This is a genomic window from Martelella mediterranea, assembly GCF_021021415.1.
Lineage (GTDB): Bacteria > Pseudomonadota > Alphaproteobacteria > Rhizobiales > Rhizobiaceae > Martelella > Martelella mediterranea_C.
Map to the genome: position 1 here is coordinate 56,613 of NZ_JAINWJ010000022.1, position 42,769 is coordinate 99,381.

43 protein-coding genes (1 of these 43 running past the window's edge) are annotated in these 42,769 nt (G+C 62.7%); 19 read left to right on the plus strand and 24 right to left on the minus strand.

Features of this window, described 5'->3' with window-relative positions; genetic code table 11:
* The 4 genes from K7H91_RS14575 to K7H91_RS14590 form a co-directional block, all read right to left on the minus strand.
* On the minus strand, positions 1–445 hold the beginning of the coding sequence (locus K7H91_RS14575; protein WP_230720993.1) for an ABC transporter substrate-binding protein. Its footprint begins 725 nt before the window's first position; the window shows 445 of its 1,170 coding nt (coding positions 1–445); the start codon lies at positions 443–445; the stop codon falls past the left edge of the window.
* A gap of 155 nt (positions 446–600) precedes the next feature.
* Positions 601–1,824 (minus strand): NAD(P)/FAD-dependent oxidoreductase, encoded by a 1,224-nt coding sequence (locus K7H91_RS14580; protein ID WP_230720994.1) that lies wholly within the window; start codon positions 1,822–1,824, stop codon positions 601–603.
* 3 nt (positions 1,825–1,827) lie between these two features.
* Positions 1,828–2,148, minus strand: coding sequence for a 2Fe-2S iron-sulfur cluster-binding protein (locus K7H91_RS14585; protein WP_230720995.1), 321 nt, complete (start codon positions 2,146–2,148; stop codon positions 1,828–1,830).
* A gap of 10 nt (positions 2,149–2,158) precedes the next feature.
* Positions 2,159–3,340 carry a cytochrome P450 gene (locus tag K7H91_RS14590; protein ID WP_230720996.1) on the minus strand — a complete coding sequence of 394 codons (1,182 nt, stop codon included), beginning with the start codon at positions 3,338–3,340 and terminating at the stop codon, positions 2,159–2,161.
* Positions 3,341–3,475: 135 nt separating this feature from the next.
* On the opposite strand from K7H91_RS14590, the gene K7H91_RS14595 reads away from it, so the two are divergent.
* On the plus strand, positions 3,476–4,435 hold the full coding sequence (locus K7H91_RS14595) for a LysR substrate-binding domain-containing protein (protein WP_230720997.1): 960 nt from the start codon (positions 3,476–3,478) through the stop codon (positions 4,433–4,435).
* Positions 4,436–4,461: 26 nt separating this feature from the next.
* Here the strand turns inward: K7H91_RS14595 and hpaI are convergent, their stop codons facing one another.
* The 6 genes from hpaI to K7H91_RS14625 all read right to left on the minus strand — a co-directional run bounded on the left by hpaI (position 4,462) and on the right by K7H91_RS14625 (position 9,960).
* Entirely contained in the window at positions 4,462–5,229 is a 768-nt protein-coding gene (gene hpaI, locus K7H91_RS14600) for a 4-hydroxy-2-oxoheptanedioate aldolase (RefSeq protein ID WP_230720998.1), read from the minus strand.
* Positions 5,230–5,250: 21 nt separating this feature from the next.
* Positions 5,251–6,057: a 2-oxo-hept-4-ene-1,7-dioate hydratase gene (hpaH, locus tag K7H91_RS14605; protein ID WP_230720999.1), complete on the minus strand. Its 807-nt coding sequence runs from the start codon at positions 6,055–6,057 to the stop codon at positions 5,251–5,253.
* Complete coding sequence (locus K7H91_RS14610; RefSeq protein ID WP_230721000.1) at positions 6,054–6,932, minus strand: fumarylacetoacetate hydrolase family protein; 879 nt, start codon at positions 6,930–6,932, stop codon at positions 6,054–6,056. The genes hpaH and K7H91_RS14610 overlap by 4 nt, the downstream gene beginning before the upstream one ends.
* A 20-nt stretch (positions 6,933–6,952) precedes the next feature.
* On the minus strand, positions 6,953–7,933 hold the full coding sequence (gene hpaD / locus K7H91_RS14615; protein ID WP_230721001.1) for a 3,4-dihydroxyphenylacetate 2,3-dioxygenase: 981 nt from the start codon (positions 7,931–7,933) through the stop codon (positions 6,953–6,955).
* A gap of 66 nt (positions 7,934–7,999) precedes the next feature.
* Positions 8,000–9,511 (minus strand): 5-carboxymethyl-2-hydroxymuconate semialdehyde dehydrogenase, encoded by a 1,512-nt coding sequence (gene hpaE / locus K7H91_RS14620; RefSeq protein WP_230721002.1) that lies wholly within the window; start codon positions 9,509–9,511, stop codon positions 8,000–8,002.
* A 56-nt stretch (positions 9,512–9,567) separates the two neighbouring features.
* Positions 9,568–9,960 (minus strand): 5-carboxymethyl-2-hydroxymuconate Delta-isomerase, encoded by a 393-nt coding sequence (locus tag K7H91_RS14625; RefSeq protein ID WP_230721003.1) that lies wholly within the window; start codon positions 9,958–9,960, stop codon positions 9,568–9,570.
* 137 nt (positions 9,961–10,097) lie between these two features.
* Between K7H91_RS14625 and hpaR the strand changes: the two genes are divergently transcribed.
* The 6 genes from hpaR to K7H91_RS14655 all read left to right on the plus strand — a co-directional run bounded on the left by hpaR (position 10,098) and on the right by K7H91_RS14655 (position 15,334).
* Positions 10,098–10,589 (plus strand): homoprotocatechuate degradation operon regulator HpaR, encoded by a 492-nt coding sequence (hpaR, locus tag K7H91_RS14630; protein ID WP_330166010.1) that lies wholly within the window; start codon positions 10,098–10,100, stop codon positions 10,587–10,589.
* Between the two features lie 559 nt (positions 10,590–11,148).
* Positions 11,149–11,535 (plus strand): carboxymuconolactone decarboxylase family protein, encoded by a 387-nt coding sequence (locus K7H91_RS14635; RefSeq protein WP_230721005.1) that lies wholly within the window; start codon positions 11,149–11,151, stop codon positions 11,533–11,535.
* Positions 11,532–12,428 carry an NAD(P)-dependent oxidoreductase gene (locus K7H91_RS14640; protein WP_230721006.1) on the plus strand — a complete coding sequence of 299 codons (897 nt, stop codon included), beginning with the start codon at positions 11,532–11,534 and terminating at the stop codon, positions 12,426–12,428. The genes K7H91_RS14635 and K7H91_RS14640 overlap by 4 nt, the downstream gene beginning before the upstream one ends.
* A gap of 52 nt (positions 12,429–12,480) precedes the next feature.
* Positions 12,481–13,521 (plus strand): TRAP transporter substrate-binding protein, encoded by a 1,041-nt coding sequence (locus K7H91_RS14645; protein WP_230721007.1) that lies wholly within the window; start codon positions 12,481–12,483, stop codon positions 13,519–13,521.
* A complete protein-coding gene (locus K7H91_RS14650; RefSeq protein WP_230721008.1) occupies positions 13,518–14,048 on the plus strand; it encodes a TRAP transporter small permease in 531 nt (176 codons plus the stop codon). The genes K7H91_RS14645 and K7H91_RS14650 overlap by 4 nt, the downstream gene beginning before the upstream one ends.
* Positions 14,045–15,334: a TRAP transporter large permease gene (locus K7H91_RS14655; RefSeq protein WP_230721009.1), complete on the plus strand. Its 1,290-nt coding sequence runs from the start codon at positions 14,045–14,047 to the stop codon at positions 15,332–15,334. Before K7H91_RS14650 ends, K7H91_RS14655 begins: the two co-directional genes overlap by 4 nt.
* 218 nt (positions 15,335–15,552) lie before the next feature.
* On the opposite strand, the gene K7H91_RS14660 is transcribed toward K7H91_RS14655, so the two are convergent.
* Positions 15,553–16,395 carry an alpha/beta fold hydrolase gene (locus K7H91_RS14660; protein WP_230721010.1) on the minus strand — a complete coding sequence of 281 codons (843 nt, stop codon included), beginning with the start codon at positions 16,393–16,395 and terminating at the stop codon, positions 15,553–15,555.
* Between the two features lie 73 nt (positions 16,396–16,468).
* Positions 16,469–17,665 (minus strand): CaiB/BaiF CoA transferase family protein, encoded by a 1,197-nt coding sequence (locus K7H91_RS14665; protein ID WP_230721011.1) that lies wholly within the window; start codon positions 17,663–17,665, stop codon positions 16,469–16,471.
* 110 nt (positions 17,666–17,775) lie between these two features.
* Between K7H91_RS14665 and K7H91_RS14670 the strand changes: the two genes are divergently transcribed.
* From K7H91_RS14670 to K7H91_RS14680, 3 genes are all read left to right on the plus strand, one after another.
* The gene (locus K7H91_RS14670) at positions 17,776–19,854 is read left to right on the plus strand and encodes a 3-hydroxyacyl-CoA dehydrogenase NAD-binding domain-containing protein (RefSeq protein WP_230721012.1); all 2,079 of its coding nucleotides are present in this window, start codon (positions 17,776–17,778) and stop codon (positions 19,852–19,854) included.
* Positions 19,855–19,871: 17 nt separating this feature from the next.
* Positions 19,872–20,522: a glutathione S-transferase gene (locus K7H91_RS14675; RefSeq protein WP_230721013.1), complete on the plus strand. Its 651-nt coding sequence runs from the start codon at positions 19,872–19,874 to the stop codon at positions 20,520–20,522.
* A gap of 102 nt (positions 20,523–20,624) precedes the next feature.
* Positions 20,625–21,371, plus strand: coding sequence for a GntR family transcriptional regulator (locus tag K7H91_RS14680; RefSeq protein WP_018064576.1), 747 nt, complete (start codon positions 20,625–20,627; stop codon positions 21,369–21,371).
* Here K7H91_RS14680 and K7H91_RS14685 read toward each other — a convergent pair whose 3' ends face one another.
* The 10 genes from K7H91_RS14685 to K7H91_RS14730 all read right to left on the minus strand — a co-directional run bounded on the left by K7H91_RS14685 (position 21,372) and on the right by K7H91_RS14730 (position 32,055).
* Entirely contained in the window at positions 21,372–22,136 is a 765-nt protein-coding gene (locus K7H91_RS14685) for an enoyl-CoA hydratase/isomerase family protein (protein WP_230721014.1), read from the minus strand. It lies immediately after the preceding gene.
* Complete coding sequence (locus tag K7H91_RS14690) at positions 22,133–22,762, minus strand: flavin reductase family protein (RefSeq protein ID WP_230721015.1); 630 nt, start codon at positions 22,760–22,762, stop codon at positions 22,133–22,135. Before K7H91_RS14690 ends, K7H91_RS14685 begins: the two co-directional genes overlap by 4 nt.
* Positions 22,762–23,391 carry a carboxymuconolactone decarboxylase family protein gene (locus K7H91_RS14695; RefSeq protein ID WP_230721016.1) on the minus strand — a complete coding sequence of 210 codons (630 nt, stop codon included), beginning with the start codon at positions 23,389–23,391 and terminating at the stop codon, positions 22,762–22,764. The genes K7H91_RS14690 and K7H91_RS14695 overlap by 1 nt, the downstream gene beginning before the upstream one ends.
* The gene (locus K7H91_RS14700) at positions 23,388–24,578 is read right to left on the minus strand and encodes a CaiB/BaiF CoA transferase family protein (RefSeq protein ID WP_230721017.1); all 1,191 of its coding nucleotides are present in this window, start codon (positions 24,576–24,578) and stop codon (positions 23,388–23,390) included. The genes K7H91_RS14695 and K7H91_RS14700 overlap by 4 nt, the downstream gene beginning before the upstream one ends.
* The gene (locus tag K7H91_RS14705; RefSeq protein WP_230721018.1) at positions 24,578–25,384 is read right to left on the minus strand and encodes an alpha/beta fold hydrolase; all 807 of its coding nucleotides are present in this window, start codon (positions 25,382–25,384) and stop codon (positions 24,578–24,580) included. Before K7H91_RS14705 ends, K7H91_RS14700 begins: the two co-directional genes overlap by 1 nt.
* Positions 25,381–27,324, minus strand: coding sequence for a TRAP transporter permease (locus K7H91_RS14710; RefSeq protein ID WP_230721019.1), 1,944 nt, complete (start codon positions 27,322–27,324; stop codon positions 25,381–25,383). The genes K7H91_RS14705 and K7H91_RS14710 overlap by 4 nt, the downstream gene beginning before the upstream one ends.
* A gap of 72 nt (positions 27,325–27,396) precedes the next feature.
* Positions 27,397–28,530, minus strand: a complete 1,134-nt coding sequence (locus K7H91_RS14715) for a TAXI family TRAP transporter solute-binding subunit (protein WP_230721020.1) — start codon at positions 28,528–28,530, stop codon at positions 27,397–27,399.
* A 123-nt stretch (positions 28,531–28,653) separates the two neighbouring features.
* Positions 28,654–29,802: an acyl-CoA dehydrogenase family protein gene (locus K7H91_RS14720; RefSeq protein WP_230721021.1), complete on the minus strand. Its 1,149-nt coding sequence runs from the start codon at positions 29,800–29,802 to the stop codon at positions 28,654–28,656.
* Positions 29,799–30,830, minus strand: coding sequence for an acyl-CoA dehydrogenase family protein (locus tag K7H91_RS14725; protein WP_230721022.1), 1,032 nt, complete (start codon positions 30,828–30,830; stop codon positions 29,799–29,801). The genes K7H91_RS14720 and K7H91_RS14725 overlap by 4 nt, the downstream gene beginning before the upstream one ends.
* A gap of 13 nt (positions 30,831–30,843) precedes the next feature.
* Complete coding sequence (locus tag K7H91_RS14730; protein WP_230721023.1) at positions 30,844–32,055, minus strand: CaiB/BaiF CoA transferase family protein; 1,212 nt, start codon at positions 32,053–32,055, stop codon at positions 30,844–30,846.
* Between the two features lie 118 nt (positions 32,056–32,173).
* On the opposite strand from K7H91_RS14730, the gene K7H91_RS14735 reads away from it, so the two are divergent.
* The 9 genes from K7H91_RS14735 (at position 32,174) to K7H91_RS14775 (ending at position 40,751) form a co-directional block, all read left to right on the plus strand.
* Complete coding sequence (locus K7H91_RS14735) at positions 32,174–32,632, plus strand: MaoC family dehydratase (protein WP_230721024.1); 459 nt, start codon at positions 32,174–32,176, stop codon at positions 32,630–32,632.
* A gap of 213 nt (positions 32,633–32,845) precedes the next feature.
* Positions 32,846–34,057 (plus strand): ABC transporter substrate-binding protein, encoded by a 1,212-nt coding sequence (locus K7H91_RS14740; RefSeq protein ID WP_230721025.1) that lies wholly within the window; start codon positions 32,846–32,848, stop codon positions 34,055–34,057.
* Between the two features lie 73 nt (positions 34,058–34,130).
* Positions 34,131–34,997, plus strand: a complete 867-nt coding sequence (locus K7H91_RS14745; RefSeq protein WP_230721026.1) for a branched-chain amino acid ABC transporter permease — start codon at positions 34,131–34,133, stop codon at positions 34,995–34,997.
* 8 nt (positions 34,998–35,005) lie between these two features.
* Positions 35,006–36,823: a branched-chain amino acid ABC transporter ATP-binding protein/permease gene (locus K7H91_RS14750; RefSeq protein ID WP_230721027.1), complete on the plus strand. Its 1,818-nt coding sequence runs from the start codon at positions 35,006–35,008 to the stop codon at positions 36,821–36,823.
* Positions 36,816–37,514, plus strand: a complete 699-nt coding sequence (locus K7H91_RS14755; protein ID WP_230721028.1) for an ABC transporter ATP-binding protein — start codon at positions 36,816–36,818, stop codon at positions 37,512–37,514. The genes K7H91_RS14750 and K7H91_RS14755 overlap by 8 nt, the downstream gene beginning before the upstream one ends.
* Before the next feature lies 1 nt (position 37,515).
* Positions 37,516–37,665: a hypothetical protein gene (locus K7H91_RS14760; RefSeq protein ID WP_230721029.1), complete on the plus strand. Its 150-nt coding sequence runs from the start codon at positions 37,516–37,518 to the stop codon at positions 37,663–37,665.
* Complete coding sequence (locus K7H91_RS14765; RefSeq protein ID WP_230721030.1) at positions 37,655–39,022, plus strand: amidase; 1,368 nt, start codon at positions 37,655–37,657, stop codon at positions 39,020–39,022. The genes K7H91_RS14760 and K7H91_RS14765 overlap by 11 nt, the downstream gene beginning before the upstream one ends.
* Complete coding sequence (locus K7H91_RS14770; RefSeq protein ID WP_230721031.1) at positions 39,019–40,155, plus strand: transporter substrate-binding domain-containing protein; 1,137 nt, start codon at positions 39,019–39,021, stop codon at positions 40,153–40,155. Before K7H91_RS14765 ends, K7H91_RS14770 begins: the two co-directional genes overlap by 4 nt.
* Positions 40,152–40,751: an ANTAR domain-containing response regulator gene (locus K7H91_RS14775; RefSeq protein ID WP_230721032.1), complete on the plus strand. Its 600-nt coding sequence runs from the start codon at positions 40,152–40,154 to the stop codon at positions 40,749–40,751. Before K7H91_RS14770 ends, K7H91_RS14775 begins: the two co-directional genes overlap by 4 nt.
* Before the next feature lie 250 nt (positions 40,752–41,001).
* On the opposite strand, the gene K7H91_RS14780 is transcribed toward K7H91_RS14775, so the two are convergent.
* Complete coding sequence (locus tag K7H91_RS14780) at positions 41,002–42,219, minus strand: hypothetical protein (protein WP_230721033.1); 1,218 nt, start codon at positions 42,217–42,219, stop codon at positions 41,002–41,004.
* 2 nt (positions 42,220–42,221) lie between these two features.
* Entirely contained in the window at positions 42,222–42,725 is a 504-nt protein-coding gene (locus K7H91_RS14785) for a hypothetical protein (protein WP_230721034.1), read from the minus strand.
* Positions 42,726–42,769 lie beyond the last annotated feature (44 nt).

Consider the following 42,769-nt stretch of genomic DNA (forward strand, 5'->3'; position numbering starts at 1 on the left):
CGGCCATGGTGGGCTCTTCCGGCGCAAGCTTGAAGACCCAGGTCTTGTTGCCCTCGACCGGAGAGGCGATCACGGCGGAGCCGGCGAGCGAGATCATCGGCGTCTTGCCGGGGCCGACGGCCTCCACCACTGCAAGCGACGATGGCGTGATCGATGGCCCGAAGATGATGTCGACATTGTTTTCGTCCATCAGCTTCTTGGCGGCGCGCACGGCGGCGGAAGGGTCGCTGGCGTCGTCGATAATGGTGTAGCTGACCGGCTCGTCGCCAATTTTCGTCGGCAGCAGTTCAATGGCCTGCTTTTCGGGGATGCCAAGCGAGGCCGCCGGGCCGGTGAGCGAAAGGATTGCTCCAACCTTGATTTCTGCGAATGCGTTTCCTGCCATCAAGGCGATGGAAACGGATGCCGCAAAAGCGGCAAATCGTGCGGTCTTCCTGATACGCATTTCTTCTCCTCCCAGAGTGATTATCTCACCATTGCTCCTCGACAATAATGAGATAATTAACATGTGTATTGAGTAGGTGCAACCTGCTTTTCGATGATCTGCAACCGCCTGAAAGGCATGGAAGGACACGAACGGCGATCCCTGCAGCGCGTCCGTCAGGCGGCAAAAGCTTTCAGGCTGAATTCGGCATCGGCAACCTGGCTGGGCGATGGACGTCTGACGCCTTTGAGGATCCGGCGCATCGCCATATGGTCTGCGGCCTGGTTGATGCTTTCGGCCGCCACCAGATCATCGCCGCGAAAGCAGAAGACCGAGAACCGCCCCGACGCCATATCTCCGCGCAGCACCGTTCTGTCATGCCCCTGTGACAGCCCGGCGATCTGAAGCTTGAGCGGCCCCTGATCGCTCCAGAACCAGGGAACGGCGTCATAGGAGGTTGGCGAGCCCGTCAGGCTGCGGGCAAGGCAGCGCGCCTGATCGGTGGCGTTCTGCACGCTCTCCAGCCGGATGGGCATTTCGGCCTGCGGATGCGGAAACAACGCGCAATCGCCGATTGCTGAAATGTTTTTGGCCGATGTTCGAAGCTGATGATCGACGATAATCCCGTTGCCGACTGCCAGCCCCGCTTGCCGTGCAAGGCCGGTCTCCGCATCCGCGCCAATGCCGACAAGGACGATATCGGCCGGAATGTCATCGCCGGATGCCGTGCGAGCAGCGCCAATCCGGCCACCCTCCGCGGGAAGGAAAGCCGCGACCGTTTCCTGAAACCGGAACGTCACGCCTGCGGCCCTGTGCCGCTCATGCAGGTACTCTGCCATCGGCCGCGACAGCGCGCGCTTCAAGATGGCGTCGGATGCTTCGATGACCGTCGTTTCAATGCCGCGTGTCGCCGCGACAGCGGCGAATTCGAGGCCGATGAAGCCCGCGCCGATGATCACCGCACGACGCGCGCCGGCCAACGCGTCACGCAGTGCTTGCGCGTCGGCCCTGGTCCGCAGCTGATGAATGCCGGGCAGATCGCTTCCCGGCACGTTCAGGCGGCGCGCGACGCTGCCGGTGGCAAGTACCAGATGGCCAAATGGAAGAACCCAGCCGTCGGCGAGCGTTATGGACTGGCCTGCCGGATCGATTGCCGAAACCGCCGTGCCCGAGAGCCGCTCAATGCCGTTCTGCTCGAAGAAAACACCGGCCCGCAGCGGTTGGGCGTCGGCTGCCGCGCCGGTCAGATAGGCTTTCGACAGCGGCGGTTTGTGGTAGGGATTTTCCGTTTCGTTATCGATGAGCTTGAGGGGGCCGGCGAACCCGGCCTCCCTGAGTGATGCCGCGGCCTGGACGCCGGCATGACCGGCGCCAATGATCACGATTCCGTTCTCGTTCACGGCTCAGACCTGCGTATCCGGGATCTGAACGACGATACGCTCGCAATTCCCATGCGGATGCAACTGACAGCTCAGCCGGCTGTTGGGCGCCCGGGGGCTGGCCGCGCATTCCAGCATTTCGTCCTCCATCTCTTCCATGGCGGGCATTTCGTCCAGGCCCTCCTCGACATAGACGTGACAGGTGGCGCATTGCAGCGAACCGCCGCATTCCGCGACGATGCCATCTATCCCGTTGCCGATCGCGGCCTGCATCACGGAGGCGTCGTCTTCCACATCGACAGTCTTCTCGCTGCCGTCGGGCTGGCGAAATACAATTTTCGTCATCATTCGTTCCTTATGCATTCCACTTGACGGGGACCGAGGTCGGGCCACGGAAGACCCATCCCGCCCATGTGACCGGCTTTTCCGCGAATGCGAGATCCGGAATCCGATGGAACAGCGTCGGCAATGCGATCTCGCCAACCTGCGCGCGCGCCACCCAGGCGCCGGCGCAGAAATGCGGGCCGCCGCCAAAGGCGATATGCGGCTTCTTCGCGCGGTTGATGTCGAAGCGGTCGGGATTGTCGAAAACGCTCTCGTCCCTGTTGCCCGATCCCAGCACGACGCCGAGCTTCGCGCCCTCGGGCAGCATCACGCCGCCGAGTTCCACGGCGCGGGTCGTCTGGCGCGGATACATGCCGATCGGCGCCACCCAGCGAACAGTCTCTTCGAATACCGGGCGCCAGAGCTTGTTGTCCGCCACCACCTGTTGCTTCTGGTCCGGGTTGGCCAGCAGTCCGACCACGGCCGTCAGGATAGCGTCGCGCGGCTCGTTGAGCCCGCCGCCGATGATGACTTTGACATTGGCCCCGATTTCTTCGCGCGTCAGCGGATCCTCGGCATGAAGCATGGACGAGATCAGCGACGGATTAGGGTTTTTCCTGTGGTAGGGGATCATCTCGTCGATAGCGGCATCGACGCCGGCCGCGGCTGCGTCGGACCGCGCCCAGATTGCGGGGTCGTCTGCGTAATTGCCCGTTCCGTCCATCATTGCCTGCGACCAGGTCTGGAGATCCTGATGGGTCGCAGTGTCCAGGCCGAGCATGGCGCGCAGCGAAAGCGCCGCGCAGGGCCCGGCAAAGCTGCCAAACAGATCGGTCTCGCCATCTGCGATGAAGTCATCGATCAGCTGATCGACAATGGACTGAAAAACCGGAACCCAATGCTGGCGGATAACGCCCGGCCGCAGCGATGGCTCTATGGCCGTACGTTCACGCTTGTGGGCGGCGCCGTCCTTGCGCAACAGGTTATGGCCCATCACCCGTTTCATCAGCGATCCGCTTTCATCGGCACTGAAGGTTTCCGGATCGCGCTCAAGCGTCACGATGTCGTTGTAGCGGGTGACAAGATAGCGGTTGGCGGCGGGCACGAAGGCGACCGGCTCGTGCGCGCGCAGTTTCTTATAGGTCGGATAGGGATCCAAGGCCAGGTCGGCAAGCTTCACCGATTGGCCAATCGATGCGGATTGAACGGACATTTGCTCCTCCATTTCAGCGGTATCCGGTCCTCCAACCGGGTTGACCGGAGCTTCGGAAGAAAGACTTAATTTGTAAAACATTTATTTCCGGGATATTTATCGGGTTTCCCGATTAATGGTTTCAGAGGGACCACAATGGCGTTTCCGGCCTTCACCTTGCGGCAAGTCCGCTATTTTCTCGCGATCTCGGAATCGCGTACGGTCAGCGAGGCGGCCGACCGGCTCCACATTTCGCAAGGCGCGTTGACGGAGGCGCTCGACGAACTGGAGCGGCATATGCAGCTCAGATTGTTCGTCCGCAGGCGGGCCCATGGCGTTTCGCTGACGCCGGCGGGCAAGGAATTGCTGTCACACGCCCGCGCGCTGATGAATGCGGCCGATGAGTTCCAGTCCGCCGCTGCGACCCGGGGAACGCTCCTGGCGGGTAGGGTTTCGATCGGCTGTTATGCCACGCTTGCGCCCTTCATCATGCCGGCATTGATTGCCGCGTTCGAGCGGCACTATCCCGCGCTGGAGCTCGATCTGTTCTTCGGCTCGGGCGAGGAAATCGCCGAGAGGCTTGCCGACGGCCATTGCGACCTGGCGCTGGTCTATGATTTCAACCTGCCGAAACATACGGCAAGCGATCCGCTCTATTCGGTCGAGGCCCGCATCGTCATGCCTGCCAGCCATCCCTTGGCTGCGCAATCCGAAATCGACCTTGCCGATCTTGCCGACGAACCGCTGATCCAGTTCGGCATTGAACCGGCGCTGACCAATACGCGCCGCATATTCGAGGATGTCGGTGTGACGCCGCTGCAAGGCCGCAGCGCGTCGAGCATCGAACTGGTGCGCTCACTGGTCGGCCATGGCTTCGGTTATTCGATCCTGCTGCATCATCCGGCGACCGAGGAAAGCTATGAGGGCCGAAAGGTCGTGGTGCGGCGCATAGCGCGGTTCGACCGTCGTTTCACCGTGGTCCTGGCGCGTTCAACCTATCTCAGGCCATCGCGCCGCGGCGATCAACTGCGCAATTTCTGCCTGTCCTGTTTCGAGAACGGCCCGCAGACGGCGATGCCGGAGCAGGCCGTTGAATACGGACGGAAAGCAACGTAACGCCTGCCCCGTCCGTTAGGAGGCCGTCAACTCTTGAATTGTCCGCTGAGCGCCTTCAACCCGCTCATGAACACGCCGACATCGGAACCGACGGCAAGGAAGCCCACGCCGAGGGCCGCATACTCCCGCGCCAGTTGAAGGTCCGACGTCAGAATGCCGGCAGCCTTGCCCGCGGCCTTGATGCGCTTGAGGGCGTCAACGATGGCCGCCTGCACCTCCGGCGCGCCGGGTTGGCCGCGATGCCCCATGTCGGCGGCGAGATCGGCCGGGCCGATGAATACGCCGTCGACGCCGTCAACCCCGAGAATGTCATCCAGGTTTTTCAATCCCGCCCGGCTTTCGACCTGCAACAGCAGGCAGATCTCGTCGGCGGCGGTGGCCAGATAGTCGGCAACCGTGTTGTAGGCGGAGGCCCTTGCGAGCGCTGCGCCAACGCCGCGGGCGCCATCCGGCGCATAGCGCGCCGAGCGCACGGTCTCCTCGGCCTGCCTGCCCGTTTCGATCATCGGGATCAGCAGCGTCTGGGCGCCGATGTCGAGATATTGCTTGATCGTCACCCGGTCATCCGAAGGCGGACGGACGACAGCGGCCGGGGTGTATGGCGCCAGCGCGCGCAGTTGATCAAGGATCGAGCGCAGATCGTTGGGGCCATGCTCGCCATCGATCAGAAGCCAGTCAAACCCGGCCTGCGCGCACAGTTCCGCCGTGGTCGCTTCGCCCAGGCCGAGCCAGAGGCCGATTTTCTGTTCGCGGCGCTTCAGCGCTGCCTTGAATTCGTTTTTCGCCGCAGGCACTCTGTTCCTCACTTTGACTGATCATGCAAACCGGCACGAGACCGTGCCGAAAGGACCGAAATCGGCAACAATATTGCTGCCCGGCGGACATTCGACGGGGCGGATGAATGAACCCGAAAGAATCACCTGTCCCGCTTCGATCCGTTGACCATACTGTGCCATGCGTCGGGCGAGCCAGACAATGCCTTCGACCGGATCATTGAGGACGCCGGCGCCAAGTCCGGTTTCTTCCACCGCGCCATCGCGCGTCACGATCGCGCCGACCCAGCGTAGGTCGAATGCATCGATCCGATGGCGGGCCTCTCCCAGAACGATACCGGCATTGGCCGCATTGTCGGAAATCGTGTCGACAATGGTTCGCGGCTCTTTCGTCACCGGATCGATGCGCAGAATTCGGGTGTCGAGAATCTCCAGCGCCGGAGCGACAAAATCGGTGGCCGCAATCACATCCTCGCGGGTGATGCCGTCGCCCGCCAGCGGCGCTTTCATCACAAACGCGATTTCGGCCTCGATGCGCGGCTGAATGAAGCGGCCCTCGGGGACCGTGGCCCCATCCTCAAAAGCCATATCGTCAAACAGAACGCCGCTGTCGGGCGTCGAAATGCCAAGGGCATACTGCATCGCCTTGGACGTCAGCCCGATCTTCCAACCGATGATCGAACGGCCCTGGGCGATTTTCAGGCGCATCAGCTCGGCCTGCACGGCGTAGGCGTCGTCCATGGTCATGTCGGGGTGGGCGAGACTGAGGAGGCCGATCTGCCGACCGGTCTTTTCCGCCTCGAGCAGGCTCTGCGCTGCCGCGCTTGTTTGTGTCGGGGTAAGGCTCATTGTTCGTCCGCCACCCCATTGCGCAGGATCCCGATACCATCGGCCTCGACTTCCACCACGTCGCCCGGTTTCAGCCAGCGCGGCGGATCGAAGCGCGCGCCTGCGCCGGTTGGCGTACCGCAGACGATGATGTCGCCGGGAACAAGCGTCGTGAAGGTCGAGACGTAATTGACGATGTAGCGGAACGAAAACATCATCCGGCTGGTGCGATCATTCTGGCGCACCTCGCCGTTGACGCGCGTCGTCAGTTCGATGTCGTCGAGCTGACTGGCATCGGTGAAGGGCACCAGCCAGGGGCCGATGGCCCCGGAGCGATCGAAATTCTTGCCCTGGGTGACATTGAATTTGGCATGGCGCACCCAGTCGCGGATCGTGCCCTCATTGCAGAGCGAGAGCGCCGCGATATGGTCGTAGGCATCGGTCTCGGCAATGCGCCGTCCGCCCTTGCCGATGACAATGACGATCTCGCCCTCGTAGTCGAGCTGTTCGCTTTCCGGAGGCCGGATCAGCGGCCTGTCGTGTCCGGTGAAGGAACGCGGGAAGCGGATGAACAGGGAGGGTTTCGAAGGGGCCGCCTGCCCGTCCTTGTATTCGGCGTTGCGGTCGGGAAAGTTGACGCCGACGCAGATCAGCTTCTCGGGATTTTGCACCGGGATCAGATATTCGATCTCATCGAGCGCGAAATCCGGCTTGCGCCCGCTGCCCGCTTCAACGAGGCGGGAGAGGGCATGGGCTTCGATGGCGGCGCGAAGATCAGGGAAATCGGGCGCGAAGTCCTTGGAAAGGTCAACCGCGCCGTCATCCGTGATCAGCCCGTAATGGACGCGGCCATGGGCCTTGAACGTGGCGATGCGGGCCGGAATGGGCAGGGCCATGATACGTTCCCTTCAAATGTTTATGGCGCGATGATCGGCTGGGCCTTCAGGAGCGGCTCCGAAAGCTCGGCGCTGGAAAACAGCGAACCATGCTCGAACCAGCTTTTCGGCGCCGGCGCGCCCCAGAGCGTCTGGCGCTGCGGGTCCTTCAGGTCCCACTTGATCGGCTCCAGATCCGGGTCGACCGTCTGATAGTCCGAGCAATAGATTTCGATGCGGTGACCATCGGGATCGAGGATGTAGAGAAAGAAGGCGTTGGAGATGCCATGGCGGCCGGGACCGCGTTCGATATTGGAGACATATCCGGTCGTTGCCATCAGATCGCACAGATCGATGATGTTGAGCGGCGTCGGCACCCAGAAGGCGGTATGGTGCAGACGCGGCCCGCGACCATTGGTAAAGGCGATGTCGTGAACGCCGCCCTTGCGGTGGGTCCACGCGGCCCACAGCTTCCCGCTCTCCTCGTCCTCGGTGTATTCGGTCACCCGGAAACCGATCTCGTTGTAGAACGCCACCGAGGCGTCGACATCGGGACTGAAGCAGTTGAAATGGTCGATCCTGAGCGGCTTGACGCCCTTGTAGAGACCGTATTGCTGGTGGATGGGCGGCAGTCGATCCATTTTGTAGTAGAATTCGATCGGCGCGCCGAAATTGTCGATCGTCGCAAGCGTGCGGCCCTGATAGGCGCGCTCGACCCATGCAACAGGCTTGCCCTGCGCCTTGAACCAGTCATGCGCCTTGTCGAGCTCGTCTTCCGAAAACACCTTGAACGCAATGTAGCTGACGCTCGCGTCCGCCGCCTGCTTCAGGATCATGCAGTGATGGCCGCGCTCTTCCATGGCGCGCAGGTAGATGCCCGCGTCGTCCTCGTCGGTGACCTGCAGGCCGAGCGTGTCGACGTAAAACGCACGGCTGGCCGCCAGATCGGTCACGTTGAACTCGACATGAGACAACCGCAATATATTGAAGGGCGGATCGAGATTGACTGCTGGAATGGGCATTTTTTCCTCCGGAAAGGCCGTGGCGACATCCTCCGTCAGCCATGGCCAGCGTATGTCTTTGTTGTTTCAGCCGCCAAGCTTTGGCGTGGCATGGGGGGCAAGCGGGAAGGAGACGTTGACCGTTTCCATGTAGAAGTCGAAAGACCAGTCGCCGCCGTCGCGGCCTATGCCGGAGCTTTTGACCCCGCCAAACGGCGTCGGCAGATGACGGACGTTTTCCGAGTTCACCCACATCATTCCGACCTCCAGCCGCTCGGTCATCCAGATCGCGGTATCGAGACTGCCGGTCCAGAGATAGGCGCTCAGGCCGTATTGGACGTCGTTGGCGATCTTGAGAGCCTCGTCGCGATCCTTGAACGGGATTGCCGTCAGGACCGGCCCGAAGATTTCCTCCTGGGCGATGCGCATATCGTTATTGGCATTGGTGAACAGCGTCGGCCGTACGAAGCAGCCTTCGCTGCCATATTTTTCGCCGCCGGCGGCGATCGTCGCGCCTTCCTTGCGGGCGAGCGCGAAATAGGAGAGAACCTTCTTCTCATGAACCGGGTGGATCAGCGGGCCGACCACGGTTTCGGGATCAAGCGGATGGCCGATCTTGATGCGGTCGGCAACGGCGGCAACGCGACGGGTGAAATCGTCATAGATGCTTTCCTGCACAAGCAGGCGCGAAGACGAGGTGCAGCGCTCGCCATTCAACGAATAGATCATGAAGGTTGCGGCATCGACGGCACTGTCGAGATCGGCATCGTCGAAAACGATGACCGGGTTTTTGCCGCCGAGTTCGAAGTGAACCCGCTTCAGCGTTGGCGCCCCCTGGGCCATGATCATCGAGCCGGTGCGGCTTTCGCCGACAAAGGCGACCGCCTTGATGTCGGGGTGCTCCGTCAGCGCCTTTCCGGCGTCCTCGCCGAAACCGTTGACGAGGTTGAGGACGCCCTTCGGGAGCCCGGCCTCTTCGGCGATCTCGACCAGAAGCTTGGCCGTCATCGGCGAGAATTCGGCCGGTTTGTGAACCACGGTGCAGCCCGAGGCCAGCGCCGGCGCGATCTTCCATGTCGACAGCATGAACGGCGTATTCCACGGGGTGATCACACCCACAGGGCCAATCGGACGGCGGGAGGTTGTGTTCAGCTGCCCGGCGCTTCTGAGGGTCTTGCCGTCCTGCGCTTCGGGCGCCTTGTCGGCGAAGAACCGAAAGTTCTCGGCGCCGCGCAAGGCGGCTTTGGACATGAAGCGGATAGCCTGGCCGGTGTCCATGCATTCGGTGAAGGCGATTTCCTCCGCGCGCGCCTCGATCGCGTCGGCAACGGCATGAAGGATCTTGCGGCGCTTGGCGCCCGGCATGTCGCGCCAGGCGGGAAAGGCCGCCTTGGCTGCGGCAACGGCGGCATCGATGTCGGCTGACTTGCCGTGAGCGACATCGGCGAGCTTGCGCAGGTCAACCGGCGATATGGTCTGGAACGTCGCGCCATCGGCTGCCGGAACCGACTGGCCATTGATGTGGTTCATCACGCCTGTTTCGCCCCGCTGCGCAATGTATGCCTCAGCCTTGGCGCGGTTTTCTTGAAGTGAAGTCATCTTTGTCGTGCCTCTTTCCTTGGGGGCATGATTGGCATTCCTGGTGCGGGCGCGGCCTACGGCCTGCCGGCGGCAATGCGTTTGTGTATCGGGTTATTCTTGAAGCTCAGCGCCGAAACGCTCTCCGCGATATCCAGGGACAGGGAGAGGTGATTATTCGCGATCAGCGGCGCCAGAAAGACCTCGGCCGCCTTGAAAATATCCGCGCCGGCAGCATGCAACGCATCCTGCGAACGGCCCTGGCCAACAGTCAGCACCATGGCGAGAAAGCGATCATCGCGATTGCCATCCGTCATGGCATAGGCATCGGCGGCGAAAGCGCGAACCCGAATGCCTGCCGTCGGAAACAGGCCGGTCCCGATCATCGCCAGGCGTAACGCGTCACATAACGCGCCTATGTCGGCTTCGCGCGCCAGCGGCGCCGAATATTCAAGTCTGAGATGGGGCAACAGCGTTTCCTCCCGAAAAAATCCTGCGCCACTGGTACAATTAACGTGTTAACGTTTATCGACCTTGTCAAGGCGTTTTTTTTAAAACATGACAATGGTGGATGATGCCAATCGACAAACACGGGAGAGGAGCCGTCGTGCGCGAAACGACCCAGACGAAGAGCAGTGACAGGATTCTCCACGACGGATTCCAACTGGCAAAGACAAGGCGAACGCTTCCGATATCGTTGCTGCGCTCACGCGAGGCGGTGATGGAATTGTTTCGTCCGATGCTGCGCAAATACGATGTGACCGAGCAGCAATGGCGCGTCATCCGGGTGCTTTTCGAGGCGGGGCCGCTGGATGCATCGAGACTGGCGAAGGGGGCCTGCATCCTGCCGCCGAGCCTGACGCGAATCCTGCGCGCGCTGGAGCAGCGCAAGCTGATCGAGGTCCGCAAGGACCCCTCGGATCGGCGCCACACAATCGTGCAGCTCACCGAGGAAGGCGAGAAGCTGATCCGCATAGCCTCGGCCGACAGCGTGGCCATCTATCGGGATATCGAGGCATTGCTCGGTGCGGATCGGCTCGCGGCGATCCTCGACGAACTTGAATTTCTGCTCGAAACGCTTGGCGACAGGGAAACCTAGGTGCCGCGACTGTCGCGTCTTCCTCGTCAAGAAAGCCCGTGCCGCGTTGCTGGCGGCGCACCATGGAACTCTTCATTTTAATGGCCGGATGATGCGTAAATTCATCGAATAAATCGATCGCTGAAATCGGTTATATGCAGTTGCTAGACGTCAGGTCTGTTTGCAAGATGTCTGGTATTCGGCCAAACGGGCAGACCCGTGGATCGTTTCGGAAGGAGGAAGTCCGAGACGAGTCCCGTAGCGTAGGCGTGAGGAGGAGGAGATCATGGTTTTTGCAGCCAATATTGGCGGATGGCAGCAATGCACATTCGTCCTTTTGAAAAATACCTAGCCCGCCCACAGTCTATTCCCCCGGTTCAAACACCGATTCTGATCGTATCCAACTGACCGAAACCGCCGTGGCTGGCAGGGATGTCTTTCTGGGCGCCGCCGCCCGGACCGCTGTTGCTGGTCCGGGCGAGGCCGGGTTCGGGCGCCGGTGAGGCAAGTGAGAGGCAAGGCGGATGACTTGCAGGAAATAACGGAGGCGTCGGCGCCTTCGGCACACAGGAGAACTGATATGTCGGAAACCAAAACCAATTTCGAACGCGGTCTTGAATTGCGGCGCGTGATGTTCGGCCCGCAAGGCGCGGATGAGCAGATCGACAACGCCTCGGACTATATGGCTCCGATGCAGGACATCGTGACCAGGATCTGCTTCGGCGAGGGCTGGCAGCGCCCGGTCTTTGACAAGAAGACCCGCAGTCTCTTGACGTTGGCGATGTTGACGGCGATGGGGCGCACCCACGAGATCAAGATTCATACGCGCGGAGCGATCTCCAATGGCGCCACGCGGGAGGAGCTCCGCGAGGTTTTTCTGCACTCCTATCTCTATTGCGGTATTCCGCTGATGGTCGACGCGATGCGCGCCAGTGACGAGGTCTTGTCCGAACTGGAGGAGAAATGATGGAGCAGCGTGTCGGCTTTGTCGGCCTGGGCAATATGGGCGAGCCGATGGCGCGCAACATTGCCCGGAAGGGATTTGCCCTGACGATCCATGATGCCGACGCCGACCGCGCCGCGCGGATCGCCCAAGACATCGGCGCGAAGGCGGCTGAAAACCTGACGGCGTTGGGCGAAGCCGCAGACATCGTGGTGACAATGTTGCCAACCGGCGAGATCGTGCGCGCGGTCGCGTTGGAGCAGGGACTTGCGGATGGCCTCGCCGCCGGCAGCCTTGTCATCGACATGTCGTCGTCAGTGCCGATGACAACCGTCGAACTGGGCAAGGCGCTCGCAGAGCGCGGCATTGCGCTGGTCGATGCGCCGGTGTCGGGCGGCGTTCCGCGTGCGGAAGCCGGAACGCTGGCGATCATGGCCGGGGCTTCGGACGCCGGGCATCTGGAGCGCGCGCGACCTGTACTGGAGGCGATGGGCGACAAGATCTTCCCAACCGGACCTCTGGGGACGGGGCATGCCATGAAGGCGCTCAATAATTATTCGGCGGCCGCAGGCTTTGCCGCCGCGAGCGAGGCTCTCATTCTCGGCGAACGCTTCGGCCTCGACCCGAAGACGGCGGTCGAGATCATGAATGTTTCCACCGGGCGTAATTTCTCGACCGAGATGACGATCCCGAGTGAGGTGATCGCCGGAAGGTTCAGTTCCGGCTTCGCGCTGGCCTTGTTGGCCAAGGACGTCGGCATTGCGGCGAAGCTCGCGCAGGAACTGGGCGCCGATCTGCCGCTCGTCGCGCAGACGGACCACTGGTGGAATGCCGCTCTTCAGGCATCGGAAGGCGGAGCCGACCATACGACAGCCTATAGTCACTGGAAAACCAGGGCTTCGTTTCAGAAGCAATGATCAGTATCGCCAAGTCGATATTCGGCATTGGCATTTCTTGGAGGAGGAAAGCATGACATATCAGCCTTTTGCGTGGGCCCGTTTTATCGGTGGCGCGGTTCTGGCGACGGGGCTCGCCACGCCGGCGATGGCCGAGACCCTGCTGATGAACAATTGGCTGCCGCCGACCCATTCGCTGGTCACGCAGGTTTTCGAGCCCTGGGCCGAAGAGGTTGCGCGCGCCACGGGTGGAGACGTGACAATCCGGATGACGGATTCCTCGCTTGGCGCTCCGCCGCGTCAGTTTGACCTGGCCGTCGACGGCATCGCCGATCTGACCTTTGGCGTTACCGGCTATACGCCCGGCCGCTTCCATCTGCCCGCAATTGCGGAATTGCCGCAAGTCGGCTCCCAGGGCGAAGCCCTTTCCGTCGCGCTCTGGCAGGTCTACACGGAGATGTTCGAGGATGTGGGCGAGTTCAGGGACGTCAAGCTTCTCGGCCTGTTCACCAACGGCACGGGTGTGATCATGTCCACCGACAGCACCGGGCCGATTGCGAGCATCGACGACTATCAGGGGCGCAAGTTTCGCGTTGGCGGCGGCGTCGTGCAGGATATCAACCTCGCGCTCGGCGGCGTCAACGTGGCCGCGCCGGCGGGCGAGGTCTATGAAATCCTCGAGCAGGGCGTTGCCGATGGCGTGCTTTTGCCGACCGATGCCTACAAGAGCTTCAGTTTGACGGGGGTGATCGACAACGCCACCACCGTGCCCGGCGGATTTTACACCTCGGCCTGGTTCCTGGTGATGAATCGGGACAAATGGGACCGGCTGTCCGAACAAAACCAGCAGGCCATCATGTCAGTCTCCGGAGAGGCTTTCGCCCGTCTGGCGGGCAGGGCTCAGGATGAGGGGGACCAGGCGGGGTTGGCCCAGATGAACGAAGATGACGTCGAAATCATCGAGGCATCGCCGGCATTCGTTTCCGCCATTCAGGAGCGCGTGGCGCCGATCGAGCAGGACTGGATCAAGACTGCCGACGAACTGGGCGTCGATGGCGCCGAAGCGCTTGCAAAGTTCCGCGCCATCACCGGCAGCATAGAGGGTGCCCAATGACGCATGACTTGCCGGAAGAGGACGGCGAGGCGACGCACACGGACGACCTTTCCGGCCTGACCTGGCTGTGTGACCGCATCGCGGTCACCGTTGCCGGCATCGCGCTTTTGGCCATGATGCTGATGACGCTGGTGGATGTGGTGGGGCGTTACTTTCTGAACGCCCCACTGGGGTTTGCCTTCGAAATGACCCAGATCGGCATGGCGGTGGTGGTGTTTTCGGCGCTGCCATCCGTAACCCTGCATGGCCGCCATGTCAGCGCGGGTCTGTTCGAGGGGTTGTTCAAGGGACGCGCGGCTTTGTTGCGCGACCTGATCTGGTTGGCCGTGATCGCCGCGAGCTGCCTCGGGCTCGCCTGGAGGCTGTCCACTCTCGCGGAACGCTTCGTGCGCTATGGCGACCGCACCTCTGTTCTGGAGCTGCCGATTGGCTGGGTCGCCTGGTTCGGGGTCGCAGCGCTCGGTCTCTCCGCGTTGGCCGCACTGGTTGCCGGCGCCAGCCGCCTGCGCGAGGAATACAACAAATGAGCGCATTGATCGGGTTTGTGGCCCTTTTCGCCCTTCTTTTCACGGGCCTGCCATTGGCGTTCGCCCTCGGGCTTGTCGGGTTTGTGGGGTTTGGCCTGCTGGTCAGCTTCGGCCCGGCAGGCGCGATGGCGGCGCAAGTCACCTGGGACACGCTGAGCAGCTATTCGCTGTCGGTGCTACCGCTGTTCGTGCTGATGGGCAATCTCGTGAACCATTCAGGCCTGTCGCGCGATCTCTATGCTGCCTCGAATGCGATGGTGGGGCACCGCCGCGGCGGACTCGCGATTGCCACCATCCTGGCCTGTGGCGGGTTCTCCGCCGTCTCCGGTTCCAGCCTCGCGACCGCTGCGACGATGTCTTCGATAGCTCTGCCTTCGATGAAAAAATATGGCTATTCCGTGAGCCTGTCGTCAGGCGCGGTCGCGGCAGGCGGGACGCTCGGAATTTTGATACCGCCGTCGGTGATCATGGTCATCTATGGCTCGATGACCGAAACAAGCGTTGGGCAATTGTTCGTCGCCGGCGTCGTGCCGGGCCTGATCGGCATCTTGTTCTACGCCCTTGCCGTGATGATCGTCGTCCGCATCCGTCCGGAAGCAGGGCCGGCCGGACCCCATCTCCACTGGCGTGAGAAAGTGTTACAGATCCGCCGCGTGTGGCTGGTGCTGGCGCTTTTCGCCCTGGTCATCGGCGGCATCTATGGCGGCGTTTTCACCGCGACGGAGGCCGCGGGTATCGGCGCGTCCGGCGCCTTCGCGATCGCACTTGCGAAAGGCGATATCACGTGGAAAACGTTGTTTCGCATCCTGTCGGATACCGTGCGTACATCGGCCATGCTGATGGCCGTGCTTGTCGGCGCGCTGGTGTTCTCGAACTTCATCAACATCGCCGGCGCGCCGCGCGCCATTATCGAGGCGATAGAGGCTTCCGGGCTCGGACCGACAGGCGTCCTTATCGGGCTTATCCTGTTCTACCTCGTACTGGGTTGCGTTTTTGACAGCCTCGCGATGATCCTGCTGACGATCCCGGTGGTCTTCCCACTGGTGCAGCAGTTCGGGTTCGATCCGGTATGGTTCGGCATTCTCGTCGTGGTCGTTGTCGAGATCAGCCTGATAACGCCACCGATCGGCATGAATATCTTCGTCATCCGCTCCCTGAATCCAGGCGTGCCGGTGACGACGATCTTTCGCGGGGTACTTCCGTTCATCGGCGCCGATATTGTCCGGCTTCTATTGATCCTGCTGTTCCCGGCGCTCGTTCTCTATCTCCCGATGCACATGAAATAGGAGCATGTGCGTTGAGCGGCAGATGGATGGGGATTCAGCCGCGTGAAGATGTCGCCCTGCGCGATGCCGAGCGCCCACGGGAGGCCGGTGGCCGCCGCGCTGGCGATCCGGCCGAGGACGCGGGCTATAGCCTATAGCCGCATGCTCACCGGCCCGGCGCATCAGAAGCAGAACCATCAGGCGCTGTCTTGGCGCGCCCGATGGTCCGATCCAAGCGCCTACTGCTTGACTATGCCGTCCGCCCAGTCGGCGATGGCGTCGGCCGTCTCGACGGGTTTGGCGGCGGGCAGGGCGTGGCTCGCCCCGTCGATCACCACGACCGTCACGCGATCGGCGCCCAGTTCGTCGCGCACCTCGTTGCGCGATTCCTCGGGGCGGAACGGGTCAGAGCCGCCCTGCAGGTCGAGGATCGGCGCGGTGCCGCCCGACCAGTAGCTGTCGCGATCGGTCTGCTTGCGCGCCGCGCGCTGGCTCTGGGTGACGTCCTGATGCCAGCCCTCCAGCCATGGCTCGGCGGTTTCCTCGTCGGTGAAGAAGGCCAGCATCAGCCCCTGCATCTTCTGGTCGCGGGTCGAGTTCGGGTCGTTGATCATGGTGATCGCGTCCGACAGTTCCGGCGGCCATGACTTGGCGCCGCCCGCCAGCAGAACGACGCCGCTGACCAGGTCGGGGTGATCTGCGGCAACCGTCTTGGCGATCCACTGGCCGTAGGCATGGCCCGCGACGATCGCCGGCCCGCCTTCCTGTTCGATCACGGCGGCGAAATCATCGCCGAAATCGTGAAAGCTGACGTCCTCCATCTTGCCGTTGCTCTGGCCGATGCCGCGCGGTTCGGGCAGGGCCACCTTGTAGCCGCGTTCGGCCAACCGGTCGGCGAGCGGGGCGAACTCGGCCGAGCCGCGGCCGGTCGAAGCGATCATCACCACCAGCGGTCCATCGCCCCTGACCGAATAGCCGACCTGGTGATCCCCGTTCATGACGGTTTTTTCCTGCATCCCGGCGGCCATCGCGGCTCCTGTCAGCGCGAGGGTCAGTCCCATCGCTGCGAGTATGGTCTTCATGTTTCCTCCTCCAAAGGGTTCCGCCGCAAGGCGCGGCGATCACACAATAAATCAAAAACATGATTTTACAACTTTATAAAGCCTGGACAGCTGCGCCCTCGGCAATCAGCGCGGCGATGCGCCCGTCATCAATGCCCGCCTCGGCCAGGATTTCCCTTGTATGCTGGCCGAGAGCCGGCGGCGGGCTTCGCACTGTCGGATTGCCTTCGGACATCAGGAAGGGCGCCACCGGCACGCGGTATTCCCCGGCGCGACCAAGGGGTTGCGGCAGCGGCTGCAGCACGCCGCGATGGTCCAGTTGCGGGTCGGCGAGGGCCTCCTCCATCGGCCGTACCTTGCCCGCCGGCACGCCATGGCGGCGGAAGAAAGCCTCCCAGTCGGACGCCGTTCGGGTCAGCATCGCTTCGCGCAGCACGGCGGCCTCCTCGGCATGGGCGTCGATCCGGTCGGCATGGGCGGACTTGACCATGTCGGGGCGGCCAAGAGCCAGCCAGAGTCGCTTCTGCTGGCGCATGTTCGCCGCGCCCAGCATCAGCAATCCATCCGCCGTGTCATAGGCGCCGACGCCGGCCACGTTGAAGCGGTTGCCTTCGGGGTGAGGGGCTTTGCCGCCTGCCGTCAGCGCCGTGACATGCGTGCTCATCAGCATCAGCGTGGCATCGAACATGGCAAGATCGATATGCTGGCCGCGTCCCGTGCGCTCGCGATGATAGAGCGCGGCGGTGATGGCAAAGGCGGTCATGTAGCCGGTGGCGTAATCGACCACGGGCGCCCCGGCCCTCAGCGGCCCGGATTCCTCCGTTCCGGTGAGGGCCATCAGCCCGGCGACGGCCTGAAACACGAAATCATAGCCGGTTTCCGGCCCGCGCGGCCCGGTCTGCCCGAAGGCCGAGACGGAGCAATAGACGATGCGCGGATTGATCCGCGCAATATCCTGATAGCCGAGGCCAAGCGCGGCGAGCGCGCCTGGTCGATAGTTCTCGATGAAGACGTCCGCGTCCTTCAGAAGCGCCTTGAGCGCCTCCTGGCCGCCGGCGGTCTTCAGATCCAGGGCGGCGGACCGCTTGTTGGCGCCCTGGGCCAGATAGGTCGTGCCCATTCCGGCCGCGCTCAATTCCCTGTCAGGCCCTTGCAGACGAACCTGATCGGGGTCGCCGGGCCGGTCTATCTTGATCACATCGGCGCCCATGACGGCCATCTGATAGGCCGCGAACGGACCTGCTAGCACATGGGTGGCGTCGATCACCCGCAGTCTTTCGAAGGGCATCATCGCGGTCTCCTCCTGTTTGTCGGTACCAGCTTGCCCCATCGATTAGAGCTATACAACTAGCTTAATGTAATTTAGGTTCCGTTTCGATGAAATGAACAGGGAGAAACGCCATGCCGACAGATCAGCAGGACAAGCCGCGCGTGGAGATGCGGATGGTCGATGGCGTGGCCGTTCTGACGATCCGCAATCCGCCGGTCAATGCTGGGTCTCACGCCGTTCGCAAGGGTCTGGCGGACGGGCTTGCCGAAGCGGCGCGCAACGGCGCAAGCGGCGCGGTGATCATCGGCGACGGGCGCTGCTTCATCGCTGGTTCCGATTTGAAGGAGTTCGACAAGAAGCTGGAATGGCCCGAACTGCCCGACGTGATCCGTCTGGTCGAGGATGCGCCCTTTCCCGTGGTGGCGGCCATGCATGGCGTTGCGCTGGGCGGCGGGCTGGAGCTTGCGCTCGGTTGCGATTACCGGCTGGCCGCGCCGCACACGATGGTTGGCCTTCCCGAAGTGGGCCTCGGTTTCGTGCCGGGCGCGGGCGGCACGCAGCGCCTGCCGCGGCTGACGGGGCTTGCCCGCGCGATCGATCTGATCTCAGCCGCCCGCCGCATTCCGGCGGATGACGCCGCGGCCATCGGTCTCGTCGATCGCGTGGTCGAGGGTGATCTTCTTTCGGGCGCCTTGGCCTTCCTGACCGAGTCTGCCCGGCCCAAACGCGCAGCGCTGGCAATGTCGCCGCCGACGGACGACCCGGCCGCGGTGGACGCGGCGGCGGACAAGGCGCTCAGTCGCGGCAAGGGCCGTCCCAACGTCGCCGAGGCGATCCGGCTCATCCGCCGCGCCGCCGAGGCGGATGGACGTGACGCACTGGCGGACGAGCGTGCGGTCTTCCAGCGTCTGCGCGTGGCCGAGGATGCAACCGCGCTCAGGCATCTGTTCTTCTCCGAGCGTCGCGCCGGCGTGGTGGACGGTCTGGACATGGGGCTTGCGCGCGCGATCGGGTCGGTCGGCGTGATCGGCGGCGGCACAATGGGGCAGGGGATTGTCCGCTGCTTCCTCGCCGCCGGCCTGCCGGTCATTCTGGTCGAACGCGATGAAGATAGTCTGGCCAATGCCATAGCCGCGGTTCGCACGAGCCTTGACGCGGCGGTCGAAAAGGGCCGGCTGCCGCCAGACGAGGCCGCGCGCCGGAAGGCCGCCCTTACCGGCGCGACGGATTTCGCGGCGCTGTCGGGTTGCGACCTTGCGATCGAGGCTGTGTTCGAGGATATGGCGGTCAAGCGCGACGTTCTCGGACGGCTCGAGCGCGTTCTGGCTCCCGATGCGATGCTTGCCACCAACACCTCCTATCTGGATATCGACGCGATGGCCGAAGGGCTCGCGCACAAGGGCCACGTGGCCGGGCTGCATTTCTTCAGTCCCGCCGATGTGATGCCGCTCATCGAGGTGGTGCGCGCACATGCCACCGACGACGCCACGCTTGCGACCGCGCTGAAGCTGGCGCGCAAGCTCGGCAAACAACCGGTGGTCGCGCGCGTGGCCGAGGGGTTCATCGGCAATCGCATCTACGCCGCCTATCGGCGTCGCGCCGAATTGCTGGTGCTGGATGGCGCAACGCCGCAACAGGTGGACCGGGCCGCGACAGCTTTCGGCTTTGCCATGGGTCCGTTTGCCGTTGCCGACATGTCGGGCCTCGACATCGCCTGGGCGATGCGCAAGCGGCAGGCGCCGACGCGCGACCCTGCGGCGCGCTATGTCACGATTCCTGATACGCTCTGCGAGATGGGGCGGCTTGGCCGCAAGACCAAAGGCGGGTGGTATGATTATCCCGACGGCAGGCCCGTAACCTCCGATCAGGTTGCACGCGTGATCGCCGAGGCGCGGCAGGCAGCCGGCATCGCGCCCGCCGAAATCGAGGAAGACGCCATTCAGCGACAACTCCTCGCCGCCATCGTTAACGAGGCTGCGCTTCTTCTGGCCGAAGGCGTGGCGCAGCGTCCATCGGATGTGGATGTGACGCTCTGCAACGGCTATGGATTTCCGCGCTTTCGCGGCGGTCCGCTCTGGTGGGCCGCCCATCAGGATCGCGCCGTCATCGCCGGCGATCAGGCGCGGCTGGCAGAGGCGATCGGCCACGGCTTCGCCGCCGGTCCCGTGGACAAGGTGCTGGACGATATCGTTGAAGAACGGAAAGGCTGACCTTCATGAAGCATGTGATGAAACTGCATTGGTCGCCGCGCTCGCCCTTCGTGCGCAAGGTCATGATCGTGCTGCACGAAACGGGGCAGCTGGACCAGGTCGAACAGGTCCGCTCCGTCGTTGCCATGCATCTGCCGCCCAATGCCGCGGTCATGGCCGACAATCCTCTCGGCAAGATCCCGACGCTGGTCATCGAGGATGGCACCGCGCTGTTCGACAGCCGCGTGATCTGTGAATATCTCGATCACCGTGCGGGCGGCAGCCTCCTGGGGGACAGACGCTTTGTGCAATTGCGCTGGCAGGCTCTGGGCGACGGGCTGATCGATCTGCTGCTCTTGTGGCGCACGGAACTCTCCCGTCCCTCCGGTCCCTGGGATGCGGTGACCGAGGGCTGGCGCGCCAAGGCGCGCGCCGCCATGGCCACGCTTGAGGCCGAGACCCCGGCGCTGGCGACAACCCCCTTCGGCCTGGGCCATGTCGCAATCGTTTGTGCCCTGGGGCAGCTCGATTTCCGCTGGAGCGACGCGAACTGGCGCGATCATTTCCCGCAACTTGCAGAGCTGGAGGCGGGTTGGGGCGCGCGTTCGTCGGTCGCAGCCACGGCGATCGTGGATGACGCGCCGGACGGCGCCGACGTGACCGCCGGGAAACTGCGCTTCGATGGTTAAGGCCCTGCGATCGCAACTTGTATCAAAAGCCTAGCTTAGCCCTTTATGACACTGCGCCGGACGGCTAAGGTGAAAAACGAAAAAAGGACGAAGGTGCAGACTATGACTTCGATGACGAACGCGACGGCAATAGCGCTGCAGAAGAGCAATGTCTCGCGCTACATCCAATTGGCAGGCCTGTTCCGACGACGGATCGAGACGGGCGAATGGGACATCGGCGCGAAAATTCCAACCGTCAAGGAACTGGCCGAGCAATGCGGCGTCGCCACCATGACCATCCGGCAGGCGCTGGATATCATCGAGGGCGAGGGCCTGATCGAGCGCTATCGCGCCAAGGGTACCTTCGTCGTCGAGCGTCCGAACCGCGACCTGTGGTGCGAGGTCAAGACCGACTGGTCCGGTCTGCTGATCGCGCGCGACAATGCGACAATCGACATTCTGGGCGATGAGCGCGGCGTCATGTTGCCCCGTCGCGAGAGCGATATCGGCAGGCCGGCGCCGTCATACCGGCATTTGAAGCGACGTCACAGTCGCGCCGGCGCGCCCTTCATGATCGGCGATGTCTATGTCGACGAGCGCATTTCGCCGCTGATACCGGATGAATCCTACTCGCGCATCACCGCCATGCGGATCGCCCACGACCTTCCCGGCCACACGATCGAGGATGCCGTCCAGATCGTCACCATCGGCTCCGCCGATCTCGAGACCGCGACGGAGCTGAACGTTTCGATCGGCGACCCCATCGCCAAGGTCCAGCGTATCGCCGTCGACCAGCACGGCGACATTGTTCTGCTGGCCAACGGCATCTATCGCGGCGACATGATGAAGATCGAGGTCAAGCTGCGCTGATCAATCCTTGAAAACCGGCGGGCGCTTCTCGTGGAAGGCGGCCATCGCCTCGGCGGTGTCGTCAGAGGTCGACAGCGCCTTTGTCTGGGTCTGCTCGAACCGATAGGCGTCGTAGATCGACATGCCCTCGGTTACCTGAAACGAGCGCTTGGCCGCGCGCACGGCGGAGGGGCTGGCCTTCGCGATGTCGGCGGCGATGCCCATGGCAGTCTCCATCAACTCCTGGGGCGTGGTGCATGCGGAGACAACGTTCATGCGCAGCAGGTCGGGCCCGTAAATGCGCCGTGCCGTCATGATCAGCAGCCGCGCGTCGCTCTCGCCGAAATGGCGGCGTACGTGGGCGACCCCGCCCGCAAGGCCGACATTCACCTCGGTCATCTGCAGGAAGCCTTTTTCCGAGGTCACGATGATATCGCAGCAGAGCGCGGTCACGCAGCCGGCGCCGATGGCCGCGCCGTTGACGGCGGCGATGATCGGCTTGGGGCATTCCAGCAGGCAGTCGAAGCTTGTCCGGACGCGGCGGTTGTGGGCGGTGTAATGTCCCGGCTCCTGGGTCGGACGCTCGGAGAGGTCCGCGCCGGCGGAAAAAGCCTTGCCCTCACCGGTCAGGACGATCACGCGCACGTCGGGCCGGTCGCCGAGGCTGTCCACCACCTCGGCCAGTTCCTCGCGAAAGCGGTTGTTCTGGGCATTCACCGGCGGGCGGGCGATGGTGATGGTGGCGATGTGGTCCGCCACCGCCAGCCTCAGGGTTACATGGCTCATGGTTTGATCTTTCCGTCAGGGCCCAGGAGGGGCCGTGTCATGGTAAACGAACGCGGCGGGACCGTGTATTCCATATAGCCCATCCGACCGAGCGGCTGCAGCAGTTCGACATCGACAAGCCCGTCATCGCTGAGCACGCTTTCGTCGATATGGATGCCGACCACCTCGCCGATGACGATGCGGTTGGTACATTCGGCTCCGGTCGAGGGCGTCAGCGTCAGCGTCTGCGACACGATGCATTCCACCGACACGGGCGATTGTGCCACGCGGGGGCAGGGGATGTTTTCGCAGGGCACGGCCGTCAGCCCGGCCTCGACGAATTCGTCCACGCCCTCGGGCCATGTGGCGGAGCTCAGGTTCATCGCCTCGCGCAGCGGGTAGGTTGCGATATTGACGCAGAAATAGCCCGTCGCCTCCGCGTTGGTATAGCTGTGCTTGGGGCTGTCGGAGGAAAACATCACGAAAGGCGGTTTGCCTGAAATCGCGTTGAAGCAGCTATAGGGCGAAAGGTTGGCCACGCCCGATGGCGACAGGGTCGAGATCCAGCCGATGGGCCGCGGCACGATCAGGGCCAGCCACGGATTGTGCGGCAGGCCGTGGGGCTGATGGCGGGGATCGTAGAACATCAGGTCTCCTTCGCCGGAGGCATGGTGAAGAGCTGGCCGCGGGGACCGTCAAGGGGCGCGTCCATGCCGACGGGCAGGGGAACCCGATGGACGTTCAGCGTCATTGCCACCATTGAATAATAGCCGATCACCGCCGTCAGTTCGACCGCGCCCATCTCTCCCCAGCGGACAAGAATGGCGTCATAGGCCGTGTCCTCGACATTGCCGGTCTGCAGCAGTTGGCGGGCGAATTCATAGACCTCGCGGGCCGCGTCGTCGTCGCCGAAATCGGGGGAATCCCCATCGCGGATCGCCTGCATGTAAGCCTGGGGCAGTCCGGCGCGCTCGGCGTCGCCGGCGTGAATGCCCCATTCCAGATCGCTGTTCCAGCGCCGCGCGGTCACCAGGATCGCCAGTTCGTTGAGATGCGTGGGGATAGACGTCTCGAACCGGAGCACCTGGCCCAGACGTTGCCAGCGGTCGGCGAGCGCCGGATTGTGCAGCGCCGCGCGCAGCGGACCAACCAGCGTCCCCCTTGGGCCGGAGACGATCTGCTCGTAGACCTGGCGCTGTTCTGCCGTCATCGTATCGGGCGTGGGGAAGCTGATCCGGCCTCCGTTGGTGCGGGTCGGCGTGGTCTGGTCGTTCATGCTGTTGTCTCCAGTCCCAGCGCGCGCAGAACGTCGTCCGTGTGTTCGCCGAGGAGCGGTGGGGCCTTGTCGAAGGACAGAGGCGCGTTGCGGAAATTCAGGGGGCTGACGACCTGTTTCAGATCTCCGCTCAATGGATGCGGGATGTCGCGCAACATCTTTCGGTGCTGAACCTGCGGTTCCTCGAAGACGCGATCCACGGTGTTGATCGGTCCGGAGGGGACGCCGGCCCTGGCGAAGGCCGCAACCCAGTGATCGACGCCATTCTTCGCCAGCGCCTCAAACAGGATCGCCTCCAGTGCGGGCAGGTTCTCCACCCGGCCGGGATTGGTGGCGAAATCGGGATTGTCGGCCAGTTCCGGCATGCCGATCACCTCGGCGAATTTGCGGAACTGTCCGTCATTGCCGACGGCCAGCACGATGTGTCCGTCGGCCACCGGATAGACATTCTGGGGCTGGATGTTCGGATGCCGGTTGCCGCGCCTGACCGGCGGGGTGCCCGAGACCAGATAGTTCATCGCCTGATTGGCGAGCATCGCCACCGAGACGTCCAGCATGGCGAGGTCGATATGATCGCCCTTGCCGGTTTTCTCGCGATTGGCGAGCGCCGCCAGCACCCCGATCGTGGCATACATGCCGGTCATAATGTCGACGATCGGGACGCCCACCTTCTGCGGGCCGCCGCCGGGCGCATCGTCGGGCGCGCCGGTTACGCTCATCAGCCCGCCCATGGCCTGGATCATGAAGTCGTATGCGGCATCGTCCTTCATCGGCCCGGTAAGGCCGAACCCGGTGATCGAGCAATAGATCAGGCGCGGGTTTACCCGCTGCAGATCCTCATAGCCCAGGCCCATCCGCTCCAGCGTTCCGGCCTTGAAATTCTCAAGCACGATATCGGACCGGGCGGCGAGTGCGCGCACGGCGGCGCGGCCCTCTTCCGATTTCAGGTCCAGCGCGACCGAGCGCTTGCCGCGATTGACCGAAAGGTAATAGCCCGATTCCTTGGTCGGCTTTCCGTCCTTGTCCTTCAGGAAGGGCGGGCCCCAGCGGCGGGTGTCGTCGCCTTCGCCCGCGCGCTCGATCTTGATGACGTCGGCGCCCAGATCGGCCAGGATCTGGCCGCTCCACGGCCCCGCCATGATACGGCTGAGATCGAGGACGCGGATATGGGACAGCGGTCCTGGCATCAGGCTTGCTCCTTCGTGGTCGGGTAGTTCTGGTCGAGAAAGGCCAGCAGGGCGTCGTTGAAGGCCTCGGGGTTCTGGAAGTTGGGCAGATGGCCCGCGCCGGGTATGATCGCGATCCGCGCGCCGGGGATGCCGCCGAACTGTTTCGACACCGCGTCGGGCATGGCGCCGTCATCGGCGCCGGCGACGCCCAGCACCGGGCAGGCGAGTGCAGTGGTCTGGTCATAATCCGAAAGCGCATATGTCGCGGCCGCAAAGCCCGCGACGCTGGTTCCTGCGATGATCGCGCGAAGACGGGCGCTGAGGGCGCTGTCCTCGCTCTCGCCGGGCAGCCAGCGCGGCGCGGTGGAAGCGGCGATCGCTTCCATGCCGTCGCGTAGCGCCGTTTCGCGCCGCTCGGTCCAGAAGGCCGCGCGGCCGGCGGCGCTGCGCATCACGCCATCGACGGCCACGAAGGCTGCAAAGCGGTCGGGCGCTGCAGCAAGTGCGGCGAGCGCCGTGGGGCAGCCCATCGACAGGCCGACGACGGCGGCGCGGTCCGCGCCGGCCGCATCCATGACCGCCAGCAGGTCGGCGCCGTAGCGGGCGAAATCCATCGCGCCCGCGCTCGCCTCCGACGCGCCATGCCCGCGCTGGTCGTAGCGCAACACGCGATACCGGTCCGAAAGCGCATCGGCCTGGGCGTCCCAGATCGACATGTCGGTGAGCACGGAATTGGCGAAGACGACGCAGGGCGCGCCCTCGGGGCCGTCGATACGGGCATGAAGCGTGATGCCATCGGGCAGGGGAACGGATAGAGCGGTCATGCGGCAATCTCCTTCTTGCGCGTCAGCAGGCCATGGCCCATGACCAGCGCCAGCGCGGCGAACCCGATCAGGTCGGACATGCGTTCCGGCACCAGCAGGCACAACCCGCCGATCAGAAGGACCACCGCTTCCCACCCCCTGGCGGAGCGGTTCAGGACGTAGATCCAGCGTTCCGACGCGGCCGACAGCATCAGGATCGAGACGATGGCCGTGCCGACCGCCATCGCGACATGCAACGCATCGCCCTCGAGGATCAGGTTCGGGTTCAGCACGAACAGGAAGGGCAGCACGAACAGCAGCGCGCCAAGCCGCATCGCGGTCACGCCGGTCTGCATCGCGGGCGCCTTGGCGATCGAGGCGGCGGCGACGGCGGCCATGGCCACCGGCGGCGTGATATAGGACAGCATTGCCCAATAGAGGATGAAGAGATGAGCGGCCATCTGGCTGAATCCCGCCTCCGTCAGCGCCGGGGCGAGGACCACGGCCAGGAAGATATAGCAGGCCGAAACCGTCATCCCCATGCCGAGGATAAAGCTGGTGGCCGCGCCGAAGAGCAGCAGAAGATAGGGATTGCCGCCGGCATATTGCAGCAGTTCGCGGCTGAAGGCATTGCCGACCCCGGTGATCGCCAACGATCCCACGACCATGCCGACGCCCGCCAGCACGCCGACCAGCATGCCGATGGTCGTCCCGACCTCGAGGATCATGGTGACGATCGGCTTGCCGATGCCCTCCTTGCGGGCGCGCCACAGCGCGGTCAGGACCAGCAGCACGGTGATGTAGAAGGGAGCCTTCGCCTCGGCATTGGTGGCGAGCAGCAGCCAGACCAGCGCAATGAGCGAGACGAGGTAGATCCAGCCCGAGCGCAGCACCAGCCACAGCTTCGGCAACTGGTCGCGCGGAAGCCCCTTCAGCCCGTTGCGGGCCGCATAGCAATCCGTCTGGATCAGCAGCACCAGATAGAACAGCAGCGCAGGCACAGTCGCCGCGACCATGATATCGGCATAGGGCACGTTCATGAACGACGCCATGACGAAGGCGACCGAGCCCATGACCGGCGGCATCAGCGCGCCACCAGTCGAGGCGCAGGATTCCACCGCGCCCGCATAGGTCGCGGGATAGCCGCATTTCTTCATGGTCGGGATGGTCATCGAACCGGTCGAGATCACGTTCGAGATCACGCTGCCCGACAGCGACCCGAAGAAGCCGGAGGACAGGATCGCGACCTTTGCCGGCCCGCCGCGCGCATGGCCCATGAGCGCGCTCGCAAGATCCATGAAAAAGGCGCCGCCGCCCGAAACGGTAAGCGCCACGCCGAACAGGATGAAGCCGATCAGAAGGTCAGCGATCACCCGCAGAGGGATGCCGATAATGCTCTCCACGCCCAGCGAATGACTGAGCACCGTCTCGCTGAAGCTCATCTGCGCGCCCCACAGGAAGCCCGGCATATGGCCGGTATAAAGGGGGAACGTCGCGAAGATCGCGCAGATGATGAGCAGCGGCAGGCCGGCGCAGCGGCGCACGGCTTCCAATGACAGAAGCACGAGGCACGTGGCCATCACGATCACATAGGTCGGGGCTTCGAATTCCCAGCCCTGATAGAGGATGGCGTCGGTCCGGGTCGAGAAGAAGATGCAGATGCCGAAGGCCGCCACCGCCAGCACCCAGTCGTACCAGCGCACCCGGCTCGCATCGGCCTGGCGCGCCGGCGTGCCGAGAAACGCCACCGGCATGAACAGGCCCAGCACGATGTAATAATAGGCCGTGCTGATCGGCCGCCAGCCCAGGATTTGCAGGTTGAAGATCTGGTTGACGATGATGGCGATGCCCACGGTGGACAGCGCCATGACGGCGAACCATGCAGCGCCCGAGATGCGCTGGGCCTCCTGCTGCCAGAACCTGGCCGCCCCGGGAGCGTTCGGAATGATCTGAGAAGACATGGGCCTTATCCTGTCGGCAGGGCGCGAGGCTGAATTGCCGGGCGCGGCGCAAACGGCCGCGCCCGAGCAGGATTACTGTGCGTTTTCAGTGCGATACTGTTCCCAGAATGCAACCCAACCGTCCGAAGAGATTCCCTGCTCCTTGGCGGCTTTGGTCGCGGCGGCCCACATTTCCTTGTTCTTTTCGATCTCGGCAATGCGCTGGTCGTTCCAGGCCTGGTCGGCTTCCGTCCAGATGCCGCGCTCCTTGAGATATTTGATCGCGCCGGGGTGGAAGGGTGCGCCGGACGGCGTCCGGCCGGACTCTTCCAGCTTCCAGTTGGCCATCACGGCATTGGCGTCCTTGTAGTCCGGATAGGCCTGGTCCAGCGCCTTCAGAAGACTGTAGACCTCGTCCTCGTCGGTGCTGGCAAGCGTCGTCAGTTGCGGATAGCTGTAGCCCAGCAGTTCGGCCGGGTTTTCCTCGGAAATGCCGGCGCCCTTGGTCATGGTGATCGGCTGGAACAGGCTTGCCCGCGTGGTCACGCGCTTCCAGCCCTCGGCATCGTCGGCGGACATGTCCAGCCAGTGGAACCCGCGCCCGGCTTCGGCTTCACGTAGTGCCGCCACGGTGGTGGTGACCGGAACGACGTCAACCTCGCCGGCGACGAAGGCCGACATCATCGCGCCGTAGCCGGGATACATCACCTTGTTCACATCGTCCGGCGTCAGGCCGGCGAAGGCCAGTGCGGCCTCGGTGTTCATCGTGGTCGAGGGGCTGGCCTCGACGAATCCGACGCTGGCGCCCTTGAGGTCGGCCATGGTTTCGACATCGGTGTCGTTGCCGGCGACAAGGCCGACGGCGGCGGGACGGCCCATCAGCACGCGCAGGTCCTGCGGGCCCCAGTCGGCGGCGGCGAACTCATAGGTCCCATCCGAAGCGAACAGGATCTCATTGCCCATGAAACCGAAATTCGCGCGGCCGCGCACCAGCGGCAGCAAGCGACCGATGGCCGTTCCCGAAGGCGTCAGCCGCACGGCTGTGCCGAATTTCTTGTCCAGCGCGTCGGCCATGGCCGAGGCCTCGACATAGCCGGTCGAGCCGAGATCGTAGGACGTCCAGATCATCGTCTTGGGCAGCGTTACATCGTCCTGGGCAAAGGCCGCCGGGGCGGTCAGCATGGCAACGGCCACGACCGCGCCCTTCATGAGGTTTGAATGAAACATGCGAAATCCTCCCTTGGTATCCGTTTTCCGGAAAAATAACCGCGGCCTCCACGCCCCGATAATGTCCACCATGGCTCTTATGAGCTTAAAAGTCAATTCTATGATTTAATGAAGCCGTGTGGTTCAGTTCGGCAGGCCCAGCACGGCCTTCGACAGAACATTGCGCATGATTTCGGTCGAGCCGCCGAAGATCGTGATCGGGCGCGCCGACAGATAGGTGGCCGCCGCATGCAGACGACGATCGCCTTCCGGCGGATGCGACAGGCCAGCCTCGGGGCCGGCGATCTCCATGATCAGCTCCGAGATGCGCTGGTACAGCTCGGACTGGAATATCTTCAGCATGGCGACGTCCGCGCCGATCTCCTGTCCGTCTTTCAGGCGGTCCATATAGGTCTGGAACAGGTCGCCCAGATCGCGCATGTCGCATTCCAGCGCGACGTAGCAGTCACGGAAGACCGGGTCGCTCCAGATGCCGTTGCGCTTCGCCAGATGGGCGAGCCTTGCCAGCGCGCTTGCCGAAAGACGGGGCGCGCCGATGAAGACCCGCTCGTGCCCGAGCAGCGCCTTGGCGGCGGTCCATCCTTCGTTGACGCCGCCGACGATGTGGTCCAGCGGCACGCGGACATCGTCGAAGAACACTTCGCAGAATTCGGCCTCGCCGGCGAGGTTCTCGATATTGCGGGTGGTGACGCCGGGCGCGTCCATCGGCACCAGAAGAAAGCTGATTCCGGCCTGTTTCTTCACGGTCTTGTCGGTGCGGGCGAGAATGAAGATCCAGTTGGCATCCATGCCGAGCGTGGTCCAGGTCTTCTGGCCGTTGATGACCCACTCATTGCCGTCGCGCACCGCCTCGCAGCGCACCGCCGCAAGGTCCGATCCCGCGCCCGGCTCGGAATAGCCCTGCGCCCAGATGTCCTGGCCCGAGAGGATGCGCGGCAGGTAGTGCGCCTTCTGCTCTTCGGTTCCGTATTTCAGCAGCAGCGGCCCAAGCATGACCGGGCCGATATCGTGGACGCGGGCCGCGCCGAAGCGCTCCAGTTCCTCAATCATGATCAGGTGCTTGCCCGCGGAAAGACCCATGCCGCCATGTTCGACAGGCCATGTCGGGCACAGGAAGCCGCGCCGGGACAGGGCCATGTACCACGGCTTCACCTCGTCCCAGTGCAGGCGCTCCAGCGGAAAGCGGGGAATGTCGGGATATTCGGCCTCGACGAAATCGCGGATCATGGCGCGGAAATCGGCGTCCGGCATGGCGTTGTAATCGGTGCTCATGCGGCATCCTCCAGAGTGCGGGCGAGCCGGGCGCGCACCGCAATGGGCGCGCCGAAAAGATTGGCGTCGGTCATGGCGCGGCGGACGAACAGGCCGATATCGGCCTCGTCGGTAATGCCCATGGCGCCGTGCATCTGCACCGCCTCGCGCGCGACCAGCATCACGGTTTCGGCCGCGCGCAGCTTGCAGCGGTCGGCATCGCGGGCACGGCTGGCGATATCCGCGCCGGTATCGAAGCGGGCGGCCGTCGCCATCACGGCGGCGCGCAATAGCTCGATCCGGATCTTGATCTCGGTGGCGCGATGCTGCAGGGCCTGAAAGCTGCCGATGGGACGTCCGAATTGTTCGCGGACCTTCAGATAATCGAGCGTGATGGCGAACGCCCGGTCCGACAGGCCGAGCAGATAGGCCGAATGCATCAGCACCGCGTCTTGAATAACTGTCGCGGCCTGCGGACAGGGAATCAGCTCGGCGGCCACCTTGTCGAGGCGGAGCGTGGCAATCCGTCCGCCATCCAGCGTGTCGGCGGCGGTGATCGTGACGCCCGGCGCATCGCGCGGCACGACGGCGACGCCCGCCCCGGTCAGCACGGCGAAGAAATCCGCATCATCCGGTACGGCGATCTTGACGCCGTGCAGCCGTCCGTCGGCCGCGCCGCCCTCGAACCGCAGCGAAGCCGCATCGTCCTGCCACGCCGTTACCATGACCTTTGCGCCGGTTGCGGCCTCTTCGGGGAAGGCTTCGCCCAGAAGCGCTGCCGCCATGATCGTAGAGCCGATGGGTTCAGGCGTGAGCCCGCCGCCCAGCACCTGCATCAGTTCGCAGGCCTCGCGCATGCCCAACCCGAGTCCGCCGGCTTCCTCCGGAACGCGCATGAGGAACAGGCCCAGTTCGCCCGCCTTTGCCACCATGGCGCGGTCTATGCCCTTGCCGCGCGCGGCGCGGACACGGTTGAGATCGCCGTCGGCGGGCACGATGGCGCGCGCGCTGTCCACGATCATCCGGGCGTTTTCCATCCAGTCTTCCATTGTCGGACTCCCTTTATGCAATCGCGCCGGTGCCGCGCAGTTCGGCGATGCGCTCCTCGGTCAGTCCGATCTCCCGCAGCACTTCGTCTGTATGTTCTGCCAGAAGCGGCGGAGGCCTTGTGGCGGCCACCGGGTCGCCCGAGAATCGTACGGGGTTCGCGATGTAATTGACGCGGCCCGCGTTCGGATGGTCGAGCTGGCGCACCAGTTCGCGCGCCTTCACCTGCGGCATCTGCAGCGTGTCCTCGAAGCTGTTGAGCGGCCCCGCCGGAATGCCGATTGCCTCCAACTCGGCATAGGTGGCGTCGGCGTTCCTGGCGGCCAGTTTTTCCGCGATCAGCGGGACCAGCGTGTCGGCGTTCTGCACCCTTGCGAGGTTGGTGGCGTAGCGTTCGTCATCGGCCACGCCCTCCAGCCCCAGATAGTCTGCGAAGCGGCGGAACTGCGGATCATTGCCGATGGCGATCATGATCGGCCGGTCGGCGCAGTCGAAGGCCTGCCAGGGGCAGGTGATCTGCGAGGCGGTGCCGTTCCGGCGCGGCAGCTTGCCGGAGGACAGGTAGTTCATCGCCATATGGGAGGCGGCGTGGATCTGCGTGTCGAGCAGCGCGATATCGATGAACTGCCCTTCGCCTGAAACGGCATCGCGATGGTTCAGCGCCGCAAGGATCGCAGCGACCGCATATTGCCCCGCCGTGATATCCGAGATCGAGTAGCCGACCAGCGCCGGTTCGTCCTCGGACGAGCCGGTGATCGAAAGAAGTCCGCTCATCGCCTGGAAGATCGGATCATAACCGGGAAGATGCGCCATCGGTCCCGTCTGTCCGAAGCCGGTGATCGAGCAATAGACCAGGCGGGGGTTGAGGCTTGCAACCGTCTCATAGTCCAGCCCCATGCGCGCCAGCGTGCCGGTCTTGAAGTTCTCGATCAGCACATCGGCCTTCTCGATCAGCTCTCGCGCGATCTCCCGCCCCTCCGGCGATTTCAGGTCCAGCGCGACCGAGCGCTTTCCACGGTTCATCGCAAGAAAGCTCGAGGTTTCACCCGTCGGCGCGCCATCGGCATTCAGGTGAGGGACGCCCATGCGCCTGACGTCGTCGCCGCCCTTGACGTGTTCCAGCTTGATCACGTCGGCTCCGAAATCGGCCAGCATCTGCCCGGCCCAGGGGCCGGCGAAAACGCGGCTGAGGTCGATAACCCTGATATGATCCAGACATCCGGCCATGGTATCCTCCCTTTCTCAACGCGAGGGGAAAATGCCAGCAGCGCGACGTTTGCGCAATCAAAAAATCTTAAATATGCTTTTTTAATCTTTTATAGAGTTCACGGTCAGGTAGGCTTGAATGATCGTTGTCGAAACACCGATTGCGCTGACGCGGCACAGCGGTCAGGAACTTGGGGTAACCTCCTGGTTTGAAGTAAGGCAGGAGCAGATCGACGCCTTTGCGGAGCTGACGGGCGACGATCACTGGATTCATGTCGATGTCGAGCGCGCTGCCCGCGAAAGTCCCGATGGCAGGACCATCGCGCACGGCCTTTATACTCTCTCCCTTATACCGAGACTGCAGCGGCAATTGTTCCGCATCGAGCAGCGGGGGGCAGGACTGAACTACGGTTATGACAGGATACGTTTTCTCGCCCCCGTTCCAGTCGGCTCCGCACTGCACTTGCGCCAATCGGTGGGGGCGGTCGCGCCGCGCGGCAGCGGCGCGCGGATCGAGCTGCGGTCCGCGATCGACATCAAGGGTGCAGACAAGCCCGCCCTGATTGCCGATGGCATTCTGCTGATTGCCGCAGCGTGACCTTCAGCGCCCCAGCGGCGGACCTTGTAGAATCGAACTGACTGTCGCCAACTTGACACAAAAGTCGCGACCTCATAAGCTGGGTCTGTGCGAAGGTGCACATTAAATCCAAAAGCGACGTCGCTGGACATCCCGTCTCGTGTGCGTCGTTTTGTACTTATTAGGTGCATATGATCGGGTGTTCGGCTCTAATCCAGAGAACGGGAACCCATCATGAAATCTCTCTCATTCATTCGATACGGTGTTGCGGCCATTGCGGTTATGGTCGCGCAAGGCGCATCTGCGGAAACAAAGATCGGCGCGATCTTCGATCTGACCGGCGGCCTGAACATCTATGGCATCCAGCAGATGAATGCCCTCCAGCTTGCCGTCGAGGACATCAATGCCAGGGGCGGGGTTCTGGGCGAACCGGTTGAGGTTGTCTCCTATGACGCACAGTCGGAACAGTCGAAATACACTCAATACGCCAATACCGCGATCCTCAGGGACCGCGTCGACGCGCTTTTCGCCGGTCTGACCAGCTCATCGCGCGAGGCTATCCGCCCGATCATCCGCAAGGCCGATATCCCTTATTTCTATCCCTCTCTCTATGAAGGCGGCGCCTGCGACAAGCAAACCTTCGTCACCGGGCCTTCCGCCTCGCAGCAGCTTTCCGTGCTGATCGACTGGGCCGTCGAGACTTACGGCAAGAAGATATTCATCATGGCGCCTGACTACAATTTCGGGACCATCTCCGCGCATTGGGTCCACGAATATGCCAGACAGCTTGGCGCGGAGGTGGTTGGCGAAGATATTCTCGCGCTGACCGTCACAGACTACGCGCCGACCATCCAGAAAATCCAGGCCGCGAAGCCCGATTTCGTGGTGGCGCTACCCGTTGGCGCAAACCAGACCGGCTTTCTCGAACAATTCGCCGCAGCCGGCCTGAAGGACAGTATCGGCGTCGTCTCGACGAATTACGGTTCCGGCAACCAGCAGGTCGTCGTTTCGCCGGCTGCTGGCGAGGGGCTGATTGCCAATCAGGGCTATTTCCAGGTCGTCGACAATTCCGCCAATGCGGATTTCGTGAAACTCTGGACGGCGAGATACGGCAATGATGAGCCCATCATCTCGGAGGCGGTGGATACGTGGAATGCCGTTCAGCTTTGGGCCGCCGCCGTCGAGAAGGCGGGAACGAGCGACACCGACGCGGTTGTCGCCGCGCTGGAGAGCGGCCTGAGTCTTGAGGCCCCCAATGGCACGGTGATGCTCGAACCCGGCTCGCACCATCTGCGCCAGAATATCTACATCGTCGAAGGCGACGCGAACCACGACTTCACGGTTCTTGAAACCTTCGAGGGCGTGGCGCCGGTCTATGAAAACGAAAAATGCGATCTGATCGCAAACCCCGACCTGGTCGAGCACTTCTCGCCTGAAGGCAACTGATCGACGCGACGCGCGGCGGGCGGGAAGGGAAGCATCTCTCCCGCCCGACAGGCCCAGACCTCGGGAGAATTCCATGAGTATAGTCTATCTGGCGACGGTTTTGCTGTCGTCGCTTTCAAGCGCATCCATCCTGCTTATCGCGACCATCGGCCTTGCGGTGGTGTTCGGATTGATGGGGGTCATCAATCTGGCCCATGGGGAATTCCTCATGATCGGGGCCTATTCGGCTTTGACGGCGACACAGATGGGCGTTCCGTTCATCCTGTCGATCCCGATAGCGGTCGCCGTCACGATGGCGATCGGCGCCGTGGTCGAAATCCTGATCATCAACCGGCTCTATGGCCGGATTTTCGATACGATGCTGGCGACCTGGGGCATTTCGATCGTCTTTTATCAGCTGGCCGTGCTGATCTTCGGAACGGTGACGCCCGGCATCGGCATGCCGCAGTACAGTATCAGGATCGGCGATTACAGTCTTGCCGGCTATCCGCTGCTGATGATCGGCGTCGCTGCGCTGATGGGTTTGTTCGTCTACGTGCTGATGACCCAGACCGTCTATGGCATGAAGGCGCGCGCCTCGATCCAGCAGCCGGAAATGGCGCGCGCCATCGGCATTGAAGCAGCGCGGGTGAACACGCTGACATTCTCGATTGGATGCGGCCTTGCCGGCTTTGCGGGCGCTGTGCTTCTGCCGATCGTTCCCGCCACGCCCTCCATGGGCTTCGCCTTCGTCATCAAGGCGTTCCTGACCGTCGTCGTCGCCGGTCCGGTCACGCTGACGGGGTCCGTCCTGACCGCGATCGGTCTTGGCGGCGGCGCGTCGATCACGGCCAGTTTCCTCACTTCGGTTGCTGGCGACATCTTCTTCTTCCTGATCACCGCCGCTCTGCTCTGGCTGTTCCCGCTCGGGATCTCGGCCACGTGGCGTCGCAAGCTATGAGGCGCCCCATGTCACTTTCACAAAATCTCTACACGCGCGCGGGGATCATCTTTCCTCTCGCCGCGACAATCCTTGCGCTGGCTGCGGCCACCATCATCGATCCCTATCTCGCCTATGTCGCAACATCCTGGGTGATCTTCGGCCTTCTCGGGCTTAGCCTGGATGTCGTGTGGGGGCGCGGCGGCTTCCTCAGCCTTGCCCAGACCGCCTTTTACGGGCTCGGCGGCTATTTCGGCAGTGTCGTCGCCGTCAACCTTGCCGAGATGACCGGGCATTCCATCCTGTGGAGCCTGCCCGCCGGGGCGCTGTTCGGCGCGATGGTCGCCGCCGCTCTCGGCTGGATCATCTTCTATGCGCGCATGGGGCCGCTTCAGGCCACGATCCTGTCCTACACATTCACCCTGCTTTTGTGGTCCGTCAGCCAGTCCTTCAAGCTTACGATCGGTTCCGCAGTCATTGGCGGCGATAACGGCATGTCCAACATTCCAGGCTTTGTTCTCGGATTTGGCAAGGGAGCGGAAGCGCTCGGGCCGCAGGCTGGCTTCATGTTCGTGGTTGCGGTTTCGGCGCTGGCCTATTTCGCCACGCGCCGGTTGATGACGGGCACGTTCGGCAAGGTCATCGACGGCATCCGCCTCGATATCCAGAAGACGGAACTGCTCGGCTACGATGTTCGCTTCTACCAGGTGCTGAATTTTGCCTGGTCAGGCGGTCTGGCCGGTCTTGCGGGTGCCCTTTTTGCGGGATGGGCCAATTATCTCAGCCCCTCGATTTTCTCGGTTCAGGAAGCGCTGCTGGTGCCGATCTACGTTCTCGTCGGCGGGCTTGGAACGCTGGCGGGGCCATTCGTCGGCGCGGTTCTGATCGGCGGGCTTTCGTTCTGGCTGGGCGGCGGTGCGGTTGGCGGCCAGACCACGCTGATCCTCGGTATTGTGCTGATCCTCCTCGTTCTTTTCCTCAAGAACGGCGTGTTGGGCGCGCTTGGCCAGTTCTGGGCTTCGCGGTTGCCTGACCCGAACGAAGCCGCGCGCGATGCCGGCGCGGTCCGGATCGACACCGGCGAACTCGAGCGAATCCTGACCGAAGCGGAGCGACAGGCCGGTCCGGCAAAGGCGCTCAGGACCGAAAAGCTTTTCAAGCGTTTCGGCGGCGTGATCCCCGTCAACAACGTTTCGCTTTCCTTTGCGCCCGGAAAGCCGTTTTCCCTGATCGGGCCGAACGGAGCGGGCAAGAGTTCGTTTCTCAAAACCTGTGTCGGCGTCTACGCACCCGAAGGCGGCTCGGTCGTCATCGGCGATCACGATGTCACCAAAGCGCCGATCTTTCGGCGCGTTCATGCCGGCATGGGTGTCAAGAACCAGAAACCTCAAGTTTTCGATGATCTTTCCACGCGGGAAAATCTCTGGATCGCGGCCTATTCCAGGGTCAGGAACCGGGAGCAGGCGAGCGATATCGCGGCAAGGGTTATCGCCATGCTCGGCCTTGAAGCCCAGTCGGGCGTCAGCGCATCGGCGCTGTCGCACGGGCAGCAGCAATGGCTGGATATCGGCATGGTGCTTTGTCTTGCGCCGCGCGTCGTTCTGCTCGATGAGCCGGCAGCGGGCATGACCAATGAAGAGACGCGAGAGCTATCCGGCCTCGTTCGCACCCTGGCCAAGTTCACGACCGTGGTCGTGGTTGAACACGACATGGAGTTCGTGCGCACGCTCGAAGGGCACGTCACGGTTCTGCATCAGGGCGAGGTGTTTGCCGAGGGCGATATCGAAACGCTGCGCGGTGACGATCGGGTTCTGGATATCTACCTGGGAAGGCGCGAGCATGTTTAAGATCAGAAATGCCACCAGCGGATACGGCAAGACGGTCATCATCCGCGATGTTTCACTGGAAGTCGGCAACGGCGAGATCGTGGCTCTCCTCGGAAGAAACGGCGTCGGAAAATCGACCCTGATGCGGTATGCGACCGGACTAATCCCGTCAATGGCGGGCGCGGTCGAGATCGATGGCCGCGCCGCGCCGCCATCATCGGCGAAACGGGCGCAGGCCGGTCTCGGTTATGTGCCGCAGGGCCGTTATGTCTTTGCGCGCATGACGGTAATCGAGAATATCGCGGTCGCAGCCGCCAGCAACGGGCACAATGGCAAGACGGCCGTTGCCGAAGCGCTGGCCGATTTTCCGATGCTTGAGCCGAAAGCCCATGACCTTGCGGGCGGTCTCTCGGGCGGCCAGCAGCAGATTCTCGCTCTGGCGCGGGCGCTCGCAATCCGTCCGAAGATACTGCTGCTCGATGAGCCGACCGAAGGCGTCCAGCCGTCGATCATCGATGAAATGGCCGGCGTCCTCAAACGCATCAACGCCGAACGCGGCATCGCCATTCTGGTCGCAGAGCAGGATCTCGACTTCTGCCTGTCGATCGCAAACCGCGCTTATGTGATGGAAAAGGGGGCGATCCGGCTGGAGGCCGACAGGGCGAGGCTGCAGGCAGACAAGGCGCTGCAGCAAGAGCTTTTGGGGGTCTGAGATGAACAGGGCCGAGGAATTGTCGCAGGACCAGAAAAACCGCATCGCCGCCACCCTGAAACGGATTCGCGCGGGGCTCAGGCAGTTTCGGACAGACGAGCCGAAAGAACCGGCCAGCATCTTCCGACCGGAGGTTTTCGATGAGTTATGATCTCGCAAGCGTGTCGGGCCAGATCGCAGCGCTTGCCGATGGCGCGGAAACGCCGGTCACACTGGCGGAACAGGCGCTGGAAAGAGAAAGCGCCAACAGGGATCTGAACGCTTTCGTCGCGCTTGACCCGGATATCGTGCTCGCCCAGGCCGAGGCGGCGGCCCGCCGTCGCAAGACCGGCAGTGCAGCGAGCCCGATCGATGGCGTTCCCATCGCCGTCAAGGATAATTATCTGACGCGGGATTACCCGACCACGGCCTGCTCGAACGCGCTCCCCGCGGATGCCGGCGGCATTGATGCGACGGTGGTTGCAAGGTTGCGCGCTGCAGGGGCCGTGATCTTTGGCAAGACCAATATGCATGAATGGGCCTATGGCGCGACAAACAGCGTCTCGTCTTTCGGACCGACACGCAATCCGCATGACAGGGACCGGATCACGGGCGGCAGCAGCGGCGGGTCGGCCGCAGCCGTTGCTTCAGGCATTGTCGGGGCAGCGCTCGGCAGCGACACCGGCGGCTCAATCCGCATTCCCGCCGCCGCTTGCGGCATTTACGGTTTCAAGCCGGGCTATGGTCGAGCGTCGCGCAACGGCGTCCTGGCGCTGAGCTGGTCGTTGGACGCGCCGGGACCGCTGGCAGCGCGGCTCGATGATATCGGTCATCTCTTGCCGTTTTTTCTCGGCAGGGACAGGGCCGATCCTTCGACCTTCGCCGCATCGCCCATGCGATCCGCCGATCCTGTGATCAGCCCGAAGCTGGTCTCGTTGACCGGATCGGGCCTCGAGCGCTCCGATGACGTGGAGGCCGCGATGCAGGCGGCTTTGAAGCAGGCTGGCCTTGCCGTTCCGCCTGTCGAACTCACGCAGGTCGCGAGCTATTTTGCGGCATGGGAAACGATCCTTCATTGCGAAGCCACGGCCTATCACCGCCAGCGGATGGCGCAAGACCCGGCCGGATTTTCCGCCGTAACGTGCGCGCATCTAATGGCCGGAAGCCAGCTTACCGCGCAGGAACTTCTGGAGGCTCAGGCCATACGCACCCATTTCACGGAGCTGCTCTTGCAATCGCTCGGTGAATGGGATGCACTTGTCTTGCCGACATTGCCGGTGGTTGCGCCCATTGCCGGTGAAGACTGGCAGGCCTTCGGCGGCCGCAAGGTGACCACCCAGGACAGCATGACCTGGTTTTGCTGGATCGGCAATCTCGCGGGGCTTCCCGCGGTGACCGTGCCGGTGCCCAACCCCGTTTCCGGGCTTCCCGTGGGCATGATGCTGATGGGGCGTCCGGGCCGGGACGAGGAACTGCTGGCGATTGCCGGGCTGATGGATCGCCGGATCAACGGAAAGGATCGGATGTGAGCGCGGAAGGTTTGAAAATCGGCGTGTTGTTTTCGCGGTCGGGGTCGATGGCCGTCACCGAAAACGCTCACACCAAGGGCATACTCCTTGCCTGCGAGGAGATAAACGCGGCGGGCGGCGTTCTCGGCAGGATGCTGGACCCGATCCTTCTTGATCCCGCCGGCTCGGACGAACATTATGCATCCCTGGCGACGGAGCTGCTCGTGAAGCACCGCGTCAATGTGATCTTCGGCGCCTGCCTGTCGACCAGCCGGAAGATGGTCTTGCCGATCATTGAAAGGTTCAACGGCATCTTGTTCTATCCCTCGGTTTACGAAGGCTTCGAATATTCGCCCAACGTCATTTACGGCGGGGCGGTCCCGAACCAGGTTGTTCTGCCCCTGCTCGAATATCTTTTCAAGCACAGGGGCCGGCGTATTGTCCTGATCGGATCGGAGACGCTCTATGCCCGTGAGGTCAATCGGATCGTGACCGAGTTTCTGGCCGAAAGCGGCGGCGAAACCGTGCTCGAAACCTACCTGCCGATCGGCGCGAGCAGCGATCATTTCGGCGTTGTACTGTCGCGTCTTGATGCGGCGCAAGCGGATGCAATCATATCCACGGTGGTGGGCGAAGACAGCGTAACGCTCTATAATGCCTTCGCGGCGCAGGGGCTTGGTGGAGAGCAGTTGCCGATCGCTTCGCTGACGGCGACGGAATCGGAGCTTGCGTCGATGCCGCCGGAGGCCCGCGCGGGCCATCTCTCGGTCACCTCCTATTTTTCCACCTTGAACCTGCCAGCAAACGAGGCTTTCCGGCAGGGCTTTCTCAAGCGTTTCGGCCCGGAAGAAGAACCGGGTGTCTACAGTGAAGTCTGTTATTCCCAAGTTCACATGCTAGCCGACGCCATTCGCCAAGCAGGGTCGGAGGAAACGGATGCGCTGCTTTCCGCGCTTTCCGGGGCCGTGCTCAAGGGGCCGGCCGGCGATCTGTTCCTGGACACCGAAACCAACCATGCCTCGCTTCGCCCGCTCATCGGCCGGGCCAGGCGGGATGGCACCTTCGACATCGTCTGGCGCGGGGCGAGCGTCATCCGCCCGGACCCTTATCTCGTCGGTTATGATCGTTCCATTGTGGAGCACGCGACCGCATGAGCGATGAACTGCCTCTTCGCAATGAAACACTGTTGCGCCGCCTGCGGCGGATGCGCGTGCTCGTGATCCATCCGGATGACGGCGAGCGGGAGATGTTTCTGGCGCATCTGAGGCGCATTGGCTGTCGGGTCGAAAGCATGTGGCCGGCGCCATCGTCATTGCCCGGAGAGGCGGACGTCGTTCTGTTTCTGGTCAACCGGATTCACGACAAGGGTGCGATATCGTGGATGTCGTCGGCCGAGAATATCGCCCGCATCGGCATCATTTCGTTTGAAACGCCCGAAATCCTGGCGGAGCTCGAACGTCTTCACGTTCATGGCGTGCTTTCGAAACCGATCCGCCTGTTCGGGGTACTTGCGGTGCTGACGACCGCCATTAGCCTGGTGCGACACGAGTCTCGACTGAACAAGCGCGTAAAGTCACTGGATGAGACCCTCAAGGCCCGCCGGAAAATCGAAAAGGCGGTTCGGATCCTGGCGCAAAGCCGGTCGATTTCGGAAACGGAAGCCTACAAGCGCATCCGCGATCGATCCATGCAGAGCAAGGAGAGCATTGCGAGCATCTCCGACGCCATCATCGCGGCACACGAAATCTGATCCCGTTCACCACACTATATAACCGGCGAGCGCTAGTCAGTGACAGCGCCCGGCTCGGCAATATCCGGTATCTGGTGTGCCGTGTTCGTCAGTAACCCGTTTGATCGGGCAGTCTTTTCCCGAACCCGACGCGCGGCTTCACGCTTTATCGTCTCCGGCCAGATTTTCCTGCCATCTGGCAGTTTTGCTTCGATAGCCCCAATCATGGGGACTAATTGCAACACTTACAGTCCATTCCGGTTCGCTACAGTTAAGGTTCGACCCTGACGGGATAGCTTTCAAGCTTGAGCCTGTCCCAAAGACACGGCATAAACGCATCGTCTTGCGGCAGGTTCATTCCGGACGGGCACCACCGCGGCGATACCGGAGTGATGTACTCGGCATCGTCACCCGCGAGTGTTTCCATGTCCGCCTCGTCGTCGAGCGCAGGTCCTCTGGGGACATAGACTCTCCATCGTTTAGACTGGAAATCCGAGTCTTGCATCGGAAGGGGAGCCATCGCGGGATTTGTGAAGTAGGTGCGGTAGGCGGGGTTGGGTATTTCGGGGCCAGCCTGAATAATTTCCGTGGCGTGCGGCGTGTAGGGTGTCACGCTGATAATGGAAGACAGTGGCACCGCGCCAAGAGAATCCCACTCTTCCATGAGCGCGAGATTGGGGTCGTTTGCGGGTTTGAACCAACCGCCGCCTTTGGTTCTGATCTCGACATGTCTCCAGTTCCTATAAGCCCTGAGTGATTGAAGCTGGTTGTAGAAACTGTTGGAGGCACGCAACTTGTAGACCCAAAGAGGTGTTGACGGCTTATTGCTGGCGTTCTTCACAAGCGACTTCCCCATACCCGTCGTCCACAGGTACGTGAACATGCCTTTCAGACTGGCGCTGGCCGAGATGAACTGGGAGGTTTTGTTGTCCTTGGCCAGGGATTCTCCGGTCAAATGGTCGGCCAGATTGCTATTTGTTCCCCATGGAAGGAAACCGCCTGCATCGGTGATCTCTTCCAAGGTGCGCGAGTCATAGCGATACAAGATGGTCAGCAATCTGCCCGAAACCGGACTGGCGGTGCAGGCATCCATATCGGAAACGGTGACGGACCATTGATTTTGAGCCGGGTCGATACGGACGTTGAAATCGCAATCGGCGTCATCGGCCTGCAATGTCGTCATCATATCATATCCGTGAATAGACCCTCCCGCAGCCGTATAGATGTTAAGCGAGGAAAAGTCCGGCAGGTCTATCGTGCCTGGCGTGCAGGCATTGTTTCCGCTCTCTTGCGTTGTCACACAGGTGAGTTTGGTCTGTGACGCGGCGTGGTAGAGCAGATTGACGTCATAGAGGGAAAACGGCTCTTCTTCGATGCTGTCGGCCTGCGAGACTGCCACGATCGACAATGTCGGATTCGCCATTGCCGGCATGGCCGTCAGCAACATCGAGCCGAAGACAAAAAGAAGTGTTGCGTGTGATTTCGACATGTTTAATCTCCTTTTGGATTGAGCATCCGAAAGTTATTTTGGAAATTGACAGGATAGACCTTCAGGGCGAGGTCGCTGTTTAAGCACGGTGTCAGAACCAGGGGGCCACTCGCCAGGTTCAGAAGTGAGGGACAAAAACGCAGTGGCGTGCCTGGCACCAGGCTAATCAGCATGGGGGCTGGAGTTGACGCCTCGGCCCGCGCTTCTGCCGTCGTTCCGTTATACTCATAGTAATAAGGCAGATCGAATGTCCCCATCGAAGCCAATTTATCGCTATTGGTTGTGGGGGACGTGAAGTAGGTCTTGTAGCTATCGAATGGCGCGCGACCGGTAACCGGCACTGGCCCATTGAGACCCAGATGAAACTTCTGTCCATCTATCAGTTGAAATTTATTAACCTGAAGTTGCGTGAGGTGCTCGCCAATCAAAGACGATGAGTAAGCAAGGTCTCTGACAGATCTATCTGTATCACCAAATTTTACAGTTGTGTCGAACCATCCTGGCATCTCTCTCAGAGGCCGATTTAAAAGTTATTGAGTGATATCAGAAG

Coding starts and splice junctions, on each gene's coding strand:
- K7H91_RS14585 (WP_230720995.1), bottom strand. CDS start 2,148: ATGACGAAAATTGTATTTCGCCAGCCCGACGGCAGCGAGAAGACTGTC.
- K7H91_RS14590 (WP_230720996.1), bottom strand. CDS start 3,340: ATGTCCGTTCAATCCGCATCGATTGGCCAATCGGTGAAGCTTGCCGAC.
- K7H91_RS14595 (WP_230720997.1), top strand. CDS start 3,476: ATGGCGTTTCCGGCCTTCACCTTGCGGCAAGTCCGCTATTTTCTCGCG.
- hpaH (WP_230720999.1), bottom strand. CDS start 6,057: ATGAGCCTTACCCCGACACAAACAAGCGCGGCAGCGCAGAGCCTGCTC.
- K7H91_RS14610 (WP_230721000.1), bottom strand. CDS start 6,932: ATGGCCCTGCCCATTCCGGCCCGCATCGCCACGTTCAAGGCCCATGGC.
- hpaD (WP_230721001.1), bottom strand. CDS start 7,933: ATGCCCATTCCAGCAGTCAATCTCGATCCGCCCTTCAATATATTGCGG.
- hpaE (WP_230721002.1), bottom strand. CDS start 9,511: ATGACTTCACTTCAAGAAAACCGCGCCAAGGCTGAGGCATACATTGCG.
- K7H91_RS14635 (WP_230721005.1), top strand. CDS start 11,149: ATGTCGGAAACCAAAACCAATTTCGAACGCGGTCTTGAATTGCGGCGC.
- K7H91_RS14640 (WP_230721006.1), top strand. CDS start 11,532: ATGATGGAGCAGCGTGTCGGCTTTGTCGGCCTGGGCAATATGGGCGAG.
- K7H91_RS14645 (WP_230721007.1), top strand. CDS start 12,481: ATGACATATCAGCCTTTTGCGTGGGCCCGTTTTATCGGTGGCGCGGTT.
- K7H91_RS14650 (WP_230721008.1), top strand. CDS start 13,518: ATGACGCATGACTTGCCGGAAGAGGACGGCGAGGCGACGCACACGGAC.
- K7H91_RS14655 (WP_230721009.1), top strand. CDS start 14,045: ATGAGCGCATTGATCGGGTTTGTGGCCCTTTTCGCCCTTCTTTTCACG.
- K7H91_RS14660 (WP_230721010.1), bottom strand. CDS start 16,395: ATGAAGACCATACTCGCAGCGATGGGACTGACCCTCGCGCTGACAGGA.
- K7H91_RS14665 (WP_230721011.1), bottom strand. CDS start 17,665: ATGATGCCCTTCGAAAGACTGCGGGTGATCGACGCCACCCATGTGCTA.
- K7H91_RS14670 (WP_230721012.1), top strand. CDS start 17,776: ATGCCGACAGATCAGCAGGACAAGCCGCGCGTGGAGATGCGGATGGTC.
- K7H91_RS14675 (WP_230721013.1), top strand. CDS start 19,872: ATGAAACTGCATTGGTCGCCGCGCTCGCCCTTCGTGCGCAAGGTCATG.
- K7H91_RS14680 (WP_018064576.1), top strand. CDS start 20,625: ATGACTTCGATGACGAACGCGACGGCAATAGCGCTGCAGAAGAGCAAT.
- K7H91_RS14685 (WP_230721014.1), bottom strand. CDS start 22,136: ATGAGCCATGTAACCCTGAGGCTGGCGGTGGCGGACCACATCGCCACC.
- K7H91_RS14690 (WP_230721015.1), bottom strand. CDS start 22,762: ATGTTCTACGATCCCCGCCATCAGCCCCACGGCCTGCCGCACAATCCG.
- K7H91_RS14695 (WP_230721016.1), bottom strand. CDS start 23,391: ATGAACGACCAGACCACGCCGACCCGCACCAACGGAGGCCGGATCAGC.
- K7H91_RS14700 (WP_230721017.1), bottom strand. CDS start 24,578: ATGCCAGGACCGCTGTCCCATATCCGCGTCCTCGATCTCAGCCGTATC.
- K7H91_RS14705 (WP_230721018.1), bottom strand. CDS start 25,384: ATGACCGCTCTATCCGTTCCCCTGCCCGATGGCATCACGCTTCATGCC.
- K7H91_RS14710 (WP_230721019.1), bottom strand. CDS start 27,324: ATGTCTTCTCAGATCATTCCGAACGCTCCCGGGGCGGCCAGGTTCTGG.
- K7H91_RS14715 (WP_230721020.1), bottom strand. CDS start 28,530: ATGTTTCATTCAAACCTCATGAAGGGCGCGGTCGTGGCCGTTGCCATG.
- K7H91_RS14720 (WP_230721021.1), bottom strand. CDS start 29,802: ATGAGCACCGATTACAACGCCATGCCGGACGCCGATTTCCGCGCCATG.
- K7H91_RS14725 (WP_230721022.1), bottom strand. CDS start 30,830: ATGGAAGACTGGATGGAAAACGCCCGGATGATCGTGGACAGCGCGCGC.
- K7H91_RS14730 (WP_230721023.1), bottom strand. CDS start 32,055: ATGGCCGGATGTCTGGATCATATCAGGGTTATCGACCTCAGCCGCGTT.
- K7H91_RS14735 (WP_230721024.1), top strand. CDS start 32,174: ATGATCGTTGTCGAAACACCGATTGCGCTGACGCGGCACAGCGGTCAG.
- K7H91_RS14740 (WP_230721025.1), top strand. CDS start 32,846: ATGAAATCTCTCTCATTCATTCGATACGGTGTTGCGGCCATTGCGGTT.
- K7H91_RS14745 (WP_230721026.1), top strand. CDS start 34,131: ATGAGTATAGTCTATCTGGCGACGGTTTTGCTGTCGTCGCTTTCAAGC.
- K7H91_RS14750 (WP_230721027.1), top strand. CDS start 35,006: ATGTCACTTTCACAAAATCTCTACACGCGCGCGGGGATCATCTTTCCT.
- K7H91_RS14755 (WP_230721028.1), top strand. CDS start 36,816: ATGTTTAAGATCAGAAATGCCACCAGCGGATACGGCAAGACGGTCATC.
- K7H91_RS14760 (WP_230721029.1), top strand. CDS start 37,516: ATGAACAGGGCCGAGGAATTGTCGCAGGACCAGAAAAACCGCATCGCC.
- K7H91_RS14765 (WP_230721030.1), top strand. CDS start 37,655: ATGAGTTATGATCTCGCAAGCGTGTCGGGCCAGATCGCAGCGCTTGCC.
- K7H91_RS14775 (WP_230721032.1), top strand. CDS start 40,152: ATGAGCGATGAACTGCCTCTTCGCAATGAAACACTGTTGCGCCGCCTG.
- K7H91_RS14780 (WP_230721033.1), bottom strand. CDS start 42,219: ATGTCGAAATCACACGCAACACTTCTTTTTGTCTTCGGCTCGATGTTG.
- K7H91_RS14785 (WP_230721034.1), bottom strand. CDS start 42,725: ATGCCAGGATGGTTCGACACAACTGTAAAATTTGGTGATACAGATAGA.